Source organism: Streptomyces sp. SID13031 (assembly GCF_010548305.1).
GTDB lineage: Bacteria > Actinomycetota > Actinomycetes > Propionibacteriales > Kribbellaceae > Kribbella.
On the sequence record NZ_JAAGLV010000010.1, the window covers coordinates 56,187 to 111,821 of the forward strand.

The 55,635-nt window shown below is 67.0% G+C and carries 60 protein-coding genes and 4 pseudogenes (2 of these 64 running past the window's edge); 58 read left to right on the forward strand and 6 right to left on the reverse strand.

The window, feature by feature from the left end:
- From rpoB to G3I17_RS20535, 3 genes are all read left to right on the forward strand, one after another.
- Nucleotides 1-785: the end of a DNA-directed RNA polymerase subunit beta gene (gene rpoB / locus G3I17_RS20525; protein WP_164598669.1), read on the forward strand. 2,701 nt of this gene lie to the left of the window's left edge; 785 of the gene's 3,486 nt are visible here — the last part of the coding sequence; the start codon falls outside the window, past its left edge; its stop codon occupies nucleotides 783-785.
- A 71-nt stretch (nucleotides 786-856) separates the two neighbouring features.
- Nucleotides 857-4,717, forward strand: coding sequence for a DNA-directed RNA polymerase subunit beta' (locus G3I17_RS20530; RefSeq protein ID WP_164598671.1), 3,861 nt, complete (start codon nucleotides 857-859; stop codon nucleotides 4,715-4,717).
- Nucleotides 4,718-4,950: 233 nt separating this feature from the next.
- Nucleotides 4,951-6,279, forward strand: coding sequence for a nuclear transport factor 2 family protein (locus tag G3I17_RS20535; protein ID WP_203590527.1), 1,329 nt, complete (start codon nucleotides 4,951-4,953; stop codon nucleotides 6,277-6,279).
- Between the two features lie 58 nt (nucleotides 6,280-6,337).
- Here the strand turns inward: G3I17_RS20535 and G3I17_RS20540 are convergent, their stop codons facing one another.
- Entirely contained in the window at nucleotides 6,338-7,699 is a 1,362-nt protein-coding gene (locus G3I17_RS20540; protein WP_164598673.1) for a DUF1501 domain-containing protein, read from the reverse strand.
- A gap of 14 nt (nucleotides 7,700-7,713) precedes the next feature.
- Nucleotides 7,714-9,435, reverse strand: coding sequence for a DUF1800 domain-containing protein (locus G3I17_RS20545; RefSeq protein WP_164598675.1), 1,722 nt, complete (start codon nucleotides 9,433-9,435; stop codon nucleotides 7,714-7,716).
- 548 nt (nucleotides 9,436-9,983) lie between these two features.
- Here G3I17_RS20545 and rpsL point away from each other — a divergent pair.
- The 42 genes and pseudogenes from rpsL to G3I17_RS20755 all read left to right on the forward strand — a co-directional run bounded on the left by rpsL (nucleotide 9,984) and on the right by G3I17_RS20755 (nucleotide 37,424).
- Nucleotides 9,984-10,358 (forward strand): 30S ribosomal protein S12, encoded by a 375-nt coding sequence (gene rpsL, locus G3I17_RS20550; protein WP_012923692.1) that lies wholly within the window; start codon nucleotides 9,984-9,986, stop codon nucleotides 10,356-10,358.
- The gene (rpsG, locus tag G3I17_RS20555) at nucleotides 10,358-10,828 is read left to right on the forward strand and encodes a 30S ribosomal protein S7 (protein ID WP_164598684.1); all 471 of its coding nucleotides are present in this window, start codon (nucleotides 10,358-10,360) and stop codon (nucleotides 10,826-10,828) included. The genes rpsL and rpsG overlap by 1 nt, the downstream gene beginning before the upstream one ends.
- Nucleotides 10,829-10,913: 85 nt before the next feature.
- Complete coding sequence (gene fusA / locus G3I17_RS20560) at nucleotides 10,914-13,013, forward strand: elongation factor G (RefSeq protein ID WP_343238372.1); 2,100 nt, start codon at nucleotides 10,914-10,916, stop codon at nucleotides 13,011-13,013.
- Between the two features lie 70 nt (nucleotides 13,014-13,083).
- Entirely contained in the window at nucleotides 13,084-14,277 is a 1,194-nt protein-coding gene (gene tuf, locus G3I17_RS20565) for an elongation factor Tu (RefSeq protein WP_164598688.1), read from the forward strand.
- A gap of 314 nt (nucleotides 14,278-14,591) precedes the next feature.
- The gene (gene rpsJ, locus G3I17_RS20570) at nucleotides 14,592-14,900 is read left to right on the forward strand and encodes a 30S ribosomal protein S10 (protein ID WP_012923688.1); all 309 of its coding nucleotides are present in this window, start codon (nucleotides 14,592-14,594) and stop codon (nucleotides 14,898-14,900) included.
- A gap of 16 nt (nucleotides 14,901-14,916) precedes the next feature.
- Nucleotides 14,917-15,588 carry a 50S ribosomal protein L3 gene (gene rplC / locus G3I17_RS20575; RefSeq protein WP_164598690.1) on the forward strand — a complete coding sequence of 224 codons (672 nt, stop codon included), beginning with the start codon at nucleotides 14,917-14,919 and terminating at the stop codon, nucleotides 15,586-15,588.
- Nucleotides 15,585-16,280, forward strand: a complete 696-nt coding sequence (gene rplD / locus G3I17_RS20580; protein WP_164598692.1) for a 50S ribosomal protein L4 — start codon at nucleotides 15,585-15,587, stop codon at nucleotides 16,278-16,280. The genes rplC and rplD overlap by 4 nt, the downstream gene beginning before the upstream one ends.
- A complete protein-coding gene (rplW, locus tag G3I17_RS20585) occupies nucleotides 16,277-16,582 on the forward strand; it encodes a 50S ribosomal protein L23 (protein ID WP_020388107.1) in 306 nt (101 codons plus the stop codon). Before rplD ends, rplW begins: the two co-directional genes overlap by 4 nt.
- Nucleotides 16,582-17,415: a 50S ribosomal protein L2 gene (rplB, locus tag G3I17_RS20590; protein WP_164598694.1), complete on the forward strand. Its 834-nt coding sequence runs from the start codon at nucleotides 16,582-16,584 to the stop codon at nucleotides 17,413-17,415. Before rplW ends, rplB begins: the two co-directional genes overlap by 1 nt.
- 15 nt (nucleotides 17,416-17,430) lie before the next feature.
- Nucleotides 17,431-17,712 carry a 30S ribosomal protein S19 gene (gene rpsS / locus G3I17_RS20595; RefSeq protein WP_020388105.1) on the forward strand — a complete coding sequence of 94 codons (282 nt, stop codon included), beginning with the start codon at nucleotides 17,431-17,433 and terminating at the stop codon, nucleotides 17,710-17,712.
- A 94-nt stretch (nucleotides 17,713-17,806) separates the two neighbouring features.
- A pseudogene (rplV, locus tag G3I17_RS40885) lies at nucleotides 17,807-18,142 on the forward strand (50S ribosomal protein L22); the annotation flags it as partial.
- A 164-nt stretch (nucleotides 18,143-18,306) separates the two neighbouring features.
- The gene (rpsC, locus tag G3I17_RS20605) at nucleotides 18,307-19,176 is read left to right on the forward strand and encodes a 30S ribosomal protein S3 (protein WP_164598707.1); all 870 of its coding nucleotides are present in this window, start codon (nucleotides 18,307-18,309) and stop codon (nucleotides 19,174-19,176) included.
- Nucleotides 19,177-19,179: 3 nt separating this feature from the next.
- On the forward strand, nucleotides 19,180-19,599 hold the full coding sequence (gene rplP, locus G3I17_RS20610) for a 50S ribosomal protein L16 (RefSeq protein WP_164598710.1): 420 nt from the start codon (nucleotides 19,180-19,182) through the stop codon (nucleotides 19,597-19,599).
- Nucleotides 19,599-19,817 (forward strand): annotated as a pseudogene (gene rpmC, locus G3I17_RS20615) (50S ribosomal protein L29); the annotation flags it as partial. The gene rplP and the pseudogene rpmC, both read left to right, overlap by 1 nt.
- 74 nt (nucleotides 19,818-19,891) lie before the next feature.
- The gene (gene rpsQ / locus G3I17_RS20620) at nucleotides 19,892-20,191 is read left to right on the forward strand and encodes a 30S ribosomal protein S17 (RefSeq protein ID WP_164598713.1); all 300 of its coding nucleotides are present in this window, start codon (nucleotides 19,892-19,894) and stop codon (nucleotides 20,189-20,191) included.
- A gap of 91 nt (nucleotides 20,192-20,282) precedes the next feature.
- Nucleotides 20,283-20,651 (forward strand): 50S ribosomal protein L14, encoded by a 369-nt coding sequence (rplN, locus tag G3I17_RS20625; protein WP_020388099.1) that lies wholly within the window; start codon nucleotides 20,283-20,285, stop codon nucleotides 20,649-20,651.
- Between the two features lie 37 nt (nucleotides 20,652-20,688).
- Nucleotides 20,689-21,060, forward strand: a complete 372-nt coding sequence (rplX, locus tag G3I17_RS20630; protein ID WP_203590564.1) for a 50S ribosomal protein L24 — start codon at nucleotides 20,689-20,691, stop codon at nucleotides 21,058-21,060.
- Nucleotides 21,060-21,632 carry a 50S ribosomal protein L5 gene (rplE, locus tag G3I17_RS20635; protein WP_164598717.1) on the forward strand — a complete coding sequence of 191 codons (573 nt, stop codon included), beginning with the start codon at nucleotides 21,060-21,062 and terminating at the stop codon, nucleotides 21,630-21,632. The genes rplX and rplE overlap by 1 nt, the downstream gene beginning before the upstream one ends.
- A gap of 1 nt (nucleotide 21,633) precedes the next feature.
- The gene (locus G3I17_RS20640) at nucleotides 21,634-21,819 is read left to right on the forward strand and encodes a type Z 30S ribosomal protein S14 (RefSeq protein WP_132167346.1); all 186 of its coding nucleotides are present in this window, start codon (nucleotides 21,634-21,636) and stop codon (nucleotides 21,817-21,819) included.
- 97 nt (nucleotides 21,820-21,916) lie between these two features.
- A complete protein-coding gene (gene rpsH, locus G3I17_RS20645) occupies nucleotides 21,917-22,324 on the forward strand; it encodes a 30S ribosomal protein S8 (protein WP_164598719.1) in 408 nt (135 codons plus the stop codon).
- Between the two features lie 27 nt (nucleotides 22,325-22,351).
- Complete coding sequence (gene rplF, locus G3I17_RS20650) at nucleotides 22,352-22,894, forward strand: 50S ribosomal protein L6 (protein ID WP_164598722.1); 543 nt, start codon at nucleotides 22,352-22,354, stop codon at nucleotides 22,892-22,894.
- Nucleotides 22,894-23,277 (forward strand): 50S ribosomal protein L18, encoded by a 384-nt coding sequence (gene rplR / locus G3I17_RS20655; RefSeq protein ID WP_164598724.1) that lies wholly within the window; start codon nucleotides 22,894-22,896, stop codon nucleotides 23,275-23,277. The genes rplF and rplR overlap by 1 nt, the downstream gene beginning before the upstream one ends.
- Before the next feature lie 33 nt (nucleotides 23,278-23,310).
- On the forward strand, nucleotides 23,311-23,910 hold the full coding sequence (gene rpsE, locus G3I17_RS20660; protein WP_164598726.1) for a 30S ribosomal protein S5: 600 nt from the start codon (nucleotides 23,311-23,313) through the stop codon (nucleotides 23,908-23,910).
- Nucleotides 23,910-24,092, forward strand: a complete 183-nt coding sequence (rpmD, locus tag G3I17_RS20665) for a 50S ribosomal protein L30 (protein WP_020388092.1) — start codon at nucleotides 23,910-23,912, stop codon at nucleotides 24,090-24,092. Before rpsE ends, rpmD begins: the two co-directional genes overlap by 1 nt.
- A gap of 1 nt (nucleotide 24,093) precedes the next feature.
- Entirely contained in the window at nucleotides 24,094-24,534 is a 441-nt protein-coding gene (gene rplO / locus G3I17_RS20670; RefSeq protein ID WP_164598728.1) for a 50S ribosomal protein L15, read from the forward strand.
- 135 nt (nucleotides 24,535-24,669) lie between these two features.
- The gene (gene secY, locus G3I17_RS20675; RefSeq protein WP_164598730.1) at nucleotides 24,670-25,971 is read left to right on the forward strand and encodes a preprotein translocase subunit SecY; all 1,302 of its coding nucleotides are present in this window, start codon (nucleotides 24,670-24,672) and stop codon (nucleotides 25,969-25,971) included.
- The gene (locus G3I17_RS20680) at nucleotides 25,971-26,543 is read left to right on the forward strand and encodes an adenylate kinase (protein WP_164598732.1); all 573 of its coding nucleotides are present in this window, start codon (nucleotides 25,971-25,973) and stop codon (nucleotides 26,541-26,543) included. The genes secY and G3I17_RS20680 overlap by 1 nt, the downstream gene beginning before the upstream one ends.
- 9 nt (nucleotides 26,544-26,552) lie before the next feature.
- Nucleotides 26,553-27,377: a type I methionyl aminopeptidase gene (gene map / locus G3I17_RS20685; RefSeq protein ID WP_164598734.1), complete on the forward strand. Its 825-nt coding sequence runs from the start codon at nucleotides 26,553-26,555 to the stop codon at nucleotides 27,375-27,377.
- A gap of 59 nt (nucleotides 27,378-27,436) precedes the next feature.
- A pseudogene (locus G3I17_RS42150) lies at nucleotides 27,437-27,619 on the forward strand (DUF1707 domain-containing protein); the annotation flags it as partial.
- A 269-nt stretch (nucleotides 27,620-27,888) separates the two neighbouring features.
- Complete coding sequence (locus tag G3I17_RS20695; RefSeq protein ID WP_203590529.1) at nucleotides 27,889-28,701, forward strand: hypothetical protein; 813 nt, start codon at nucleotides 27,889-27,891, stop codon at nucleotides 28,699-28,701.
- A 157-nt stretch (nucleotides 28,702-28,858) separates the two neighbouring features.
- A complete protein-coding gene (gene infA, locus G3I17_RS20700) occupies nucleotides 28,859-29,080 on the forward strand; it encodes a translation initiation factor IF-1 (protein ID WP_012923661.1) in 222 nt (73 codons plus the stop codon).
- Between the two features lie 29 nt (nucleotides 29,081-29,109).
- Nucleotides 29,110-29,223: a 50S ribosomal protein L36 gene (gene rpmJ / locus G3I17_RS20705; RefSeq protein WP_008361054.1), complete on the forward strand. Its 114-nt coding sequence runs from the start codon at nucleotides 29,110-29,112 to the stop codon at nucleotides 29,221-29,223.
- Nucleotides 29,224-29,410: 187 nt separating this feature from the next.
- Nucleotides 29,411-29,782 (forward strand): 30S ribosomal protein S13, encoded by a 372-nt coding sequence (gene rpsM, locus G3I17_RS20710; protein ID WP_164598738.1) that lies wholly within the window; start codon nucleotides 29,411-29,413, stop codon nucleotides 29,780-29,782.
- 44 nt (nucleotides 29,783-29,826) lie between these two features.
- The gene (gene rpsK / locus G3I17_RS20715; protein ID WP_012923659.1) at nucleotides 29,827-30,234 is read left to right on the forward strand and encodes a 30S ribosomal protein S11; all 408 of its coding nucleotides are present in this window, start codon (nucleotides 29,827-29,829) and stop codon (nucleotides 30,232-30,234) included.
- 24 nt (nucleotides 30,235-30,258) lie between these two features.
- Nucleotides 30,259-30,867, forward strand: coding sequence for a 30S ribosomal protein S4 (gene rpsD / locus G3I17_RS20720; protein ID WP_164598750.1), 609 nt, complete (start codon nucleotides 30,259-30,261; stop codon nucleotides 30,865-30,867).
- Nucleotides 30,868-31,112: 245 nt separating this feature from the next.
- Entirely contained in the window at nucleotides 31,113-32,138 is a 1,026-nt protein-coding gene (locus G3I17_RS20725; RefSeq protein WP_164598753.1) for a DNA-directed RNA polymerase subunit alpha, read from the forward strand.
- Between the two features lie 60 nt (nucleotides 32,139-32,198).
- Nucleotides 32,199-32,687, forward strand: a pseudogene (rplQ, locus tag G3I17_RS20730) (50S ribosomal protein L17); the annotation flags it as partial.
- Nucleotides 32,688-32,971: 284 nt separating this feature from the next.
- Nucleotides 32,972-33,784: a tRNA pseudouridine(38-40) synthase TruA gene (truA, locus tag G3I17_RS20735; RefSeq protein ID WP_164598757.1), complete on the forward strand. Its 813-nt coding sequence runs from the start codon at nucleotides 32,972-32,974 to the stop codon at nucleotides 33,782-33,784.
- Nucleotides 33,777-34,397: a methyltransferase gene (locus G3I17_RS20740; protein ID WP_164598759.1), complete on the forward strand. Its 621-nt coding sequence runs from the start codon at nucleotides 33,777-33,779 to the stop codon at nucleotides 34,395-34,397. The genes truA and G3I17_RS20740 overlap by 8 nt, the downstream gene beginning before the upstream one ends.
- Nucleotides 34,398-34,413: 16 nt before the next feature.
- On the forward strand, nucleotides 34,414-34,932 hold the full coding sequence (locus G3I17_RS20745) for a SigE family RNA polymerase sigma factor (RefSeq protein ID WP_203590531.1): 519 nt from the start codon (nucleotides 34,414-34,416) through the stop codon (nucleotides 34,930-34,932).
- The gene (locus G3I17_RS20750; protein WP_164598763.1) at nucleotides 34,925-35,695 is read left to right on the forward strand and encodes a hypothetical protein; all 771 of its coding nucleotides are present in this window, start codon (nucleotides 34,925-34,927) and stop codon (nucleotides 35,693-35,695) included. The genes G3I17_RS20745 and G3I17_RS20750 overlap by 8 nt, the downstream gene beginning before the upstream one ends.
- 46 nt (nucleotides 35,696-35,741) lie before the next feature.
- Nucleotides 35,742-37,424, forward strand: a complete 1,683-nt coding sequence (locus G3I17_RS20755; RefSeq protein ID WP_164598765.1) for an ATP-binding cassette domain-containing protein — start codon at nucleotides 35,742-35,744, stop codon at nucleotides 37,422-37,424.
- A 36-nt stretch (nucleotides 37,425-37,460) separates the two neighbouring features.
- Here G3I17_RS20755 and G3I17_RS20760 read toward each other — a convergent pair whose 3' ends face one another.
- A complete protein-coding gene (locus tag G3I17_RS20760; RefSeq protein ID WP_164598767.1) occupies nucleotides 37,461-38,453 on the reverse strand; it encodes a hypothetical protein in 993 nt (330 codons plus the stop codon).
- A gap of 32 nt (nucleotides 38,454-38,485) precedes the next feature.
- Nucleotides 38,486-39,049, reverse strand: a complete 564-nt coding sequence (locus G3I17_RS20765; RefSeq protein ID WP_164598769.1) for a TetR/AcrR family transcriptional regulator — start codon at nucleotides 39,047-39,049, stop codon at nucleotides 38,486-38,488.
- Nucleotides 39,050-39,180: 131 nt separating this feature from the next.
- On the opposite strand from G3I17_RS20765, the gene G3I17_RS20770 reads away from it, so the two are divergent.
- Nucleotides 39,181-39,636: a nuclear transport factor 2 family protein gene (locus tag G3I17_RS20770; RefSeq protein WP_164598771.1), complete on the forward strand. Its 456-nt coding sequence runs from the start codon at nucleotides 39,181-39,183 to the stop codon at nucleotides 39,634-39,636.
- Between the two features lie 74 nt (nucleotides 39,637-39,710).
- On the opposite strand, the gene G3I17_RS20775 is transcribed toward G3I17_RS20770, so the two are convergent.
- Complete coding sequence (locus G3I17_RS20775) at nucleotides 39,711-40,997, reverse strand: citrate synthase (RefSeq protein WP_164598781.1); 1,287 nt, start codon at nucleotides 40,995-40,997, stop codon at nucleotides 39,711-39,713.
- Nucleotides 40,998-41,282: 285 nt separating this feature from the next.
- On the opposite strand from G3I17_RS20775, the gene rplM reads away from it, so the two are divergent.
- The 12 genes from rplM to G3I17_RS20835 all read left to right on the forward strand — a co-directional run bounded on the left by rplM (nucleotide 41,283) and on the right by G3I17_RS20835 (nucleotide 55,267).
- On the forward strand, nucleotides 41,283-41,726 hold the full coding sequence (gene rplM / locus G3I17_RS20780) for a 50S ribosomal protein L13 (RefSeq protein ID WP_164598783.1): 444 nt from the start codon (nucleotides 41,283-41,285) through the stop codon (nucleotides 41,724-41,726).
- Between the two features lie 37 nt (nucleotides 41,727-41,763).
- Nucleotides 41,764-42,285, forward strand: a complete 522-nt coding sequence (rpsI, locus tag G3I17_RS20785) for a 30S ribosomal protein S9 (RefSeq protein ID WP_164598785.1) — start codon at nucleotides 41,764-41,766, stop codon at nucleotides 42,283-42,285.
- Between the two features lie 7 nt (nucleotides 42,286-42,292).
- On the forward strand, nucleotides 42,293-43,639 hold the full coding sequence (gene glmM, locus G3I17_RS20790) for a phosphoglucosamine mutase (RefSeq protein ID WP_164598787.1): 1,347 nt from the start codon (nucleotides 42,293-42,295) through the stop codon (nucleotides 43,637-43,639).
- A gap of 140 nt (nucleotides 43,640-43,779) precedes the next feature.
- Complete coding sequence (locus G3I17_RS20795) at nucleotides 43,780-44,289, forward strand: SigE family RNA polymerase sigma factor (protein ID WP_164598789.1); 510 nt, start codon at nucleotides 43,780-43,782, stop codon at nucleotides 44,287-44,289.
- 11 nt (nucleotides 44,290-44,300) lie between these two features.
- Nucleotides 44,301-45,338, forward strand: a complete 1,038-nt coding sequence (locus G3I17_RS20800; protein ID WP_164598790.1) for a hypothetical protein — start codon at nucleotides 44,301-44,303, stop codon at nucleotides 45,336-45,338.
- A gap of 310 nt (nucleotides 45,339-45,648) precedes the next feature.
- On the forward strand, nucleotides 45,649-47,442 hold the full coding sequence (locus tag G3I17_RS20805; RefSeq protein ID WP_164598792.1) for a glycoside hydrolase family 3 protein: 1,794 nt from the start codon (nucleotides 45,649-45,651) through the stop codon (nucleotides 47,440-47,442).
- A gap of 90 nt (nucleotides 47,443-47,532) precedes the next feature.
- Complete coding sequence (locus tag G3I17_RS20810) at nucleotides 47,533-48,825, forward strand: DUF1343 domain-containing protein (RefSeq protein WP_164598794.1); 1,293 nt, start codon at nucleotides 47,533-47,535, stop codon at nucleotides 48,823-48,825.
- A 35-nt stretch (nucleotides 48,826-48,860) separates the two neighbouring features.
- Nucleotides 48,861-50,546 carry a serine hydrolase domain-containing protein gene (locus G3I17_RS20815; protein ID WP_164598796.1) on the forward strand — a complete coding sequence of 562 codons (1,686 nt, stop codon included), beginning with the start codon at nucleotides 48,861-48,863 and terminating at the stop codon, nucleotides 50,544-50,546.
- A 35-nt stretch (nucleotides 50,547-50,581) separates the two neighbouring features.
- Nucleotides 50,582-51,484, forward strand: a complete 903-nt coding sequence (locus G3I17_RS20820) for a MurR/RpiR family transcriptional regulator (RefSeq protein WP_164598798.1) — start codon at nucleotides 50,582-50,584, stop codon at nucleotides 51,482-51,484.
- A 32-nt stretch (nucleotides 51,485-51,516) separates the two neighbouring features.
- Nucleotides 51,517-52,410, forward strand: coding sequence for an N-acetylmuramic acid 6-phosphate etherase (gene murQ, locus G3I17_RS20825; RefSeq protein WP_343238364.1), 894 nt, complete (start codon nucleotides 51,517-51,519; stop codon nucleotides 52,408-52,410).
- Nucleotides 52,411-52,513: 103 nt separating this feature from the next.
- Nucleotides 52,514-53,512, forward strand: coding sequence for a GNAT family N-acetyltransferase (locus tag G3I17_RS20830; protein WP_203590532.1), 999 nt, complete (start codon nucleotides 52,514-52,516; stop codon nucleotides 53,510-53,512).
- 393 nt (nucleotides 53,513-53,905) lie between these two features.
- Nucleotides 53,906-55,267: a class I adenylate-forming enzyme family protein gene (locus tag G3I17_RS20835; RefSeq protein WP_239062752.1), complete on the forward strand. Its 1,362-nt coding sequence runs from the start codon at nucleotides 53,906-53,908 to the stop codon at nucleotides 55,265-55,267.
- On the opposite strand, the gene G3I17_RS20840 is transcribed toward G3I17_RS20835, so the two are convergent.
- A protein-coding gene (locus G3I17_RS20840; RefSeq protein ID WP_164598800.1) for a 4'-phosphopantetheinyl transferase superfamily protein crosses the window boundary here: on the reverse strand, nucleotides 55,198-55,635 show its 3' portion. The gene runs 222 nt beyond the window's last position; 438 of the gene's 660 nt are visible here — the last part of the coding sequence; its start codon lies beyond the right edge, outside the window; its stop codon occupies nucleotides 55,198-55,200. The two genes, G3I17_RS20835 and G3I17_RS20840, sit on opposite strands and share 70 nt — an antisense overlap.

Below are 55,635 nucleotides of genomic sequence, written 5' to 3' on the forward strand. Positions count from 1 at the left end.
TCCTGAACCCGCTGGGCGTGCCCGGCCGGATGAACGTCGGTCAGGTGCTCGAGACCCACCTCGGCTGGGTTGCCAGCCGCGGCTGGAAGGTCGACCCGGACAGCCCCGAAGAGTGGGCCCAGCGACTGATCAAGATCGGCGCCGGCGAAGCCGAGCCGTTCACGAACGTCGCCACCCCCGTTTTCGACGGTGCGCGCGAGGAAGAGGTCACCGGCCTGCTCGGCTCGACCCTGCCCAACCGCGACGGCGACCGGATGGTCGACAGCACCGGCAAGGCCAACCTGTTCGATGGCCGCTCGGGTGAGCCTTTCCCGCAGCCGGTCGGCGTCGGTTACATGTACATGCTGAAGCTGCACCACCTGGTGGACGACAAGATCCACGCCCGCTCGACCGGTCCGTACTCGATGATCACGCAGCAGCCGCTGGGTGGTAAGGCGCAGTTCGGTGGTCAGCGGTTCGGCGAGATGGAGGTGTGGGCCCTCGAGGCCTACGGTGCCGCCTTCGCGCTGCAGGAGCTGCTCACGATCAAGTCCGATGACGTTGTCGGTCGCGTCAAGGTGTACGAAGCGATCGTCAAGGGCGAGAACATCCCGGAGCCGGGTATCCCGGAGTCCTTCAAGGTTCTCGTCAAGGAAATGCAGTCCCTTTGTCTGAACGTTGAGGTGCTCTCGTCCGACGGAAGCCGGGTCGAGATGCGTGACAGCGAAGAGGACGTCTTCCGCGCAGCGGAGGAACTGGGAATCGATCTGTCCCGGCGCGAGCCGAACAGCGTCGAAGAGGTCTGAGCGGGTTGCCGCTTTCGATCAACAACCAACTCACTCAGACCCAACTTTTGACAATCGGGAGATAACACATCGTGCTCGACGTGAATTTCTTCGACGAGCTTCGGATCGGCTTGGCGACCGCGGATGAGATCCGCCAGTGGTCGCACGGCGAGGTCAAGAAGCCCGAGACGATCAACTACCGGACGCTCAAGCCTGAGCGTGACGGTCTGTTCTGCGAGAAGATCTTCGGTCCCACCCGGGACTGGGAGTGCTACTGCGGTAAGTACAAGCGTGTTCGCTTCAAGGGCATCATCTGCGAGCGGTGTGGCGTCGAGGTCACCCGCTCCAAGGTGCGCCGCGAGCGGATGGGCCACATCGAGCTGGCCGCGCCGGTCACCCACATCTGGTACTTCAAGGGTGTCCCGTCGCGACTCGGCTACCTGCTCGACCTCGCCCCGAAGGACCTCGAGAAGGTCATCTACTTCGCGGCGTACATGATCACCGACGTCGACGACGAGGCGCGGCACCGCGACCTCTCGTCGTTGGAGGGCCGGACCGATGTCGAGCGTAAGCAGCTCGAGGGCCGGCGCGACAACGACATCGAGACCCGGATGAAGAAGCTCGAGGAGGACCTCGCCCAGCTCGAGGCCGAGGGCGCGAAGGCCGACGTTCGCCGCAAGGTGAAGGAAGGCGCCGAGCGTGAGGTCAAGCAGCTGCGCGACCGTGCGCAGCGCGAGATCGACCGCCTCGACGAGGTGTGGAGCAGGTTCAAGAACCTCAAGGTCCAGGACCTGGAGGGCGACGAGATCCTGTACCGCGCCATGAAGGAGCGGTTCGGCAAGTACTTCTCCGGTGCGATGGGTGCCGCCGCGATCCAGCGGCGCCTGCAGACCTTCGACCTGAAGGCCGAGGCCGCCAGCCTGCGCGAGACGATCAAGACCGGTAAGGGCCAGCGCAAGACGCGGGCCCTGAAGCGGCTCAAGGTCGTCACCGCGTTCCTGGCGACCAACAACAGCCCGATGGGCATGGTGCTCGACTGCGTCCCGGTGATCCCGCCGGACCTGCGGCCGATGGTCCAGCTCGACGGTGGCCGGTTCGCCACCTCCGACCTGAACGACCTGTACCGCCGGGTGATCAACCGGAACAACCGGCTCAAGCGTCTGCTCGACCTGGGCGCGCCGGAGATCATCGTCAACAACGAGAAGCGGATGCTGCAGGAGGCCGTCGACGCACTGTTCGACAACGGCCGTCGTGGCCGTCCGGTCACCGGCCCGGGCAACCGGCCGCTGAAGTCGCTGTCCGACATGCTCAAGGGCAAGCAGGGTCGTTTCCGTCAGAACCTGCTGGGCAAGCGAGTCGACTACTCCGGCCGTTCGGTCATCGTGGTCGGCCCGCAGCTGAAGCTGCACCAGTGCGGTCTGCCGAAGGCGATGGCGCTGGAGCTGTTCAAGCCGTTCGTGATGAAGCGGCTGGTCGACCTCAACCACGCGCAGAACATCAAGTCCGCCAAGCGGATGGTCGAGCGTCAGCGCGCCCAGGTCTGGGACGTGCTGGAAGAGGTCATCACCGAGCACCCCGTGCTGCTGAACCGTGCGCCCACCCTGCACCGACTGGGGATCCAGGCGTTCGAGCCGCAGCTGATCGAGGGCAAGGCGATCCAGATCCACCCGCTCGTCTGCTCCGCGTTCAACGCGGACTTCGACGGTGACCAGATGGCGGTGCACCTGCCGCTGTCGGCCGAGGCGCAGGCCGAGGCCCGGATCCTGATGCTGTCGACGAACAACATCCTGAAGCCTGCTGACGGCCGTCCGGTCACGATGCCGACCCAGGACATGATCATCGGCATCTACTTCCTGACCATGCTGAAGGAAGGCGAGATCGGCGAAGGCCGGGCGTTCAGCTCGATGGCGGAGGCCCTGATGGCCTTCGACCGCAAGGAGCTGTCGCTGCAGGCCAAGATCACGCTCCGGCTCGACCAGGCCGGTGCGCCGGAGGGCTCGACCGAGCGCCCGAACGGTGGGTTCTCGCTGGAGACCACGCTGGGCCGCGCCCTGTTCAACGAGGCGCTGCCGAGCGACTACACCTTCGTGGACGTCGAGGTCGGCAAGAAGCAGCTGGGCTCGATCGTCAACGATCTGGCCGAGCGGTACTCCAAGGTCCAGGTGGCGTTCTGCCTGGACGCGCTGAAGGACCTCGGTTTCCGCTGGGCCACCCGCTCGGGTGTCACGGTGTCGATCGACGACTTCAGCACGCCGCCGAGCAAGCCCGAGATCATGGCGCGCTACGAGGCCCAGGCCGAGAAGGTCCAGAAGCAGTTCGAGCGGGGTCTGATCACCTCGTCCGAGCGGCGCCAGGAACTGATCGAGATCTGGACCGGGGCCAACGCCGAGGTCGGCAAGGCCATGGAGGAGAACTTCGAGAAGGCCAACCCGATCTGGATGATGGTCCACTCGGGTGCCCGAGGCAACATGATGCAGATCCGGCAGATCGCCGGTATGCGTGGCCTGGTGGCCAACCCGAAGGGCGAGATCATCGCCCGGCCGATCAAGTCCAACTTCCGCGAGGGCCTGTCGGTGGTCGAGTACTTCATCGCCACCCACGGTGCTCGTAAGGGTCTTGCCGACACCGCGCTGCGGACCGCCGACTCGGGGTACCTGACCCGTCGTCTGGTGGACGTGTCGCAGGACGTCATCATCCGCGAGGAGGACTGCGGCACCGAGCGTGGCCTGCCGAAGCTGATCGGCGAGCCGGGTCCGGACGGCAAGATCGTCCACGCCGAGAACGTGGAGACCAGCGCCTACGCCCGCACCCTGGCGACGGACACGTTCGACGCCAAGGGCACGCTGGTACTGACCGCTGGTAGCGACCTGGGCGACGTGTCCATCGCCGCGCTGGTGGCCGCTGGGATCGAGCAGGTCAAGGTCCGCTCCGTGCTGACCTGTGACGCCAAGACCGGTACCTGCGCGAAGTGCTACGGCCGTTCGCTGGCGACCGGCAAGCCGGTCGACATCGGTGAGGCCGTCGGCATCATCGCGGCGCAGTCCATCGGTGAGCCCGGTACGCAGCTGACCATGCGTACCTTCCACACCGGCGGTGTCGCGGGTGATGACATCACCCACGGTCTGCCCCGTGTCGTCGAGCTCTTCGAGGCTCGTCAGCCCAAGGGCAAGGCGCCGATCGGCGAGGCTGCCGGCCGGATCGTCATCGAGGACACCGACAAGACCCGGAAGCTGGTGCTCACCCCGGACGATGGTTCCGAGGAGGTCGCCTACCCGGTGTCGAAGCGGGCCCGGCTGCTGATCGAGGACGGTCAGCACGTCGAGGTCGGTCAGCAGTTGACGCAAGGTACGCCGGACCCGCAGGAAGTTCTGCGGATCCTGGGCATCCGCAAGGCGCAGGAGCACCTGGTGGACGAGGTCCAGGCGGTGTACCGGTCGCAGGGTGTGGCCATCCACGACAAGCACATCGAGATCATCGTCCGGCAGATGCTGCGCCGGGTCACGGTGATCGAGTCCGGCGAGGCGAACCTGCTGCCGGGTGAGCTGGCGGACCGGTTGCTGTTCGAGGCCGAGAACCGTCGCGTCGTGGCCGAGGGCGGTACGCCGGCCTCGGGTCGTCCGGTGCTGATGGGTATCACCAAGGCGTCGCTCGCGACCGAGTCGTGGCTGTCGGCCGCCTCCTTCCAGGAGACGACCCGGGTCCTGACCGAGGCCGCGATCCACGGCAAGTCCGACTCGCTGGTCGGTCTGAAGGAGAACGTCATCATCGGAAAGCTGATCCCGGCGGGTACCGGCATGGACCGTTACCGCAACATCCGGGTGGAGCCCACCGAGGAGGCGAAGGCCGCGATGTACTCGATGGTCGGTTACGAGTCGTACGACTACGACTTCGGACCGTCCGCCGGGCAGTCGGTCCCGCTCGACGACTTCGACCTGGGCTCGTACCAGAAGTAGAAGGTCTGCAACACCCGTCGAGGGCGGCACTCCCACCAGGGGGTGCCGCCCTCGCGGCATTCCACCGGCCGTCCGATGCCCTTGTTGCTAAGGGCAACTAGGGCGGCGGGGGCCGGATCGACGTACCCGAAGGGGATGTGGGCGATACCGGCCGGACGACACGCCGAGCGTGGCCGAGTCGCTGCGGAGTGTTGCGAGGGGTCGGCGTGGAAGTGTCGGCGGGATGCGCGAAGATGACGCGTATGACGGACCTCCCGCCCTACCTGCAACCGTTCGTGCTGGACGTCGCGCAGGGTGCGGAGCACCGCGTCGACCGGGTGGGGGAGCTCGACCTCCACCGGCCCGCGGGCACAGCTCGCACCGGTGCGATCCTGCTGGTCCACGGCGGTCCCGGGCCCGCCGATCTCGAGGTGTCACCACGGGACTGGCCGGTCTACCAGGGGTACGCCGCGGCCATCGCCCAGCGCGGCCAGGTGGCCGTCGTGGTCGACCACAGCCTGATTCGTGGCCTCCACCAGCTGGCCACCGCCGCGGACGACGTAGAGGCCGCTGTCGGCGTGCTCCGGGCCGATCCGCAGGTGGATCCCGAGCGCGTCGTGCTGTGGTTCTTCTCCGGCGCCGGACTGCTGGCGGGGGAGTGGCTGGACAGCCGCCCCGACTGGCTGCGCGCCATCGCCCTGACCTATCCGCTGCTCGCCGCCCCGCCCGGTGTCGACGAACTGGTTTCCGCCGCCGAAGTGATCGGCAAACACAAGGACCTGCCGGTGCTGCTGACCAGGGTCGGCCGCGAGCACGAAGAGCTCGCCCGACCGGTGGCGGAGTTCGTCTCCGCCGGTGGCCCCGCGCTGGACATCATCGACGTACCGAAAGGGCAACACGGCTTCGACATGCTCGACCACAGCGAAGAGTCCCGCGCCGCGGTGACCAAGGCCCTCGACTGGGCGATAGCCCACCTGGGCGAAGATCCCACCGCCACCACTCAGCTCCCCATCCCAGCCACCACCATCGCCGCCCCTCAACCGACCAAGGCCACCGCACGCACGGCTGCGGCATCAGCCGCGGGCCTGGTGCCTGCACCGAGCCCGCGCGCGGCCTCCACCTCTGCAGGCACCCCTGCAGCCACGGCTCGACCGGCAGCGTCCGCCGGCGTAGCCGCCGAGTCTGCTGCGCCCGCCAGCCAGCAGAGCGCATCGGCCGGCTTCACGACCTCCTCCAGTTTCACCTCCAGCAGTGCCGCGCCGGCTGCGGCGGAGACTGCGGCTTCCCGGGTCGTGGGCAGGCAGCATGCGGCCTTCGAGGCGCATGATCTCGAGGCGTTCCTGGCGATGTACTCGCCGACGGCTCTGCTTCAGTTCGCCGACGGCCCGGTGATGCGGGGCCGGCGTTCCCTGCGTGAGCACTACCGGCCGCAGTTCGAGGCGGGCGAGTGCAAGCGGGAGTTGGTGCAGCGGATGCTGGTGGGCGACTGGGTGGTCGAGCAGACGGTGACCAACCAGACCCCGACGGTCGCGCTCTACCAGGTGCAGGACGGCCTGATCACCGAGGTCCGCTTCCTAGCCTGACCCTCTGAATTCAGTTCGAGCGCACTGCGACCAACCGGCCGCAGTGCGCTCGAGCCGTTCAGGCCATGATTCCCAGTGATGACGGCTTCCAGCCCGGGAAGACCTTGCCTGCCTGGGCTTCGCTGAGGCCGAGGCGCCTCATCACGATCTCCGACAGCACGTCGCGATAGTCGTTGGTGCCGGGGACATCGCCCTGATCCAGTACTCCGGGCGCCAACCCTTCCCAGCGCCCGTGGACGCCGCCCTTGACTCCACCGCCAAGAACCAGCGCCACCCCACCGTGCCCATGATCCGTGCCGCTGTTGGCGTTCTGCCCCACTCGCCGGCCGAACTCGCTCATGGTGACCACCGTGGTGTTGTCGAGGTCAGGCCCGAGCTCAGCGGCGAAGGCGGCCAGTGCACCCGCCACTGTCTTCAGCGAGTTGGTCATGTCGCCGCCGTCGACAGTGCCGAGGTCCGTGTGCATGTCCCAGCCACCCAGGTCGACAGTGGCCACCCGTACTCCGGCCTTGGCCTTGATCAACTGCGCCAGCGTCGCCAGAGCCGCACCGAACTCTCCGTCCGGGTAGCCGCGCTCCTTGGCCGGCTTCTCCTGCTGCTTCGCGTAGCCCTGCGCTTGCGCCGAAGCTTGCAACGCGTCGAGCCCCTGCACACCCAGCGGATGGTCTATCCCGGTATAGAGCGTCTTCAGAGCCGCCATGGTCTGCGGCGCGACACCGTCGATGCCCTTGACGCTGAAGTCCTTCAACGAGCTCAGCATGATCGGGTTGGAGTCCCCGAGCAGCGACCGGCTCATCCGCGCGCCGATCCCCAGCCCGCGGAACGTAGTACCGGCTCCTAGCTCCTGCAGGACTCTGTCGAGCCAGCCGGACTGCACAGACGATCGTGCAGCCCCGCCTCGCTCCAGACAGTCCTGGGCCTGGAAGTGGCTGCGAGTCAGATCCGGCGTGGATACAGCCGGTACTGCGGCCAGCCGCCCCGCCGTCATCAGCGGCAGCAGTGGAGCAAGCGACGGGTGCATCCCGAACCCGCGCTGCAGGTTGAGCAGAGAAGCAGCCCGTACTGCGATCGACGGTCGGGCCTTGAGCAGCTCGGGATCATCGGCCGGCACCAGTACCGACAACCCGTCCATCCCACCGCGCAGGAACACCACGATCAGCGTGCCACCCGCGTCAGCGCCGGGAGCGGCCCAGGAGACGCGGGTAGTCACCAACTGTGTCGTCATAGCGGCCACACCCACCCCCAGACCACCAGCGAGCAAGCGACGCCGGGTGAAGCCTCTACTCCACTGCTCGTCCCTCTCCTCCGTATCGGCCGTCACTGCTGCGGCCTGAGCCCGCAGTACGGCGTCTGTCGGAGTGGGGCCGAGTCGTTGCCAGTCAGGGCAGTCGGGGTGCAGCGAAGCGAGTGTGTCTCTCATCGGTCGGTACTCCTTCAACGGACCAGGAACTGTGGGGAGTCGAGTACCAGGGCGACGACATGCCCCGCCTGCCACTCCATCCGCCCGTGGTCGACCCGGGCGGTGGCCTTGGCCCCGACGAACGTCGACAGGGCAGTGCGCTGGCGAGTGTCGGGGCGCTGTCCGATCAGGCGCTCACCCAGCCGGTCGAACCACACCTTGTAGGTGTCGCCCTTACGGGGTTGCAGTGCGGCCGGGAGCTTCGCCCGCTTCATCCCCTCCCACCAGCCGTACGTCAGCGCGCGGTGCATCGACCAGCGCTCCAGCAGCTGGCCGGCTGATGCCCAGGCCGGTGCGACGTCGGGGTAGCCGTTGGGGGACGGCCAGGCGAGCGGTGCATGGCCGAGATTGTTGAGCTCCCAGTAGACGGCTTCCAGCCCCTTGGCGGTGGCCGGTCCGAACGGCAGATCGAGTGCACGCGCACTGCTCACCACATCCTCGAGCGGCCGCTTCGTCTTGCGCCCAAGGGAGTTCCAGAACTCGCTACTGCGGAACAAGGCGGTCAGCATCGGCAGGATGGCGGTGTTGTTGCGCAGATAGATCTGTGCGAGCCGGTTGACCAGCTCGGCCGGGGGAGAGTCGTCGACGAACCGTACGACGAGCTTGCGCGCGATGGTCCGCGCTGTCGCCGGATGCTTGGCCAGGTAGTCGAGATAGCGGTCACCAGTGGCCAGGCCGCCTTTGGCCGAGCTGTTGGCCGCAGTCCAGTCGAGCACCTTCACCCGGCCGGTCCGGTGCCGATCGGCGACGTACTCGAAGGCGCCTTCCTTGGTGGCGCCGCGGCCGCTCAGTACATAGGCGCTGGCCCGTACGTCCTTCTCTGTATAACCCGACGACACCCCGACCGTATGCAGTTCCAGTAGTTCGCGGCCGAGGTTCTCGTTGACGCTGTCGCGGGTGGAGGCGTCGTTGTCGAGGAAGCGCAGCATCGCCGGATGCCGCATCGCTGCCCGCAGCATGTCGCTGTAGCGGCCGAAGGCGTGCCGGCGGACCACCGACACCGCGTACTGCGGCGCGACGTCCCAGCCCCGGTCCGACGGCGTCGCCACGTGCAGGTGGTTGGCGAAGACATCCACGACGACCTCGAACAGCTGCCTGCTGCCGAAGACCTGTCGGCCCAAGGTCGCGATCCCCGTGTGGAACATGGCCTCCCACGAGTACTCGGGGATCGACCTCCGAACAGTCGCGGGATCCGCACCGGCCAGAGTCACTGCCTTCCAGACCTGATCCCCGGCCGGGTCCTTGGCCATCGGCGACAGCTGAGCCGCCAGCCACTTGTCGATCCCGAGCCGCTCCAGACCTTGTACGTCGGACGGACGCGGGCCGAACGTCGCCCGGTTGAGCAGATGGCGACGGGCCTGGGCATCCGTCAGCGGACCGCTTTTGCCGACCAACAGGCCGGGGGAGGTGCGACCTGCCTTGGCGGCGGCCGCATAGCCGGCGTACTCCTGGGGCTTGCCGGTCTGCCCGGTCGCCTTCGAGCCCTTGGCCGCAACGAAGCTGGAGTCGCGGTCCTCGCCGGCGAGGCTTGGTTGCTGGGCGACCCGGGCGCGAGCCGTAGTACCGGCTGGGTCTTTCCGGGGCGATGAAGCCAGGACGCGGTTCTGGAGGCTGTCGGGGCGGCTGGCGATCTCCACTGCCAACCCGCCGGCGGCCAGGGTGCCTGCGACGGCACCGATGGCCGCCCGGCGGGCCACCGGCGACAGGGTCCTTGGGGCGGGAGGACCTGGCGGCGGCTGCTCGTCCGCGGTGAGGCGGGGACGGTTCGAGGGGGCGGGACCTTGATCCACGAGAGTTTCTCCAGGCGCGGGCGATGACTACGGCAGGTCCCCGTTATCAGGTCGTTACACCCGACGGGCGTGACTATGCCGCAAACTCCGCCGTCCCGAACCGGCGTGGGCCGACCTTTACGCCGATCGGACATAAGGAATCCGAATGGTCCGGTCCGGCCGCGGCGAGAGTGCCGTCAGGGATCCGGTAGACTGGCAGTGCGGCTGCGCCTCTGCACTGCGCGGTGATCTGTTTTGACCGTGCTTGAGGCAGCCGCTAGTCTTAACGATCGTGCCCGGGTCATCCTGGGCCGTCATGCGTGCCCCTCGTATTTTTCGGGTCAGCGCGTGGCACGGGACTTCTGCCGACAAGTCAGAAAGTTTATGGCTTCGGCCTGTCCGTGCCCTCGCGACACACCCGACCGCGGGGGTCAGGTGCGCAGCAACCGACCGGACGACAGAAAGAGACCTACGCGGTGCCCACCATCCAGCAGTTGGTCCGCAAGGGCCGCCAGGACAAGGTGTCCAAGAACAAGACGCCGGCCCTGAAGGGTTCCCCTCAGCGTCGTGGTGTGTGCACGCGCGTCTACACGACCACCCCGAAGAAGCCGAACTCGGCCCTTCGTAAGGTCGCTCGCGTCCGCCTCACCAGCGGCATCGAGGTCACCGCCTATATTCCCGGAGTCGGCCACAACCTGCAGGAGCACTCGATCGTGCTCGTGCGTGGTGGTCGTGTGAAGGACCTCCCGGGTGTCCGGTACAAGATCATCCGCGGTTCGCTCGACACCCAGGGTGTGAAGAACCGGAAGCAGGCTCGTAGCCGCTACGGCGCGAAGAAGGAGAAGAGCTAATGCCGCGTAAGGGTCCCGCCCCGAAGCGGCCGGTCATCATCGACCCGGTCTACAGCTCGCCGCTCGTCACCCAGTTGATCTCCAAGATCCTGGTCGACGGCAAGAAGCAGATCGCCCAGAGCATCGTCTACACGGCGCTCGAAGGCACCCGGACGAAGACCGGCACCGATCCCGTCATCACGCTGAAGCGCGCGCTCGACAACGTGAAGCCCAGCATCGAGGTGAAGAGCCGCCGCGTCGGTGGCGCCACCTACCAGGTGCCGATCGAGGTCAAGCCCAACCGCTCGACCACGCTCGCCCTGCGCTGGCTCACGTCGTACTCCCGCGCCCGTCGCGAGAAGACCATGTCCGAGCGTCTGATGAACGAGATCCTGGACGCGTCGAACGGTCTGGGTGCCGCGGTCAAGCGCCGCGAGGACACGCACAAGATGGCCGAAGCCAACAAGGCTTTCGCCCACTACCGCTGGTGAGCCGGGGCCCGATCCCGGGCCCCACCGTTCACTCTTTTTGAAGCTAGACAGAAGCGAGAGGTAGACCACCGAGGTGGCCGTACAAATCACCACCGACCTGAGCATGGTGCGCAACATCGGCATCATGGCCCACATCGACGCCGGCAAGACGACGACGACCGAGCGGATCCTGTTCTACACCGGTATCACGTACAAGATCGGTGAGGTCCACGACGGCGCCGCCACGATGGACTGGATGGAGCAGGAGCAGGAGCGCGGCATCACGATCACGTCCGCCGCGACGACCTGCACCTGGAAAGACCACACCATCAACATCATCGACACCCCCGGGCACGTCGACTTCACCGTCGAGGTGGAGCGCTCGCTGCGCGTCCTCGACGGCGCCGTCGCGGTGTTCGACGGCGTTGCCGGTGTCGAGCCGCAGTCCGAGACCGTGTGGCGCCAGGCGGACCGGTACGGCGTACCGCGGATCTGCTTCGTCAACAAGCTGGACCGGACCGGCGCGGAGTTCATGCGCTGCGTCGACATGATCATCGACCGGCTGGCCGCGGTGCCGCTGGTGCTGCAGCTGCCGATCGGCTCCGAGTCCGACTTCATCGGTGTCGTCGACCTGGTCGGGATGCGCGCGCTGACCTGGCGTGGTGAGACCACGATGGGTGAGGACTACACCGTCGAGGAGATCCCGGCCACCCACACCGAGATCGCCGCCGAGTGGCGCGACAAGCTGATCGAGACGCTGGCCGAGGCCGACGACGAGATCATGGAGCAGTACCTGGAAGGCGTTCAGCCGACCCAGGAAGAGATCGTGGCCGGTATCCGCCGCGCGACGATCGCCTCCAAGCTGACCCCCGTGCTGACCGGTACCGCGTTCAAGAACAAGGGCGTCCAGCCCCTGCTCGACGCGATCAACGCCTACCTGCCGAGCCCGCTCGACGTCCCCGACATCGAGGGTCACGACATCAAGGAAGGCACCGAGATCGTCCTGCGCAAGCCGGACGACTCCGAGCCCTTCGCGGCGCTGGCCTTCAAGATCGCGGCCGACCCGCACCTGGGCAAGCTGACCTTCATCCGGGTCTACTCGGGCAAGCTCGAGACCGGCACCCAGGTGCTGAACCCGACCAAGGGCCGCAAGGAGCGGATCGGCAAGATCTACCGAATGCACGCGAACAAGCGTGAGGAGATCGCGTCGGTCGGCGCCGGCCACATCGTCGCCGTGATGGGTCTGAAGGACACCACCACCGGCGAGACGCTGTGCGACCCGGCCAAGCCGGTCCTGCTCGAGTCGATGACGTTCCCGGCGCCGGTCATCTCGGTCGCCATCGAGCCGAAGTCGAAGGCCGACCAGGAGAAGCTCGGGGTCGCGATCCAGCGGCTGGCCGACGAGGACCCGACCTTCCAGGTCCGGACCGACGAGGACACCGGCCAGACGATCATCGCCGGGATGGGTGAGCTGCACCTCGAGGTGCTGGTCGACCGGATGAAGCGCGAGTTCCGCGTCGAGGCCAACGTCGGCAAGCCCCAGGTCGCCTACCGCGAGACGATCAAGAAGAAGGTCGAGAAGGTCGACTACACGCACAAGAAGCAGACCGGTGGTTCGGGTCAGTTCGCGCGTGTGATCATCAACATCGAGCCGACTTCGGTCGAGGCGGGTGGCGAGGGCGGCTACGAGTTCGTCAACGCCGTCACCGGTGGCCGGATCCCCCGGGAGTACATCCCGTCGGTGGACGAGGGCGCCCAGGAAGCCATGGAGTTCGGCGTCCTGGCCGGCTACCCGATGGTGGACATCAAGGTCACCCTGACCGACGGTGCCTACCACGATGTCGACTCGTCCGAGCTCGCCTTCAAGATCGCCGGTTCGATGGCGTTCAAGGATGCCGCCCGCCGGGCGACGCCGATCATCCTCGAGCCGATGTTCGCGGTCGAGGTCATCACGCCCGAGGACTACATGGGCGAAGTGATCGGCGACCTCAACTCACGCCGAGGCCAGATCCAGTCGATGGACGAGGGCCCCGGTGGCAGCCGGGCTATCAAAGCCACGGTGCCGCTGTCCGAGATGTTCGGGTACGTCGGGGACCTGCGGTCGAAGACCCAGGGCCGTGCTTCGTACTCGATGCAGTTCGATTCCTACGCCGAGGTTCCGAAGAACGTGGCGGAAGAGATCATCAAGAAGGCCCGCGGCGAGTAATCTCGCCCCGGACCAACCAACCCACAGCGCGTCGGCGTACGGCGTAAGTCAATTTTCCAGGAGGGCCCCAGTGGCTAAGGCGAAGTTCGAGCGGACTAAGCCGCACGTCAACATCGGCACCATCGGTCACATCGACCACGGTAAGACGACTCTTACCGCGGCGATCACCAAGGTGCTGCACGACAAGTACCCGACCCTCAACGAGGCGTCGGCCTTCGATCAGATCGACAAGGCGCCGGAAGAGCGTCAGCGCGGTATCACCATCTCCATCGCGCACGTCGAGTACCAGACCGAGGCCCGGCACTACGCCCACGTCGACTGCCCCGGGCACGCGGACTACATCAAGAACATGATCACCGGTGCGGCCCAGATGGACGGTGCGATCCTGGTCGTCGCCGCCACCGACGGCCCGATGCCCCAGACGCGTGAGCACGTGCTGCTCGCCCGCCAGGTCGGCGTGCCGGCGATGGTCGTCGCGCTCAACAAGTGCGACATGGTCGACGACGAGGAGATCCTGGAGCTCGTCGAGCTCGAGGTTCGCGAACTGCTCTCCGAGCAGGAGTTCGACGGCGACAACGCGCCGGTCATCCACGTTGCGGCGGCCCCGGCCCTGCAGGGTGACGCGAAGTGGGGTGAGTCGGTCCTGAAGCTGATGGATGCGATCGACGAGTACATCCCGCAGCCGGTCCGCGAGATCGACAAGCCGTTCCTGATGCCGGTGGAGGATGTCTTCACCATCACGGGTCGCGGTACGGTCATCACCGGCCGGATCGAGCGCGGCGTGGTCAAGGTCAACGAGACTGTCGACCTGATCGGCATCCGTGCCGAGAAGCAGACCACCACGGTCACCGGCATCGAGATGTTCCGCAAGCTGCTCGACACCGGTGAAGCCGGCGAGAACGTCGGTCTGCTGCTTCGTGGCACCAAGCGCGAAGACGTGGAGCGCGGCATGGTCGTCATCAAGCCGGGCACCACGACCCCGCACACCAACTTCGACGCGTCGGTCTACATCCTGTCGAAGGAGGAGGGCGGCCGTCACACGCCGTTCTTCCAGAACTACCGGCCCCAGTTCTACTTCCGCACCACGGACGTCACCGGCGTCGTCACGCTGCCCGAGGGCACCGAGATGGTCATGCCGGGCGACAACACCGACATGTCGGTCGAGCTGATTCAGCCGATCGCCATGGAAGAGGGCCTGAAGTTCGCGATCCGTGAAGGTGGCCGCACCGTCGGCGCCGGCCGGGTCACCAAGATCCTCAAGTGATTTCATGAGGTCCGCGAGGGCTCGCACGCTGAGCCCTCGCGGATCTCTGCTTTAGCCTCGATTGGCGTTTCGACGCCGATCTCTGGCACAATATTCAGGTTGCTCAGGCGAGGTTGCCGGGGCGCGCCCCAGAGAGGTTTTTCTGGCCGGTGCGCCGGACCGGAGACCATGCCGAGGTCCGGTCCGAGACCGAGCCCCGATCTCCATCCCAGGGTCGAAAGTGTGTGGTGACGCGCGTGCCGCGTCCGCGACACACCCGACCGCGGGGGTCGGAGCGACAAAGACGAAGACGAAGAGAAGGACGTAGCGAAGCGATGGCGGGACAAAAGATCCGCATCCGGCTGAAGGCCTACGACCACGAGGTCATCGACAGTTCGGCGCGCAAGATCGTCGACACGGTGACGCGTACTGGTGCGAAGGTTGCTGGCCCGGTGCCGTTGCCGACGGAAAAGAACGTGTTCTGCGTCATCCGCTCGCCGCACAAGTACAAGGACAGCCGCGAGCACTTCGAGATGCGCACCCACAAGCGGCTCATCGACATCATCGACCCCACGCCGAAGACCGTTGACTCGCTGATGCGTCTCGACCTCCCGGCCGGTGTCGACATCGAGATCAAGCTCTGAGGGAAACGCGATACCTATGAGCCCCACACAAGGCAACACAGTCAAGACCACGCGAGGTCTGCTGGGCACCAAGCTCGGCATGACCCAGACCTGGGACGAGAACAACCGGGTCGTCCCCGTCACCGTGATCCAGGCCGGCCCGTGCGTGGTCACCGAGGTTCGTACCTCGGCCAGCCACGGCTACGACGGCGTGCAGATCGCTTTCGGCGACATCGACCCCCGCAAGGTGAACTCGCCGATGCGCGGCCACTTCGAGAAGGCCGGCGTGACTCCTCGCCGGCACCTGCTCGAGCTGCGGACCGCTGACGCCAGCGAGTACACGCTCGGCCAGGAGATCAAGGCCGAGGCGTTCGCCGCGGGCGAGATCGTCGACGTCTCCGCCACCAGCAAGGGCAAGGGCTTCGCCGGTGTCATGAAGCGACACGGCTTCCACGGCCTCCGCGCCACCCACGGTGTGCACAAGAAGCACCGTTCGCCGGGTTCCATCGGCGGCTGCGCGACCCCCGGCCGCGTCTTCAAGGGAATGAAGATGTCGGGCCGGATGGGTCACGAGCAGGTCACCACGCAGAACGTGACGGTCCACGCGATCGACACCGAGCGCGGCCTGATCCTGGTCAAGGGCGCCGTCCCCGGTCCCAAGGGCGGCCTCGTGCTGATCCGCAACGCCGCGAAGGGAGCTACCAAATGAGCACCGTTGACATCGTCGTCGTGAAGGGCGACAAGGTCAGCAAGAAGGGCTCCGCGGAGCTCCCCGCCGAGCTGTTCGACGTCCAGGTCAACATCCCGTTGATCCACCAGGTCGTCGTGGCCCAGCTGGCCGCCGCCCGTCAGGGCACCCACAAGGTCAAGCGCCGTGGCGAGGTGTCCGGTGGTGGCGCCAAGCCGTACCGCCAGAAGGGCACCGGCCGTGCCCGCCAGGGCTCGACCCGCGCGCCGCAGTTCACCGGTGGTGGCGTCGTTCACGGCCCCACGCCGCGTGACTACAGCCAGCGGACCCCCAAGAAGATGATCGCCGCCGCCCTGCGCGGAGCGCTCTCGGACCGGGCCCGTGAAGGCCGCGTCCTCGTGGTCGACCAGTTCGTCGACGGCGACGTGCCCTCGACGAAGACCGCGAAGAAGGTCCTCGCCGAGATCACCGAGTTCCTCAAGGTGCTCGTGGTCGTGGAGCGCGACGACGACGTGGCGCTGCTCAGCCTGCGCAACGTGCCGACCGTGCACCTGATCGCGGCCGACCAGCTGAACGCGTACGACGTGCTGTGCAACGACGCGATCATCTTCACCAAGGCATCGCTGGAGACGTTCGTCGCCGGTACGCCGAAGGGCAAGTCCGTCAAGGCTGTCGCGACGTCGACCGAAGCCGAGCAGGAGGTAGAAGCATGAGCCACGGAGTCAACAAAGACCCGCGGGACGTGCTGCTGCGGCCGGTCGTGAGCGAGAAGAGCTACGGCCTGCTGGATGAGCAGAAGTACACGTTCGAGGTCGCCCCGGATGCCAACAAGACCGAGATCAAGCTCGCGGTCGAGAAGGTCTTCAAGGTCCGGGTCACGTCCGTCAACACTCTCAACCGCAAGGGCAAGCGCCGCCGTACCCGTACGGGCTGGGGCAAGCGTCCTGACGCCAAGCGAGCGATCGTCAGCCTCGCCGGCGACGACCGTATCGACATCTTCGGAGGCCAGTCGTAATGGGTATCCGCAAATACAAGCCGACAACGCCGGGCCGTCGTGGCTCGAGCGTGGCCGACTTCGTCGAGCTCACCCGTTCGACCCCTGAGAAGTCCCTGCTCCGCCCGCTGCCCAAGAAGGGCGGCCGGAACAGCTCCGGCAAGATCACCACCCGGCACCACGGTGGCGGTCACAAGCGGGCGTACCGCCTGATCGACTTCAAGCGGTACGACAAGGACGGCGTCCCGGCGAAGGTTGCCGAGATCGAGTACGACCCGAACCGCACCGCCCGGATCGCACTGCTGCACTACGTCGACGGCGAGAAGCGCTACATCCTCGCCCCGGCCAAGCTGGAGCAGGGCACGATCATCGAGAACGGCCCGGCGGCGGACATCAAGGTTGGCAACAACCTGCCGCTGCGCAACATCCCGGTCGGTTCGACGATCCACGCGGTCGAGCTTCGCCCCGGTGGCGGCGCCAAGATGGCCCGCTCCGCCGGCTCCAGCGTTCAGCTGATCGCCAAGGAGGGCCGGATGGCCACTCTGCGGATGCCGTCCGGCGAGGTCCGGATGGTCGACGTACGCTGCCGCGCCACCCTCGGTGAGGTCGGCAACGGCGAGCAGTCGAACATCAACTGGGGCAAGGCCGGCCGGATGCGCTGGAAGGGCAAGCGCCCGACCGTCCGTGGTGTCGCGATGAACCCGGTCGACCACCCGCACGGTGGTGGTGAGGGTAAGACCTCTGGTGGACGTCACCCGGTGTCCCCGTGGGGCCAGCCTGAAGGCCGCACCCGCGGCCGCAAGGAAAGCGACCGCATGATCGTCCGGCGCCGCAAGGCCGGCAAGAAGCGCTGATAGGAGCCGGACAGAATGCCACGCAGCCTGAAGAAGGGCCCGTTCGTCGACCACCACCTGCTCAAGAAGGTGGAGGTGCAGAACGAAAAGGGCACCAAGAACGTGATCAAGACCTGGTCGCGCCGATCCATGATCATTCCGGACATGATCGGCCACACGCTCGCGGTGCACGACGGCCGCAAGCACGTCCCGGTGTTCGTCACCGACGCGATGGTCGGGCACAAGCTCGGCGAGTTCGCACCGACCCGGACGTTCAAGGGTCACGAGAAGGACGACCGCAAGGCACGGCGTCGCTGACCTCGGTCAGTGACTACGCGCAAGCAACCTACGGAGAGATTCGAACATCATGAGCGTTCAAGAGCGTAGGGCCGTCAGTGCCCGTCGCGAGAGCCTGTTGGGCGACGAGCCCGGGGCCTTCGCGGTCGCGCGCTTCGTCCGCGTGACGCCTATGAAGGCGCGCCGCGTGGTCGACCTGGTGCGCGGCATGGGCATCGACGATGCACTCGCCACTCTGAAGTTCGCCCCGCAGGCCGCTGCCGCGACCGTGTACAAGGTCGTCGACAGCGCCGCGGCGAACGCCGAGGGCACCGAGCACCTGACCCGGACCGACCTGGTCGTGGTGAAGGCTTTCGTGGACGAGGGACCGACGCTGAAGCGTCACCGCCCGCGTGCACAGGGCCGGGCCACCCGGATCGACAAGCGGACCAGCCACATCACCATCGTGGTCGGCCCGAAGGTCGAAGCCGAGAAGCCGGCCAAGAAGGCCGACGCCAAGCAGGCCGAAGCCAAGCAGGACGACGTCAAGAAGGCAGCGGCCAAGAAGGCCCCCGCCAAGAAGGCGCCGGCCAAGAAGGCGACCGCCAAAAAGGCTGAGAAGAAGGAGACCCGATAGTGGGCCAGAAGGTTAACCCGCACGGGTTCCGACTCGGCATCAGCACGGACCACAAGAGCCGTTGGTACGCCGACAAGCTCTACAAGGACTATGTAGGCGAGGACGTCAAGATCCGCCGCCTGCTGGGCAAGGGCATGGAGCGTGCCGGTATCTCCCGCGTGGAGATCGAGCGCACCCGTGACCGCGTCCGCGTCGACATCCACACCGCCCGTCCGGGCATCGTCATCGGTCGCCGCGGCGCCGAGGCGGACCGGATCCGGGGCAGCCTCGAGGAGCTCACCGGCAAGCAGGTGCAGCTGAACATCCTCGAGGTCAAGAACGCCGAGGTCGACGCGCAGTTGGTCGCCCAGGGTGTGGCCGAGCAGCTGTCCGGCCGCGTGGCGTTCCGCCGCGCGATGCGCAAGGCGATGCAGACCACCATGCGTGGCGGCGCCCTGGGCATCCGGATCCAGTGCTCCGGTCGTCTGGGTGGCGCCGAGATGTCGCGGTCGGAGTTCTACCGCGAGGGTCGGGTGCCGTTGCACACCCTTCGCGCGGACATCGACTACGGCTTCTACGAGGCCCGTACGACCTTCGGCCGGATCGGCGTGAAGGTCTGGATCTACAAGGGCGACGTCGCCGGTACCCGCGCTGAGCGCGAGGCACAGGCAGCCGCTCGTGCCGCCACCCAGCAGCGTGGCCGTCCGGCCCGCCGTGACGGTGGTGGCGGTGGCGATCGTGACCGTGGTGGTCGCGGTGGCGGCGGTGACCGTGGCGGTCGCGGCGGAGACCGTCGTGACGGCGGCGCCCCGGCAGCGAAGGCCGAGGCCCCCAAGGCTGACGCCCCGGCTGCCGACAAGCCGGCCGAGACGACCGGAACGGAGAGCTGAACCATGCTCATCCCCCGCAAGGTCAAGCACCGCAAGCAGCACCACCCGAAGCGCTCCGGCGCTGCCAAGGGCGGTACCACGCTGGCGTTCGGCGAGTTCGGTATCCAGGCGCTGGAGAACCACTACGTCACCAACCGGCAGATCGAGTCCGCTCGTATCGCGATGACCCGGCACATCAAGCGAGGCGGAAAGGTCTGGATCAACATCTACCCGGACCGCCCGCTGACCAAGAAGCCGGCCGAGACCCGGATGGGTTCCGGTAAGGGTTCGCCCGAGTGGTGGATCGCGAACGTCAAGACCGGCCGGGTGCTGTTCGAGCTGTCCGGTGTGGACGAGGACGTTGCCCGCGAGGCCATGCGCCGCGCGATTCACAAGTTGCCGATGAAGTGCCGCTTCATCTCCCGAGAGGCAGGTGAGAACTGATGGCTACCCTGACCGCCGCCGAGCTGCGGAACCTCGGAAAGGACGAGCTTCTGGAGAAGCTCGGTGAAGCCAAGGAGGAGCTGTTCAACCTCCGGTTCCAGGCTGCTACGGGTCAGCTGGAGTCCCACGGTCGGCTGAAGGCCGTCCGCAAGGACATCGCTCGCATCTACACGGTGCTGACCGAGCGTGCGCTCGGCATCACCGAGCAGGTCGACGCACCCGTGGCCGAGGCAGACGCCGAGGTCGAGGTTGACGAGACCGCGGACGACAGCGAGAAGGCCGGGAGCAAGGCATGACCGAGAATGCAGCGAAGGACGAGACCGTGAGCACGACCCAAGAGGCGCGCAGCAGCCGCAAGACCCGTGAGGGCCTGGTGCTGAGCGACAAGATGGACAAGACCGTCACCGTCGAGGTCGAGGACCGGGTCAAGCACAAGCTGTACGGCAAGGTCATCCGTCGCACCCGCAAGCTCAAGGCCCACGACGAGCAGAACGCCGCCGGTATCGGCGACCGGGTTCTCCTGATGGAGACCCGGCCGCTGTCGGCGACCAAGCGTTGGCGCATCGTGGAGATCCTCGAAAAGGCGAAGTGACCAGCGACGCCTCGCAGTACCCAATCGAATTTATTCGTTCCGCAAGGCTCACCGAGCGTGAGAACCAGCGAGACAACCAGGAGATCAACAGATGATCCAGCAGGAGTCGCGACTGAAGGTCGCCGACAACACGGGTGCCAAGGAGATCTTGTGCATCCGCGTTCTCGGTGGCTCCGGTCGGCGCTACGCCGGTGTCGGTGACACGATCGTCGCCACCGTCAAGGACGCGATCCCGGGTGGCGGCGTCAAGAAGGGCGACGTCGTCAAGGCTGTCATCGTGCGCACCGTGAAGGAGCGCCGGCGTCCGGACGGCTCCTACATCCGGTTCGACGAGAACGCCGCCGTGATCCTCAAGGCCGACGGTGAACCGCGTGGCACCCGCATCTTCGGGCCGGTCGGCCGGGAGCTGCGCGAGAAGAAGTTCATGAAGATCATCTCGCTCGCTCCGGAGGTGCTCTGAGATGGCTAACAAGCCCCAGCAGAAGGTGCAGCGTTCGCTGCACGTCAAGAAGGGTGATCTCGTTCGCGTGATCGCCGGCAAGTCCAAGGGACTCGAGGGCAAGATCATCTCGGTCCTGCCCGAGGCCGAGAAGGTCATCGTCGAAGGCGTGAACCGGGTCAAGAAGCACACCAAGGTGCAGCAGGCCCAGCGCGGCGGCACCACGGGTGGCATCGTCACCCAGGAAGCCCCGATCCACGTCTCCAACGTGATGCTTGTGGTCGAGGTCGAGAAGGACGGCAAGAAGCAGAAGGTGACCACCCGCGTCGGCTACAACCGCGTCGAGGTGCAGAAGCGTCGCCCCGACGGTTCGACGTACACCGGCTTCCGGAGCGTTCGGATCTCGCGGCGCACCGGCGAGGAGATCTGATGAGCACCGCAGTGACCGAGGGCAAGGTCGTGCCCCGGCTGAAGACCAAGTACCGCGAAGAGATCGTCGCGAAGCTGAACGAGGAGTTCACCTTCGGCAACGTCATGCAGGTGCCCGGGCTCACCAAGATCGTGGTGAACATGGGTGTCGGCGAGGCGGCTCGCGACTCCAAGCTGATCGACGGTGCCATCAAGGACCTGGCCGCGATCACCGGCCAGAAGCCGCAGGTGACCAAGGCCCGTAAGTCGATCGCGCAGTTCAAGCTGCGTGAAGGCATGCCGATCGGCGCGCACGTCACGCTGCGCGGCGACCGGATGTGGGAGTTCCTGGACCGGCTGCTCTCGCTCGCGCTGCCCCGGATCCGCGACTTCCGCGGTCTGTCCCCGAAGCAGTTCGACGGCAACGGAAACTACACCTTCGGTCTGACCGAGCAGGTGATGTTCCACGAGATCAACCAGGACAAGATCGACCGGGTTCGCGGAATGGACATCACCGTGGTGACCACCGCCAAGAACGACGACGAGGGGCGCGCGCTGCTGCGGCAGCTCGGCTTCCCGTTCAAGGAGAACTGACGTGGCGAAGACAGCACTCAAGGTCAAGCAGGCCCGTACGCCGAAGTTCGCGGTGCGTGGTTACACGCGCTGCCAGCGCTGCGGCCGGCCCAAGGCCGTCTTCCGCAAGTTCGGCCTGTGCCGGATCTGCCTGCGTGAGATGGCGCACCGGGGCGAGCTGCCCGGTGTCACCAAGTCCAGCTGGTGACCATCCGTACCGCCGGCACCGTTCTTCTCTCTACTCACCATCTAGTCACCGTAGGTCGCCATGAGGCGAAACCACGGCGGGAAAGAGGCCCCAGGCCATGACGATGACCGACCCGATCGCAGACATGCTTACTCGTCTGCGCAACGCCAACCAGGCGTATCACGAGTCGACCCAGATGCCGTACAGCAAGATCAAGCAGGGCATCGCCGACATCCTCCAGCAGGAGGGCTACATCTCCTCCTACCAGGTCGAGGAGCCCAAAGAGGGCACCGTTGGCAAGACCCTTGTCGTTGATCTGAAGTTCGGCCCGAGCCGGGAGCGCTCGATCGCAGGCGTTCGCCGGATCAGCAAGCCCGGCCTGCGGGTGTACGCGAAGTCGACCAATCTGCCCAAGGTGCTCGGTGGCCTCGGCGTCGCGATCATCTCGACGTCACAGGGACTCCTGACCGACCGGCAGGCCAAGAACAAGGGCGTTGGCGGGGAAGTCCTCGCCTACGTCTGGTGACGAAGAACCGGAAGGAGGACCACTCTCATGTCTCGCATCGGTAAGCTCCCGATCACGGTCCCGGCCGGCGTCGACGTCACGATCGACGGCCAGACGGTCACCGTGAAGGGCCCCAAGGGTCAGCTCACGCACAGCGTTGCAGAGCCCATCGTGGTCAACCGCGACGAGGACGGCACCATCGCCGTCGTCCGTCCGGATGACCAGCGCAAGAGCAAGGAACTGCACGGCCTGTCCCGCACTCTGATCGCCAACCTGGTGACCGGCGTGACGGACGGCTACGAGAAGAAGCTCGAGATCGTCGGCGTCGGGTACCGCGTCCTGGCCAAGGGACCGACCCAGCTGGAGTTCTCGCTCGGCTACAGCCACACGATCACGGTGGACGCCCCTGCGGGCATCACCTTCGTGGTCGAGGCGCCGACCAAGTTCTCGGTGCAGGGAATCGACAAGCAGTCGGTCGGCGAGGTCGCGGCCAACATCCGCAAGCTGCGCAAGCCTGAGCCGTACAAGGGCAAGGGTGTGCGGTACGCGGGCGAGCAGGTGCGCCGCAAGGTCGGAAAGGCTGGTAAGTAATGGCGATCGGATTGCGTCACAACAAGCACTCCGCCAAGAAGACCTCTTCCCGGCTGCGTCGCCAGATTCGCGTCCGCAAGAAGGTCAACGGCACGTCGGACCGGCCGCGTCTGGTGGTCAGCAAGTCGTCGAAGCACCTGTTCGCTCAGGTCATCGACGACGTCGCCGGCGTCACGCTGGTGTCTGCTTCCACGATGGAGGCCGACCTGCGCGGAGCGGAGGCGAACAAGACGGACAAGGCCAAGACCGTGGGCGGCTTGATCGCCGACCGCGCCAAGGCCGCGGGCATCGAGTCGGTCGTCTTCGACCGCGCCGGGAACAAGTACCACGGCCGCATCGCGGCCCTGGCCGACGCCGCCCGTGAGGGCGGCCTTGGCTTCTGACATGGCGACACAAAAGGAAGAAGGTAGTTCGAAATGAGCGGAGGCCAGCAGCGTCGCGGAGGCGGCGCCGGTGGTGAGCGCCGTAACCGCGACGGTGGTCGTGGTGCGGCAGCTGACAAGACCGCCTACATCGAGCGCGTGGTAGCCATCAACCGTGTCGCCAAGGTCGTGAAGGGTGGTCGTCGCTTCAGCTTCACCGCCCTCGTGGTCGTCGGCGACGGTGACGGCACCGTCGGTGTGGGTTACGGAAAGGCCAAGGAGGTGCCCGCGGCGATCGCCAAGGGTGTCGAGGAGGCCAAGAAGTCGTTCTTCAAGGTGCCGAGGATCCAGGGCACCATCCCGCACCCGGTCCAGGGCGAGAAGGCCGCAGGCGTTGTCATGCTGCGTCCGGCCGCTCCCGGTACCGGTGTGATCGCGGGTGGCTCGGCGCGCGCCGTACTGGAGTGCGCCGGGATCCACGACATCCTGAGCAAGTCGCTGGGTTCCTCCAACGCGATCAACGTGGTTCACGCCACGGTGGCCGCGCTGCAGGCCCTGGAGACTCCGGAAGCCGTGGCCGCGCGCCGTGGCATGCCGGTCGAGCACGTCGCCCCGGCGGCGCTGCTGAAGGCGCGGGCGGAGGGAATCTCCTGATGGCACGCTTGAAGGTGACCCAGACCCGTTCCGGCATCGGTGGCAAGCAGAACCAGCGGGACACGCTGCGCACCCTGGGCGTCAAGCGGATCGGCGACACCGCCGTCCACGAAGACAAGCCTGAGGTTCGCGGCATGGTGCGCGCGGTTCGCCACCTCATTACCGTCGAAGAGGTTGACTGACATGGTGCTCAAGGTTCATCACTTGCGCCCGGCGCCCGGCGCCAAGACCGCCAAGACCCGCGTGGGTCGTGGTGAGGGCTCCAAGGGTAAGACGGCCGGCCGCGGTACCAAGGGCAGCAAGGCCCGTAACAACATCCCCGAGAACTTCGAGGGTGGCCAGATGCCGTTGCACATGCGGCTCCCGAAGCTGAAGGGCTTCAAGAGCAGGAACCGAGTGGAGTTCCAGGTCGTTAACCTGGACAAGCTCGGACAGCTGTTCCCCGAAGGTGGCGAGATCGGCGTAGCCGACCTGGTCGCCAAGGGTGCGGTCCGTGACAGTCTCCCGGTGAAGGTGCTGGGAGACGGCGAGCTCACGGTTGCTCTGCAAGTTTCGGTGCACAAGTTCTCGAAGTCCGCCAAGGAGAAGATCACGGCGGCCGGAGGAACTACTACCGAGGTGTGAGTACCCAGGGCTCGTGCGAGCCAGCGCTTGTATATTGTGCGCTGGAGTTCGGACGGGCCCTGGTTCGTCTCTTGCCCAGCTGCTTTGCTAGTGCCCTGCCCTGCCCGGGGCAAGGAAAACATGTGGGAGGACAGGGTGTTAGGCGCCTTTGCCAACGCGTTCAAGACTCCGGACCTGCGCCGGAAGATCTTGTTCGTGCTCTTCATCGTCGTGATCTTCCGGATCGGCTCGGTCGTGCCGGCGCCTGGCGTCAACGTCCAGTCGTTGCGTACCTGCATTGACGTGAGTAAGACAGGTGCGAACGCGAACCTGTACAACCTGATCAACCTCTTCTCGGGTGGGGCACTGCTGCAGCTCGCGATTTTCGCGCTGGGCATCATGCCGTACATCACCGCCAGCATCATTCTGCAGCTGCTCACCGTGGTCATCCCGCGGCTGGAGTCGCTGAAGAAGGAGGGCCAGGCGGGCCAGACCAAGATCACCCAGTACACCCGGTTCCTGACCGTCGGACTGGCGATCCTGCAGGCGACCGCGTTCGTCGCGCTCGCCCGGACGCCCGGCCGGCTCTTCCAGGGCTGCAACGAGCCGCTGCTGTACAAGGACGGCTGGTTCCCGGTGGTCGTCATGGTGCTCACCATGACCGCCGGTACCGGTGTGGTGATGTGGCTGGGTGAGCTGATCACCGATCGCGGTGTCGGCAACGGCATGTCGATCCTGATCTTCACCCAGATCGTCGCCACCTTCCCGACCCAGCTGTGGAGCATCCGCAAGTCCAAGGGTGTCGCCACGTTCATCGTCGTGATCGCCATCGGGTTGGTGATCATGGCCGCGGTCATCTTCATCGAACAGGCGCAGCGCCGGATCCCGGTGCAGTACGCCAAGCGGATGGTCGGCCGCAAGATGTTCGGCGGGACCTCGACCTACATCCCGCTGAAGGTGAACCAGGCCGGTGTCATCCCGGTCATCTTCGCCTCCAGCCTGCTGTACCTCCCGGTCCTGGTCAGCCAGTTCCGGCAGGACAAACCGTGGGCGCAGTGGATCCAGAGCAACCTGGTCAAGGGCGATCACCCGATCTACATGGTGACGTATGTCGCCCTGATCATCTTCTTCACGTACTTCTATGTCTCGATTACCTTCAATCCGAAGGAAGTTGCAGACAACATGAAGAAGTACGGCGGCTTCATCCCCGGGATCCGGGCGGGCCGGCCGACCGAGGAGTACCTCTCCTACGTTCTGTCCCGCATCACGTTGCCCGGCGCGATCTACCTGGCGATCATCTCGATGATTCCACTGGTCGCCCTCGTCCTGCTCAACGCCAGCCAGAACTTCCCCTTCGGTGGTACGTCGATCCTGATCATGGTCGGCGTCGGTCTGGACACGGTGAAGCAGATCGAGTCGCAGCTGCAGCAACGTAATTACGAAGGGTTCCTGCGCTGATGAGAATGTTGCTGATGGGTCCGCCCGGAGCGGGTAAGGGTACGCAGGCAAAGGTGCTTGCGGACCGGCTCGGGATCCCGGCCGTATCCACCGGCGACATCTTCCGCGCGAACGTGAAGGACGAGACCCCACTGGGTCTCGAGGCGAAGCGGTACATGGACGCGGGCAACTACGTTCCCGACGAGGTCACCAACGCAATGGTGCGCGACCGGTTGTCGGAGGCGGACGCGGGCGAGGGTTTCCTGCTCGACGGGTACCCCCGCACGCTGCCGCAGGTCGGCACGCTGGACGCGATCCTGGCCGAGCACGGCCACAGCCTGGATGCGGTGGTCGCGCTGGTCGCGGACACCGACGTCCTGGTCGACCGGATGCTGCGCCGGGCCAAGGTCGACGGGCGGACGGACGACTCCGAAGAGGTCATCCGGCACCGCCAGGTGGTCTACGCCGCCGAGACCAAGCCGCTGCTGCGGGTGTACGCCCAGCGCAATCAGCTGGTCGAGGTGGACGGCGTCGGCGAGGTCGAAGAGGTCAGCGAGCGAGTGCTCACTGCCCTGAAAACACTGGAAGGTTAAGAGCAGTCAGTGATCTTCAAGGACCGCGGGATAGAGATCAAGACCCGCGAACAGATCATCTCCATGCGTGCGGCCGGCTTGGTCGTCGGCCGCACGCTGGAACTGCTCCGTGGCGAGGTCAAGGCCGGGATCAGCACCGGTGAGCTCGACGCGATCGCCGAGGACGCGATCCGTTCGGCCGGCGCGACGCCCTCGTTCAAGGGCTACCACGGCTTCACCGGATCGATCTGCGCGTCGGTGAACGACGAGATCGTGCACGGCATCCCGGGCGACCGGGTGCTGGCCGACGGCGACCTGATCTCGATCGACTGTGGCGCGATCGTCGACGGCTGGCACGGCGACGCCGCGATCACGGTGCCGGTCGGCGAGGCTGCGCCGGAGCTGCTCGAGCTGGCCCGGATCTGCGACGAGGCGATGTGGCGTGGGTTCGCCGCCGCCAAGCTGGGTGGCCGGCTGACCGACATCTCGGCGGCCGTCGAGGGTCACGTCCGCGCCAACGCGGCGTACGGGATCGTCGAGGACTTCGTTGGGCACGGGATTGGGTCGGCGATGCACCAGCCGCCGAACGTGCCGAACTTCGGCAAGGCCGGCAAGGGCCCCAAGCTGGTCGAGGGCCTGGCGCTCGCGGTCGAGCCGATGCTCACCCTCGGCAAGCAGGACAACCACACGCTCGAGGACGACTGGACGGTCGTCACGGACGACGGCCTGGCCGCGGCCCACACGGAGCACAGCTTCACGCTGACGCCGCAGGGCCCGTGGGTGCTGACCGCGCTGGACGGTGGCGAGGCCAGGCTCAAGGAGCTCGGCGTCACCTTCGGTCCCCTGGCCGACTGACTCAGTAGTCCACCGGCCGGGGGACGCCGTGCGGTCCCAGGCTGAGGCACACTTGAGGCATGCCCAGTCAGTACCAGCCACACCAGCGTTTCACCGAGGCCGACCGCGACAAGATCGCCGGCCGGCTGCGGGACGCCTTCGCCGACGGACGGCTGGACCAGCCCGAGTTCAGTACGCGGCTCGACCAGCTGTACGCCGTCCAGACGTACGGCGAGCTGGAACCGCTGGTCCGTGATCTGCCCCCGGTACGGACGTACCAGACCCCCGCGGTCGTGCAGAACGCCACTCCGGCGCCGGCTCCCGGTGAGTTCCCCGAGCGGCAGCGGGGCAAGCAGGCCGACAGCCACGGGCTGCGCAATCTGGGCGGCGGCTTCACCGGCATCGTCGTCATCAACGTCGTCATCTGGTTCGTCATCGGCCTCGCCCACGGCGGCCAGTGGCCGCACTTCTGGCCGGTCTGGCTGCTGATCCCGTGGGCATTCATCGTCATGGGCCAGCTCGGAAAGCGGCGGTGACGGCGGCCCCGGTCAGTCGCCACACCCGGCGTCCTCGGCTGCGGCCGGACTGGGTGTGGCAACTGCGGCAGGGGTCGGCCCTCGTCTTCGTGCTCTGGTTCGTGGTCGCGGTCCCGTTGGTGATCGCCGGTCTGCTGGTCGAACCGCGGTGGGTCGGCTGGATGGTGCTGGCCTGGTTCCTCGTCCTGGTGGTCTTCACGCTGGCGATGCGACTGGCCGACAACCGGCTGCGACGGGCCTGGACGGATACCGCCGAGCAGCTCGGCTGGCAGGTCGACGTGGCCGATCCGCTCGTGCTAGAGCGCTGGCCGTTCCCGCCATTCAGCCTTGATCCCGCCGCCGAGGTCTTCGACATCACGACGGGCCGGCACCGCGGCCGGGAGCTGCTGACCGGCCGCTTCCGGCACAAGGTCCGCAGGCGCCAATTGGGCTTCGACTTGCTCGAGCTCGCTGTCGACCGGCCACTCCCGCCGCTGCAGGTCCTGCCGACCTCGCTGGCCCCGGTCGCGGCGGCGAGCCTGCTGCCGATCGAGCTCAGGATCGACGGGCTGCCCGGGACGTACCAGCTCTTCAACGGCCGCGAGGACCTGGCGATCGAGGTCCTGCACCCCCGCGCGGCCGAGGCGCTCACCCAGGTGCCACCCTTCGGCTTCAGCTGCGAAGGGCGCCGCTTCGTCGTCATCCTGCCCGCCTACCGCGACACCACCACAGCCCTGGCCCAGCTCGACGCCGCCTGCGACCTCCTCGACCTGATGCCAGAACACGTCTGGCAAGCCGGCGAGCAATGGCTGGCCACCAGACCCCTTTAGCACACGGTGCGGGGTGCTGCTGGGACCCGATTGGGTTTTTCCTGGGTAGGTGGCGTAAACTCTTTCCTTGGCCCTTCGTGGCCTCTTCTCGTGCTGCCCACGGCGGTGCGGGTCTGAAGTACCACCATTCAGTTGTCGTCTACAGAAGTGCGAGGACATGCCCAAAAAAGAGGGAGTAATCGAACTCGAGGGCACCATCGTCGAGGCCCTGCCGAACGCGATGTTCCGTGTTGAGCTGTCCAACGGGCACAAGGTGCTCGCGCACATCAGCGGCAAGATGAGGCAGCACTACATCCGGATCCTTCCTGAGGATCGGGTCGTTGTGGAGCTGTCGCCGTACGACCTCACCCGAGGTCGCATCGTCTACCGGTACAAGTAACCAAGCCACCTGTCGAAGAAAGAAGCTCGATGAAGGTCAATCCGAGCGTCAAGAAGATCTGCGACAAGTGCAAAGTGATCCGCCGTCACGGCCGGGTCATGGTGATCTGCGAGAACCCGCGGCACAAGCAGCGGCAAGGCTGATTTCAGCCCCACTCGCGTTTCCTGCACTTTCGCACCACACAGCGCGCACGCTCATCCAGTACAGCAACAAGCTGGATGCTGCCCCCGGAACAGAGGCCGGGGCCTTGCCGGTGAGCACCAAATTCACCGAGGCGGGCAAGGACGCGGCGCGCCACCACACCTCTGCCGACGAAAGGAACACCGCCACATGGCACGCCTCGTAGGAGTTGACCTTCCGCGCGACAAGCGCATCGAGGTCGCTCTCACCTACATCTTCGGTGTAGGACGTACTCGCGCCCTGAAGACGCTCGAAGCCACCGGCATCTCCGGTGACAAGCGCGTCCAGGAACTGGGCGACGAGGAGCTGGTCAAGCTCCGGGACTTCATCGAAGGCAACTACAAGATCGAAGGTGACCTCCGTCGTGAGGTCACCGCGGACATCCGCCGCAAGATCGAGATCGGGTCGTACCAGGGTCGCCGGCACCGCAGCGGTCTGCCGGTGCGTGGTCAGCGCACGCGGACCAACGCCCGCACCCGTAAGGGTCGTCGTAAGGCGATCGCCGGTAAGAAGAAGAAGTGACCCGGATGACCCACGCCCTCGAGCTTTCCAGGAGCAACTGACTTATGCCTCCCAAGAGCCGCACAGCGGCCGGCGCGAAGAAGGTGCGCCGCAAGGAGAAGAAGAACGTGGCCGCCGGCCACGCGCACATCAAGAGCACGTTCAACAACACGATCGTGACGATCACCGACCCGACCGGCGCGGTCATCTCGTGGGCCTCCGCGGGCACCGTCGGCTTCAAGGGTTCGCGGAAGTCGACCCCGTTCGCCGCGCAGATGGCCGCCGAGGCCGCTGGGCGCCGCGCGATGGAGCACGGCATGCGCAAGATCGACGTGTTCGTGAAGGGTCCCGGCTCCGGCCGGGAGACCGCGATCCGTTCGCTGGGAGCTGTCGGCCTCGAGGTCGGCACCATCCAGGACGTCACCCCGACCGCCCACAACGGCTGCCGCCCTCCCAAGCGGCGCCGGGTCTGACCCAGAGAAAGGTAGGCAGCGAAAATGGCCCGTTACACCGGACCCATGACCAAGAAGTCGCGCCGTCTCGGGGTCGACCTCGTCGGTGGCGACAAGGCGTTCGAGCGTCGTCCGTACCCGCCGGGTATGCACGGCCGCGGCCGTCCCAAGGAGAGCGAGTACCTGCTCCAGCTTCGTGAGAAGCAGAAGGCTCGTTACGCCTACGGCGTGCTCGAGAAGCAGTTCAGCCTGTACTACAAGGAGGCCTCGCGCCGTCCTGGTAAGACCGGTGACAACCTGCTGATCATCCTCGAGTCCCGCCTCGACAACGTCGTGTACCGGTCCGGCCTGGCCCGGACCCGTCGTCAGGCGCGTCAGCTCGTCGTCCACGGTCACTTCACCGTGAACGGCATCAAGGTGAACATCCCGTCGTACCGCGTTTCGGCGCACGACGTGATCGACGTCCGGCCGAAGTCGGTCGAGATGACGCCGTTCATCATCGCCAGGGAGGCCCACTCCGAGCGAGTGGTCCCGGCCTGGCTCGAGGCGCTGCCCGAGCGGCTGCGGATCCTCGTGCACCAGCTGCCCACCCGGGCACAGATCGACACCCAGGTCGCCGAGCACCTGATCGTCGAGCTCTACTCGAAGAACTAGCACCACCTGGGTTTACCCGGGCTGGGTTTACCCCCGGGCTGGGTTTACCCCCAACCTGACTCATCATCGGTCCCTTGTGTCCCTCATGCTGCTTCCCATTTCGGGAGGCGAACCGTGGAGAGCACGACTCAAGAGGGACACAAGGGACCGATGATGAGTCGGTTGGTGGTAGGGGTGAGTTCTTAGAGCGTTTTGTTCGCGGCCTCAAATAGTGGTCGTCGCGAGTTTGATTGGAAGGAAACACAGTGCTTATCGCACAGCGTCCCACCCTGGCCGAAGAGGTCGTCGACGAGTTCCGCTCGCGGTTCGTGATCGAGCCGCTCGAGCCGGGCTTCGGCTACACCCTGGGCAACTCCATCCGTCGCACCCTGCTGTCGTCCATCCCGGGTGCCGCGATCACCAGCATCAAGGTCGACGGCGTACTGCACGAGTTCTCCACCGTCCCCGGGGTGAAGGAAGACGCCACCCAGATGATCCTGAACCTCAAGGATCTGGTCGTCTCCTCCGAGCACGACGAGCCCGTCACCATGTACCTGCGCAAGCAGGGCCCCGGTGACGTGACCGCCGCCGACATCGCGCCGCCGGCCGGTGTCGAGGTGCACAACCCGGACCTGAAGATCGCCACCCTGAACGAGAAGGGCCGGCTCGAGATGGAGCTGGTCGTCGAGCGGGGCCGCGGTTACGTCTCCGCCGTCCAGAACAAGAACGCCGACGCCGAGATCGGCCGGATCCCGGTCGACTCGATCTACTCGCCGGTCCTCAAGGTCACCTACAAGGTCGAGGCGACCCGGGTCGAGCAGCGCACCGACTTCGACCGTCTCGTCGTGGACGTCGAGACCAAGCAGTCGATCCTGCCCCGTGACGCCGTGGCGTCCGCCGGTAAGACCCTGGTCGAGCTGTTCGGCCTGGCCCGTGAGCTGAACGTCGAGGCCGAGGGCATCGACATCGGCCCGTCGCCGGTCGACGAGCAGATGGCGGCCGACCTGGCCCTGCCGGTCGAAGACCTGCAGCTGACCGTCCGGTCGTACAACTGCCTCAAGCGTGAGGGCATCCACACCGTGGGTGAACTGATCTCGCGCAGCGAGCAGGACCTGCTGGACATCCGTAACTTCGGCTCCAAGTCGATCGACGAGGTCAAGCTGAAGCTGGCCGAGATGGGCCTGTCGCTGAAGGACTCGCCCCCCGGCTTCGACCTGCGCGCCGCCGCTGAGGCGTATGGCGACGACGCCGAGGACGAGGACGAAAGCTTCGCCGAGACCGAGCAGTACTGAGCTAGCAAGGCCCATCCAAGGTCCTCACCCGGGGCCTGAGATTTCCTGGAGTATAGAGAGATGCCTACCCCTACAAAGGGATCCCGCCTCGGCGGCAGCGCGGCGCACCAGAAGCTGATCCTCAGCAACCTGGCCACCTCGCTGTTCGAGCACGGCGCGATCACGACCACGGCGACCAAGGCCAAGCGCCTGCAGCCGCTGGCGGAGTCGATGATCACCAAGGCCAAGCGCGGTGACCTGAACGCCCGTCGTCAGGTGATGAAGCGGATCCGCGACAAGTCCGTCGTGCACACGCTGTTCACCGAGATCGGCGAGCGCTACGCGGACCGTCCGGGCGGCTACACCCGGATCATCAAGCTCGGCCCCCGCAAGGGCGACAACGCCCCCATGGTGAAGATCGAGCTGGTCGAGGCGCTGGCCGACTCGCCGAAGGCCAAGGCCGCGGCGAAGAAGGCGGCTCCGGCCAAGAAGGCGACCGCGAAGAAGGCGGCTGCCAAGGACGAGGCCAAGGTTGACGCGGCTCCGGCCGAGGAGACCAAGGTCCAGGACGTCGTCGCGGGCAAGTTCGAGGGCTCCGCGGCCCCGCTGGACGGCGGCGCCGCTCCCGAGGGCTACGACATCAAGGGCAACGAGGACTCGATGAAGTACCACACCACCGAGTCCCCCTGGTACGACCAGACGGTCGCCGAGGTCTGGTTCCAGACCGAGGACGCCGCGAAGGCGGCCGGCTTCGCCAAGGCCGGCGAGACCGCCGAGGACAAGTAACACCGCGCAAGCAGGGCGGCGCCCCTCCACCTTTCGGGTGGAGGGGCGCCGCTGCGTTAGATTGCCCTGTGCGCTGGCGGATCGATCTCAGGTATGACGGCACCGAATTCCACGGCTGGGCCCGTCAGGGCGGCCTCAGGACCGTTCAGGGGGTGTTTGAGCAGGCGCTCGGCACCGTACTGCGGCAACGAGAGCTGCCGACGGTGACGTGCGCCGGCCGGACCGACACCGGCGTCCATGCCAGGGGCCAGGTCGTCCACGTCTGGCTGCCCGAGGGGCAGGTCGCCCGGAAGCTGGTCCACCGGCTCAACGGCGTACTGCCGAGCGACATCTGGGTGACCGGGGCAGCCGAGGCCGCAGACGGGTTCGATGCCCGGTTCTCGGCTCTGTGGCGTCGCTACGTCTACCGGATCTGCGACGACAACATAGCCAAGGACCCCCTGACCAGGAACCACGTACTGCGGGTCCTCCAGCCGCTCGACGTGGACCGGATGAACGAGGCGTCCGAGCGACTGCTCGGCGAACATGACTTCGCGGCCTTCTGCAAGCGGCGGGAGGGGGCGAGCACGGTTCGCGCCCTGCGAGAGTTCACCTGGCGCCGTACCGCGCCGGGCCTGGTCGAGGCCACCGTGATCGCCGACGCCTTCTGCCACTCGATGGTGCGGGCGCTGGTGGGGTCGGTCGTCCCGGTGGGCGACGGACGCCGCGGCCTGGACTGGCCGGCCGCAGTACTGGCCGCACGCGTCCGGGACTCGGCAGTGACGGTACTGCCCGCGCACGGGCTCACCCTGGAAGAAGTGCGATACCCAGCAGACGACCAACTGGCTGCGCGGGCCGTAGAGGCCCGCCAGGTCAGGGGAGAGGTGCACACGCGTGGCTGACCATTACTTCTCGGCAGAGCCCACTTCAGCCGACGTACGCCGTACAGTCGGCGCCCAGATCTGGGGACGCAGGTACGAGTTCACCACTTCGACCGGTGTCTTCTCCCGGGACCGCCTCGACCTCGGTACGTCGATCCTGCTCCGAGAGGCACCCGTGCCGACCACTGGTGGCACCTATCTGGACCTGGGCACCGGCTACGGCCCGATCGCGTGTGCCCTGGCTGTGCAGGACCCCAACGCGCAGGTCTGGGCAGTGGACGTGAACACCAGGGCGCTGGAGCTCACCGCCGAGAACGCGAAGACGGCCGGTGTCGCCGACCGGGTCCACCCGGCGCTGGTGGACGACGTACCGGCGGACCTGCGGTTCGACCAGATCTGGTCGAACCCGGCGATCCACATCGGCAAGCCCGAGCTGCACAAGATGCTGCTGCACTGGCTGGCCCGGCTTGCCCCCGGCGGCGTGGGATGGTTCGTCGTCGGCAAGAACCTCGGTGCGGACTCGCTGCAGCGCTGGCTGACCGAGCAGGGCTACCCCTGTCAGCGGGCCGCCAGCGCGAAGAGCTTCAGAGTTCTGCGAGTGACTGCAACGAATGAGGATCCAGCGCCGTCCTGAGGGTATGGAGGCTGCCTTGGCGACAGCAGAGGCGCACAGTAGCGCGATCGACTTCGAGCTCTGGGTGACCGAGAAGGCGGACGCGCTGCTGCGGTTCGCCTATGTGCTGACGGGCGACCATGCCCTGGCCGAGGACGCGGTCCAGGACGCCTTGACGACGGCCTGTGCGCGCTGGGCCCGGGTCAGCCGGGCTGAGGACCCAGAGGCCTATGTGAAGCGCATGGTGGTCAACGCGCACATCTCCTGGTGGCGTCGCTTCCGCCGCCGGGAGGCGCCTGTCGCCGAGCCGGCCAGGACGTCGGCCGCCCCGGACGGCACAGCGAACAGAGCCGACGCCGAGGCGATCTGGACGCTCTGCGCGACCTTGCCTGACAAACAGCGCGCCGCAGTGGTACTCCGCTTCTACGAAGACCTGTCGTACGCCGAGATCGCAGTACTGCTGCATTGCGCGGAGGCGACGGCCAGATCGCACGTGCACCGAGCGCTGGCAGTCCTGAAGACCACGCTGAGCAAGGAAGGAGCCGAGGATGCCTGAGCCGGATGAGCATGAGCTCGGCCCGCAGATCGCGGACGCCTTCCAGAGCAAGGCCCACACCGTGCAGGGCCTGCGGGGGAGCGGTTATGCCCGAGAGGCGCGCAGGCGGGTCCACAAGCGGCGCCAGCGGCTCACCATGGCCGCTGCGGCCGTGGTGGTCGTCGTAGCGATCGGTGGAGTCTGGGGAGTCATCGGAGCGCCATCGCCGATGAACAGCAGCGCGAGTGACAGCTCGACCGGTGCTGCTGGAGTCAGCGAGGCCGATCCGAAGGGTCTGCCGGAGCGGCCGGCGGAGGCCAGCGGGTGTCCTGAGCAGCACCCGATCCTCACGGCCGGCAATCACGAGGCAGTACCGCCTGGTACCGGTCTGGATCTGGACAGCACCAGCCCGGTCTTCGGGCTCCAGGCCTGCCGCTACCGGCTCGTCGAGGGGGCCCAGATGCTGCTCGGTTCGGGCACCTTCAACGCGAGCACGGCCCAGCAGGTGGTGGACGCGATCAAGGTCCTGCCGGAGCGCAACCCGGGCCTGCCCGTGTTCAAGTGCACCCCTGAGACGGCTCGCCCGAAAGAGGCGATCGTCCTCCGTTTCGACACCACCACCGGTATCCGCGAGGTCTGGGTCGGCTACGACGGCTGCTCGTCGGCCGGCTTCTTCACCGGCACCCGCAGCTACGGCCTCTACGCGGCGCCCTTGAAGCTGTTCCTGAGGGGCACCGTCCGCCCGTCCGGCGGCATCTACCTCGACCACCTCAAGGGCTGGTAGGCGATAACGGTTCGCGGTCGCAACCGGCGGCCGTCAGACTGGGGGCATGGGTCACGTCGAGGTTGCGGGGATCGGGTTCGAGTTGCCGGACGGGCGGGTGTTGCTGGACGACATCACGTTCCGGGTCGGTGACGGGGCCAAGGTCGCCCTGGTCGGGGCCAACGGGTCGGGCAAGACGACGCTGACCAAGATCATCGCGGGCGACCTGAAGGCGCACAGCGGCAGCGTCGCGCGGTCCGGTGGGCTGGGCGTGATGCGGCAGTTCGTCGGGTCGGTGCGCGACGAGACGAACGTCCGCGACCTGCTGCTCAGCGTTGCGCCGGAACGGCTCCGGACGGCGGCCGCCAAGCTGGACCAGGCCGAGCTGGCGATGATGGAGGCCGACGACGAGAAGACCCAGCTGCGCTATGCCCAGGCGGTCTCCGACTGGGGCGAGATCGGCGGGTACGACGCCGAGGTGCTCTGGGACGTCTGCACGATGGCCGCGCTCGGCATCCCGTTCGACAACTGCCGGTGGCGTGAGGTGAAGACGCTGTCCGGTGGCGAGCAGAAGCGGCTCGTGCTGGAGGCCCTGCTGCGCGGGCCGGACGAAGTACTGATGCTCGACGAGCCCGACAACTACCTCGACGTACCGGCCAAGCGCTGGCTCGAGGAGCAGCTCAGGACGACCCAGAAGACCGTGCTCTACATCAGCCACGACCGCGAACTGCTGGCCAACACCGCAACCCGGATCGTCACCGTCGAACTAGGTGCCGCGGGCAACAGTATTTGGACGCACGGTGGTGGTTTCAAGACCTACCACGAGGCGCGCAAGCACCGGTTCGAGCGGCTGGAGGAGCTGCGCCGCCGCTGGGACGAGGAGCACGCGAAACTCAAGGCGCTGGTGCTGATGTACAAGACGAAGGCGGCCTACAACGACGGGCTGGCGTCGCGGTACAAGGCGGCCCAGACGCGGCTGGCCAAGTTCGAGGAGGCCGGCCCGCCGCAGGCGATCCCGCGCGAGCAGAAGGTCAGCATGCGGCTGACCGGCGGGCGTACGGGCAAACGCGCCGTGGTCAGCACGGGCCTGGAACTGACCGGTCTGATGAAGCCGTTCGATCTGGAGGTCTGGTACGGCGAACGCGTGGCCGTCCTCGGCTCGAATGGCTCGGGCAAGTCGCACTTCCTGCGGCTGCTCGCGAACGGCGGCTCCGATCCCGACGTCGAGCATCAGCCGGTGGGCGAGATCGTGATCCCGTCGGTCGCGCACACCGGCAACGCCAAGCTCGGTGCGCGAGTACGGCCGGGCTGGTTCGCGCAGACCCACGAGCACCCCGAGCTGGCCGGCCGCACGCTGCTGGAGATCCTGCACCGTGGTGACGAGCACCGCGACGGGATGGGCCGGGAGCTGGCGTCGCGCAAGCTCGACCGGTACGAGCTGGCCCACGCGGCCGAGCAGAGCTTCGACTCGTTGTCGGGTGGTCAGCAGGCGCGGTTCCAGATCCTCCTGCTGGAGCTGTCCGGCGCCACCTTGCTGCTACTCGACGAGCCGACCGACAACCTCGACGTCGAGTCCGCCGAGGCACTGGAGGAGGGGCTGGATTCCTTCGACGGAACGGTTTTGGCGGTCACCCACGACCGCTGGTTCTCCCGCGGCTTCGACCGCTACCTGGTCTTCGGCAGCGACGGCGCCGTCTACGAGTCCCCAGAACCAGTCTGGGACGAGGCCAGGGTCCAACGCGCCCGCTAGCCTTCCCCGATGGGGGTTGCGCCGTGGCACTCGCGCTTAGGTGAGGTTGTCGCACCAGGTGTCGCGGTAGGTGGTCCAGTTATCGGGGGTGGCGGCGAAGTCGACGTACAGGGCGAGGCCGAAGTTCTGGCGTTTCGAGGTGCCGAGGCCTAGTTGGGCGCCGCGGATGGCGGCCTGGACGGTTTCGGCGGAGCCTCGGTGGGAGAAGTTGTCCTCCCAGTAGAAGGGCAGGCCCATCAGCAGGTCGACGTGGGCCGGGGTGACCTCCAGCGCCATCTCGGTCTGCCGGGCGACGTAGCCGCCATACAGGGATTCCAGCGGGGTCCAGGTGTCGTACGACATCACGGCGATCTGCTCGACCCGGCTCGCGACCTCGCCGAAGTACGCCTTCGTCCACCACTTGCTCTGGCCGCTGACGCCGACCAGCAGGCCGTTGAGCCCCGGTGCGGGGTTGATCTGCGCGGCGGCGATCGAGAGCGGCGCGTTGCGCGCCGAGGTCATCACGTGCACCTGGTCCAGCAACGCGAGGAAGCCTTTGGAGCCGGACCGTACCGGCTCCATGTCGAAGTGGATCCCGTCGAAGCCCTGGCCGAGGACCTGCTCGGACGACTCGGTCACCCGGGTGCGGACGGCGGCGTCGTCGAGGTCCATCCCGGGGTTCTTCTCCGGTTGCAGGACGTCGCCTAGCCACGCCTGCACGCGGAGCTTCGGCAGCGCTTGGTGGACGGCGTCGGTGAACCACCTGGCCTTGGGGGAGACCGTTGCCAAAGGCAACGAGCCGTCGTGTTCCAGTGGGCCGGCGTGCACGTAGAGATCGCGGATTCCGGTGCCCTGCAGCTGTTGTGCCAGTGCGGCGATGTCGGCGGCCGACTTCCGCCCGTCGACCCAGGCGTGCCCGAGCCAGATGGCGTCCTGGCCGCGCGTTTGCGCCGTCGCGTCCCCGGTGTAGGCGACCCGCAGCGAGAGCGCCAACGCACCCAAGGGCAGCGGGATCAGCAGTACGAACGCCAGCGCCAGACTGATGAGCACCCGCCGTCGACGGGACCACGATCTCCAGCGCTTCACGACGCGCCCCCTGACCGCAGGCCGTCGTACACGAGCTCGAGCATCCGATCGCGTACCTCCGGCTCGAGCCCGGTCGCAGTCGCACCCCGGGACGCGCCGACCAGCAGCGCGTACACCTCGGGGAACCCGGCATCACGTCGTACTGCGCCCGCCTGCTGCGCCCGATCGAGCAGCAACCCGAAGGCCTCGCGCAACCCCGCGCCGGCGTCCTTGGCGGCCTGCCCGGCGACCGATCCGGATGCGCTGAGCGCCTCGGCGATGGCCAGTTTCGACGCCGACTCCGACACCACCTGGCCGAAGAAGCCGAAGAACGCGGCGCCGGCGTCGTCGTGCCCGGACAGCTCGGTGGCGCGGTCGCGGAGCCGCTCCAGCCGCTGCGTCAGGACCGCTTCGAGCAGTTCGACCTTGGTCGGGAAGTGCCGGAAGACGGTGGCGATCCCCACCTCGGCGAGTTTCGCGACCTCGTCGGTCGAGGCGTTCGGCGACCGACCGAAGACGTCCTCGGCAGCGGTCAGGATCCGGGCCCGGTTGTCCCGGGCATCCGCACGCAACGGCCTCATCGCACTCCTCGCTGTGGTCGGCACCCGACAGCCTAGGAGACGCCCGGAAGCCCCAAGAGGTTGTAAACGGAGTTGATGCTCCATATATTGACTCGGAGTCGCTACTCCGTTTAACTCGTGAGGACATCCCGATGACTCCTGAAGAGGTCTTCCTGCGCCTGGTCCACGGCGTCGCCGACCACGAGCTCGACGCGCTCCCGGCGCTGTACGCCGAGCAGACCGACGTGCGCCACCCGATGTCGCCGTACGGGGGCCGTCCGCTGCTCAGTCGCGACGCGCTCCGCGAGCACTTCGGTGGTACCGGGCCGCAGGTGGCCGAGGTGGTGCGGTTCCAGCCGGATGCGATCCGGGTGCACCAGACGCAGGATCCGGAGGTGATCGTCGCGGAGTTCGACTACGCCGGCACGGTGATCGCGACCGGGGAGAGCTTCCGGGTGCCGTGCGTTTTCGTCCTGCGGGTCCGCGACGGCGAGATCGTCGAGTCGCGCGACTACATCGACCACGTCGCGATGGCCCGGGCTCGTGGCCGGCTCGGCGAACTGATCGCAGTACTACGGGAACCGGCGGCGGCGCGGGGCGCGTCGTAGTACCCAGAAGCGCAGAAACGGCCCTGGTCCAGGCAATGAAGCCGGACCGGGGCCGTTCCCAATGCTGCCCTGGGCTAGCGGTCGCCCATCGGGACGTACTGGACGCCACGTGCACCGGTGTAGATCTGCTTCGGGCGGGCGATCTTCTGGTCGGCGTCGGTGAGCGACTCCGACCACTGGGCCAGCCAGCCCGAGGTACGCGGGATGGCGAACAGCACGGTGAACATCTCCGGCGGGAACTGCAGGGCCTCGTAGATCAGGCCGGAGTAGAAGTCCACGTTCGGGTAGAGCTTGCGGGAGACGAAGTACTCGTCCTCCAGCGCGATCTTCTCCAGCTCGACGGCGATCTTCAGCAGCGGGTTGATGCCCGTCACCTCGAACACGTCGTCGGCGGCCTTCTTGATGATCTTGGCGCGCGGGTCGTAGTTCTTGTAGACCCGGTGGCCGAAGCCCATCAGCCGCTCTTCGCCGTTCTTCACGCCCTCGATGAACGACGCCACGTTGTCGACCGTGCCGATCCGGCGCAGCATCTTCAGCACTGCCTCGTTGGCGCCGCCGTGCAGCGGGCCGTAGAGCGCCGCGATGCCGCCGGTGACCGCGGAGTACGGGTCGACCTGGGTGGAGCCGATCGCCCGGACCGCGTTGGTGGAGGCGTTCTGCTCGTGGTCGGCGTGCAGGATGAACAGGATCTCCAGTGCGCGCACCAGCCGGTCGTCGGCGGCGTACTTGGGCTCGCTCATCTTGAACAGCATCGACAAGAAGTTGGCCGCGTAGCTCAGCTCGTTGTCGGGGTAGACGTACGGCTTGCCCTGGGCGTGCCGGAAGGAGAACGCGCCCAGCGTCGGCATCTTGGCGATCAGCCGGCGGATCTGCAGCGCCCGCGACTGTTCGTCGAAGATGTCGCGCGACTCCGGGTAGAAGGTGGACAGTGCGCCCACCGAGGCGAGCAGCATGCCCATCGGGTGGGCGTCGTACCGGAAGCCCTGCATGAAGGTCTTCAGGTTCTCGTGCACGAACGTGTGATACGTCACGTCGTGCACCCAGGCCTCGTACTGCGTCTTGTCCGGCAGCGCACCGTTCACCAGCAGGTACGCGACCTCCAGGTAGTTGGAGTGCTCGGCGAGCTGCTCGATCGGGTAGCCGCGGTACTCCAGGATGCCCTTGTCGCCGTCGATGAAGGTCACGGACGACCGGGTCGAGGCGGTGTTGACGAAGCCGGGGTCGTAGGTGGCCAGGCCACCGTCTCCGTCGGTTGCACTGATCTGCTTGAGATCGGCGGCACGGATGGTGCCATCGGTGATGGCAAGGTCGTAGTCCTTGCCGGTCCGGTTGTCCCGGACGGTGAGCGACTGTTCGGTCACAATGCCCTCTTCGGAAGCTGGCGCATCGCCGGAGTGAGTGAGGGTTATCGTCGCCGGCGGGACGCGGATCGGACTGCAATCTTCACCGCTAAACTAGTGCGGACCCCGGCTGCTTCCAAGCCGGGGTCCCTCACCGGCTCAGGCTCGCTTTGACCCCGAGGCGTCCACGCCGGTATTCTGGGCTGCTGTTGTGCGTTCCTGGTCCTCGCCGGTGTGATTGCGGGCCGCTCGCCGACGTACCAGTTCTAGTTTTGTCACCTCTCTGAGAAACGAAGGTCAACGACCGTGCGCACGTACAGCCCGAAACCTGCTGACGTCACCCGTGAGTGGCATGTGATCGACGCCACCGACGTCGTGCTCGGTCGGCTCGCCGTCCAGATCGCCACCCTGCTGCGTGGCAAGCACAAGCCGACGTTCGCTCCGCATGTCGACGGCGGTGACTTCGTCGTCGTCATCAACGCGTCGAAGATCGCCCTGTCCGGCAACAAGCGGACCGACAAGCTCGCATACCGCCACTCGGGTCACCCGGGTGGTCTGACGGCCACGCCGGTCGGCGAGATCCTCGACAAGGATCCTCGCAAGGCCGTCGAGAAGGCTGTCTGGGGCATGCTCCCGAAGAACCGTCTGAGCCGTCAGCTGCTGGGCAAGCTGAAGGTCTACGCCGGTCCGGAGCACCCGCACACGGCCCAGCAGCCGAAGCCGTTCGAGATCACCCAGATCGCTCAGTAGTAGCGATCGACGAGCCAGGTAAACGAGGATTCACAGCGTGAGCGACATCACCACCGAGACCGAAGCACTCGACACCGAGGTCCCCATCGACACCGAGGGCCCGGTTGCCTACACCTCCGAGACGAACCCGAGCCCGGAGCAGCGCGCCGAGTCCGGTCGCGTCGCGGTGATCAACCCGGCCGGCGCGACCGGTCGCCGCAAGGAGGCCGTGGCGCGAGTCCGGCTCATCCCCGGGACGGGCACCATCACCGTCAACGGCAAGCCGATCGACGTCTACTTCCCGAACAAGGTTCACCAGCAGCACGTGAACGAGCCGTTCGTGGTCGCCGGGCTCGAGGGCTCGTACGACGTGATCGCGCGGATCAACGGCGGCGGCATCACCGGCCAGGCCGGTGCGCTGCAGCTCGGGATCGCCCGCTGCCTGAACGCCGCGGACGAGGAGGCGAACCGGGCCGGTCTGAAGAAGGCCGGTCTGCTCACCCGCGACGCCCGCATCAAGGAGCGTAAGAAGGCCGGTCTCAAGAAGGCCCGTAAGGCTCCGCAGTACAGCAAGCGCTGATCACCTGATGTCGCGTTTGTTCGGCACGGACGGAGTCCGTGGCCTGGCGAACGTGGATCTCACCGCGGAGCTGGCGCTCGACCTCTCGGTCGCGGCAGCTCACGTACTCGGCGAGGCCGGTGCCTTCGAAGGGCACCGGCCACGCGCCGTTGTGGGGCGGGATCCTCGGGCCAGTGGTGAGTTCCTGGAAGCAGCGGTGGTGGCCGGTCTGGCCTCCGCCGGCGTCGATGTCGTCCGGCTCGGCGTCCTGCCGACCCCGGCCGTCGCCTACCTGACCGGCTCGACCGGTTCCGATCTCGGCGTGATGTTGTCCGCGAGCCACAACCCGATGCCCGACAACGGCATCAAGTTCCTGGCCCGCGGCGGGATCAAGCTCGACGACGTGATCGAGGACGCGATCGAGGTCCGTACCGGCGAGGAGTGGCAGCGCCCGACCGGATCCGCGGTCGGCCGGGTCATCGATGACGGGCGAGGTTTCGAGACGTATGTCTCGCACCTGGTCCGGTCGGCTCCGAACCGTTTCGACGGCGTCAAGGTGGTCATCGACTGCGCCAACGGCGCGGCCTCGCTGACGGCACCCGAGGCGTTGCGCCGGCTGGGCGCGGAGGTTGTTACCTACGCAGCGGCCCCCGACGGCCTGAACATCAACCTCGACTGCGGTTCGACCCACATGGAGGGTCTGCGCCGCGAGGTGATCGGGCACGGTGCCGACCTCGGTATCGCGCTCGACGGTGACGCCGACCGCTGTCTGGCCGTGGACGCCTCCGGCGAGTTCGTCGACGGCGACCAGATCCTGGCCGTGCTCGCCCTGGCGATGCGCGACTCGGGCCGGCTGTCCAACGACACCGTGGTGGCGACCGTGATGAGCAACCTGGGCTTCGTCCAGGCGATGGTCCGGGAGCGGATCGCGGTCGAGCAGACCAAGGTCGGCGACCGCTACGTCCTGGAAGCGATGAAGGCCGGCGGTCACAAGCTCGGCGGCGAACAGTCCGGCCACGTGATCCTCTCCGACCACGCGACCACCGGCGACGGCACTCTCACCGCCGTCATGCTGCTCGCCCGCATCGCCCAGACCGGCAAGGGCCTGGCCGACCTGGCCGCGGTGATGACCCGGCTGCCCCAGGTCCTGGTCAACGTCCCGAACGTCGACAAGAACCGCGCCGGCACCGACACCGACGTACAGGCAGCCGTAGCAGCAGCCACCGTCCGCCTGGGCGACACCGGCCGCGTGTTGTTGCGCCCGTCCGGCACGGAGCCCCTCGTCCGCGTAATGGTCGAAGCCGAATCCTCCGCCACCGCCCACGAGGTAGCCCACGACCTCGCCGACATCGTGGAAACAGCCCTCAAGCTCTGAGGCACCGGCAAAACACCGAACCCCCGCTGAACGCACTGCATCAGCGGGGGTTCTGCGTGGGCCCGATAGCCTGCGATCTGATGCAACCCTGCCGCTGTTGGCCTCCGTACTAGGGGAGACAGAGGAGAGTGGAGGGCACGATGCCGGATCGGGATCGGGAGTACGTCGAGTTCGTCGAGGCGTCCGGTGCGACGCTGCGCCGGACCGCCTACCTGGTCTGCGGCGACTGGCATCGCGCCGACGACGTGGTCCAGGACGCGCTGTACAAGCTGTACCTGGCCTGGCCGAAGGTGGACCGGAGCGGGAATCCTCTCGCCTACGCCCGCCGGATCGTCGTCAACGCGGCCCTGGACATCGGTCGGCGCCCCTGGCGCCGGGAAGTGTCGACCGACCAGCCGCCCGAACGAGTCCACAACGACGACCTGGCCGATACCTATGCCGAGCGCGACGAGGTTCTGTCGGCTCTGCTCGAGCTGGCTCCGCGCCAACGGGCCTGCGTCGTCCTGCGGTACTACGAAGATCTCTCGCTCGAGCAGACCGCCGAGGTCCTCGACTGCTCGCTGGGCACGGTGAAGAGCCAGGCCTCGCGCGGACTCGAAACTCTCCGTCACACCATCAACCGGACCCGCGCGAGCGGGCGGCTCTCGTGAAGGAGACGGACATGCGGAACGACCCGGAGCTCGGCGCCGAACTTGAACGCCTGGTGAGTAGTGATCCTCTGCTGCAGATCGACGCGATCGGCCTGCTGGAGCGTGGTCGCCGCGGCCGTCGCCGGCGCAGGGTCGCTTCCATCAGCGGTCTGGCCGCCGGGGTGGCGGCCATCGCGGTCGGCGCTGCGCTGGTACCGGACATCGGCGCCGGCCATCGCGAACCGGCCGCCACGAGCACCGCTACGGCCGAGGCACTGTTCACGCCGATGCCCGGTGTGCCGCAGGGCGAGGCGGCCCTGGGGTTGCTGTCCCAGAAGGAGGCAGCACGGCGCTGCGCCGTCCGGTACAGCACGATCCGGCTGAGGGATGGGGATTTCCCTGCGTGGTCCGCCCACGCGAGTATCGGAATCCCGATTCCGGTGCCCGGGGGCAATCCGGACCAACGTCCGGGGTGCATCATCCCGGGAGACTCGAAGCCGACGGCCAAGGCGGTGGCGCTGGCGGCAAAGGACCCGGTGCCGCAGACCGCTGACGGTCAGCTGCGCAACTGCTCGGTGCAGTTCTGGCACGACCTGACGAAGTGGCGGGTGGTGACGACGGATCGGGTCAACACCACCCTGAACCTGCTGGCCGTGTCGCCGACCGGCCGCAGTGCCGTCAACTGCACCCTGCGGGTGTCAGGCGGAGAGGACTTCTGGGGGAAATCCCTCCGACTGAGCATTCGTACGGCGCAGGAGGAAGAGCTGCTGCCACTGGCGAGCGTCGGCGCCAGGGGATCCTCGATGTTCTGCCCGCCGAACACCTGTACGTCCTTTACGTACAACAACTTCGGCCGGGTCGATCCCGCCATCGCCCGGATCCAGGTCAAGGCCCAGGACGGCGCCACCCACGACATCGCGGTCGCCAACGGTTGGTTCAGCATCGCTTGGAGGCATGGTCTCCCCGACGAGCAGAAGAAGGCGACGCTGACCGCCTACGACGCCACCGGTCAACTCCTCGAAACTGTCCCCACCGGTCAACTCGTCCAAGCCCACAGCCCCATCGGCTAGCCGACGGCCGACTTCGGTAAAACGCTGTTCTCGCTCTGAGAACAGCGTTTTACAAGGTCACCCGGGAATCGCGGTTCCCTGGTCAGGGCTTCGAAGGCGGCGCGGCGACGGAGCTGCGGGTCAGGGGTGGGTGGGAGCGGGCGGCGGAGTTCGCGTGGGGATGTTCAAGCGATTGAACGGTGCGGTTGGTTGTCGGGTGGGTGCGGGGAGTGTTGGATGAAGCCGGGTTTCCCCTTGACCCCGGGCGGCGGCGTGGGTAACTTTCGCGTGCGGGGGCATGGTTGTAATTCAATTACCTGAGGGGTCGGTTATGTCCGCCTTGCGCCGTTTTGCTGTTGCCAGCCTTGGTCTTGCGACCATCGTCTCGCTGACGCCGGGTGTTGCCGTCAGCGCTCCACCGCCCCAGCCGCCCAGTGACCTGCAGCAGGCCACCAAGACGCTGCAGGGGATGACGCTGGAGGACAAGATCGGGCAGATGTTCGTGCTGTTCGCCTACGGGCCGGACGCGAACCAGGCTGATGCCCGCAACACCGCCCTGTACGGCGTTGCGACGCCCGCCGAGGTGGTGGCGAAGTACAAGCCGGGTGGCTGGATCTACTTCAACGCGCGCGACAACGTCACCAGCCCGGCCCAGCTGGCGACGTACTCGAACCAGCTGCAGACGGCCGCGCTCAACACCGGGCTGCACCTGCCGTTGACGATCGCCACCGACCAGGAGCAGGGCGTCGTGGTCCGGATCGGGCCGCCCGCCACCCAGTTCGGCGGCAACATGGCGCACGGGGCGACCCGCGACACCAAGGACGCCAGAACAGCAGCCGGTATCACCGGCCGCGAGCTGAAGGCGATGGGCATCCGCCAGGACTACGCCCCGGTCGCCGACGTGAACGTCAACGCGCTCAACCCGGTGATCGGCGTCCGCTCGTTCTCCAGCGACCCCAAGCTCGTCTCCGACATGACGGTGGCGCAGGTCAAGGGCTACCAGGACGACGCCGGCATCATGGCGACCGCGAAGCACTTCCCCGGTCACGGTGACACCGTCGACGACAGCCACACCGCGCTGCCGACGATCAACCACACCCGCGAGCAGTGGAACACGATCGACGCACCGTCGTTCAAGGCCGCGATCAAGGCCGGGATCGACTCGATCATGACCGCCCACATCGTCGTACCGTCCCTGGATCCGTCCGGTGACCCCGCGACGCTGAGCAAGCCGATCCTGACCGGTGTCCTGCGCAACGAGCTCGGCTTCAAGGGACTCGTCATCACCGACGCGCTCGAGATGGCGGCGGTCCGGGCCAAGTACGGCGACGCCGAGGTCGCGGTCCGCGCGATCGAGGCCGGCGCCGACCAGCTCCTGCTGCCGCCGGCCCCTGACGTCCAGTTCAAGGCCGTCGTGGACGCGGTGAAGTCGGGCCGGATCAGTGAGCGTCAGGTCAACGAGAGCGTTCTCCGCGTACTGCTGATGAAGCTCAAGAACGGCGTCCTGTTCCAGCCGTTCGTCGACCCGGCGAAGATCGCCAAGACGGTCGGTACGCCGGCCAGCCTGGCCACCGCGCAGAAGATCGTCGACAAGTCGGTCACGCTGGTCAAGAACGACACCAGCACGCTGCCGCTGAGCAAGGACCCGCGCAAGATCCTCGTCACCGGCTGGGGCGTCACCACCACCCAGGCGCTCGCCAACAGCCTGACGACCAGGGGCGCCACCACAACCGTGGCCCAGACCGGCGCGACCCCCACCGACGCCGCCATCGCCGACTCGGTGACGAAGGCGCAGGCCAACGACGTGACCGTGGTCCTCACCCAGAAGGCCTGGGACACCAAGACCACCGACAAGCTCGCCAAGCAGCAGAAACTCGTGAAGAGCCTGCTCGCCACCGGCAAGACCGTGATCGTCGTCGCCGTCCGCGACCCCTACGACATCGCGTACTTCGACGCGGCCCCGACCTACCTGGCCACCTACGGGTACGCGGCGGTCTCGATGGAGTCGCTGACCAAGGTCCTGTACGGCGAGATCAAGCCGGCCGGCAAGCTCCCCGTCGACATCCCGGTGGCCGGTCAGCCCGCCACGCCGCTCTACAAGTTCGGCCACGGCCTGAGCTGGTGAACCTCTATAACGGTGCCACGCCGAACCAGGTGGGTGTGGCCTACCGAGCTGTCGGCTGACCCCTGCCCCTGCAGCAAAAGAAGGAGAACCATGAAGCGCCGCAGTCTGCTGGCCGGTGCGGGTGCACTCGCCGCCGCCCCGTTGATCGATATCCAGGGAGCCGCCGCCGCGGCGCCCGTCGACAAGCACGGCAAGGGCGTGACGACCGGCGCGCAGGCGCTGGCCAAGGACGACTGGAAGGCGCTGGCCGGCCAGAAGGTCGGGGTGATCAGCAACCCGACCGGCATCCTCGACGACCTGAATCACATCGTCGACACCATGCACGCGTCCGGCAAGGTCAACGTGGTCGCCGTCTTCGGCCCCGAGCACGGCTTCCGCGGCAGCGCGCAGGCCGGCGGTTCCGAGGGCGACCACGTCGATCCGCGGACCGGGATCATGGTCTACGACGCGTACGGCGCGGCCGCGGCCAAGCTCGCGACGCTCTACACCAAGGCCGGCGTCGAGACCGTCGTGTTCGACATCCAGGACGTCGGCTCGCGGTTCTACACCTATATCTGGACGATGTACGAGGCGATGCTCGCGGCCGTCCAGACCGGCGCGAAGTTCGTCGTACTGGACCGCCCGAACCCCACTGGCGGGTCGGCGCGCGGCCCGATGCTGAAGCCCGGGTTCACCTCCGGCGTCGGCAAGCGGGAGATCATCCAGCAGCACGGGATGACGGTCGGCGAGCTGGCCAGGCTGTTCAACGCGGAGTACCTGCCGCTGGACACGAACGGCGCGCGGCTCAAGGAGCTGCAGGTGATCCAGGTGAAGGGCTGGAAGCGTGACCAGCTGTACGCCGACACCGGGCTGACCTGGGTGATGCCCAGCCCCAACATGCCGACGCCCGACACCGCGCTGCTCTACCCGGGCGCCTGTCTGTTCGAGGCGACCAACATGTCCGAGGGGCGCGGTACGACGCGGCCGTTCGAGCTGATCGGTGCACCGTACGTCGACTACAAGTGGGCGCAGGCGCTGCAGGCGAAGAACATCCCGGGCATCGACTTCCGGGAGGCCTACTTCACGCCGTTCATCTCCAAGAACGCGAACGTGCTCTGCGGTGGCGTCCAGATCCAGATCACCGATCCCGACCGGGCCGAGGCGATCGTGGCGGCGACCCACATGATCGTGGAGGCCAAGAAGCTGTACCCAGGTTTCGCCTGGCGTACTGGTGACAACCCGCCCGGCCGCTGGATCGACCTGCTGACCGGATCGGATCGCTTCCGCACGATGCTCGACGGCGGCGCCACCGCCGAGGCGATCGTCGCTGCCTGGAAGAGCGAGACCGACGCCTGGACCGCCCGCCGCGCGAAGTACCTGCTGTACAAGGGAGATCACCGGTGAAACTGGTCAAGCCGATCGCGATAGTGTCTACCCTGATGCTCACCATGGCCAGTCCTGCGGTTGCTTCAGGCAACAAATCCGGGCGCTTCGACCACCCGTACGACGGCTACGCGCCGAAGTCGACGCTACTGCGCGACTCGGCCCCGGCGAAGGCCGGTCTCGATCCCGCGCCGATCGACGCCGCGCTTGCCCAGGTCGCGGGCTGGACCCAGCCGTCCGGCACCGTCAAACCCCTGTACGCCGGTGCCGTCACGCTGCTCGGCCATGACGGCAAGGTGGTCAGCAAGACGGCGACCGGGCTGGCACTCAAGTACTCCGATGGCATCGGCACCGAGCTGCCCGCGGACCAGCAGATCCCGATGCGCACCGACACCATCTTCGACATGGCCTCGGTCTCGAAGCTGTTCACCTCGATCGTGGTGATGCAACTGGTCGAGAAGGGCAAGGTCGGCCTGGACACCCCGATCGCGACCTACGTGCCGGAGTTCGCGGAGAACGGCAAGGCCGCGATCACCGTCCGGCAGGCGCTCACGCACACCACCGGGCTGCCCGCGTTCCTGCCGTTGTGGAGCGACCAGCCGACGCCCGAGCTGCGCCTGCACGAGGCGCTCACGGCGAAGCTGAAGAACCCGGTCGGCAGCACTTATCTCTACAGCGACCTCAACCTGATCTCGCTCGGCGAGCTGGCGCACCGGGTGACCGGCAAGTCGCTCGACAAGCTCGTCGCCGACGGGATCACCAAGCCGCTGCAAATGCGCGACACCGGCTACAACCCGGACGAGAAGAAGAAGCCGCGGATCGCCGCCACGGAGTACCAGACGGCCCCGCCGCGCGGGATGGTCTGGGGTTCGGTGCACGACGAGAACGCCTGGTCGCTCAACGGTGTCGCCGGGCACGCCGGCGTCTTCTCCACGGCCGACGACCTGGCCGTGCTGGCGCAGACGTTCCTCAACGGCGGCAGCTACCGCGGTGCGCGGATCCTCAAGACGGAGTCCGTCACCGCGATGATCACCAACTTCAACCAGGCCTTCCCGGGCAACGACCACGGGCTCGGGTTCGAGCTGAACCAGCGCTGGTACATGGGTGGCCTGTCCGGTCCGCGCACGGCCGGCCACACCGGCTACACGGGCACCTCGATCGTGATCGACTTCGATTCGCGCTCGTTCGCGATTCTGCTGACCAACCGGGTTCACCCCAGCCGCACCTGGGGGAGTAACAATCCCGCCCGCAGGGCCGTAGTACAGGGGCTGGCGTTGTCGCTGGGGGTCGGGCCTCGGCATGGCAAGGATTCCTGGTTCTCCGGGACGACGGACGCCAGTACGACGACGCTCGCCGCCAAGGTCGCCGTACCGGCCGCCGGTGCGAAGGTGTCTTTCGACCTCTTCGTGGACACCGAGGACTCGGATCTGCTGTATCTGGAGAGTTCTGCCGACGGGACGACCTGGACCAAGGTGCCGTTCACGGTGCTCGACCGGGGGACGGTGATCGATACCGACGGCTCGATCAGTGGCTCCGGTGATCGGCACTGGCATCAGGTCACCGCGGACCTCGGATCCGGTGACCAGACGTTGCGGTGGCGCTACACCTCGGATCCGCTGTACCAGGGCCGGGGCGTCTATGTGGACGGCGTGAAGATCTCCTCGGGGCACAAGGTGCTTTTCGACGGCGAACGAACGCCGGAGTCATTTGTCGCAACTGGTTGGAGACTTTCGCGTCGGTGACCCCGCTCGGTGCTTAATCGCCGTACGGTGGCGTCATGACTTCAGTTACCTCTCCAGAACCCACGGGGCCGCTGCTGGTCCGGGTCCGCGCGGTGATGCCCGCGCTGGCTCCGGCCGAGCAGCGGGTGGCGAACGCGGTCCTCGCGGACCCGGGCGGAGTGGCGGCGATGACGATCTCCGAACTGGCCGAGGTGGCGTCCACCTCGGAGACCACGGTCATCCGGTTCTGCAAGCAGATCGGCGTCCCCGGCTATCCGCAGCTCCGCCTGCAACTGGCGGCCCAGTCGGCGACGGAAAGCATCCGGCCCGAGATCGGCGGTGACATCGAGCCTGGTGACTCGCTGACAGACGTCGTCCGCAAGGTCGCGTTCGCGGACGAGAAGGCGGTCCGGGAGACCGCCCAGCAGCTCGACGTCGAGGCCCTGAGCAAGGTCGTCGCCGCGGTCGCGAAGGCACCGCGGGTCGACCTGTACGGCGTTGCCGCGAGCGCTTTCGTCGCGCTCGACCTGCAACAGAAGCTGCACCGGATCCGCCGGGTGGCGTTCGCCTGGTCGGACGTGCACGTGATGCTGACCAGTGCCGCGCTGCTCGGCGAGGGCGACGTCGCGATCGCGATCTCCCACACCGGTACGACGGTCGAGGTCGTCGAGGCGCTCGAGGAGGCCGCCAAGCACGGCGCCACCACGGTCGCGGTGACGAACTTTCCGCGGTCGCCACTGGCCCGGACCGCCGATCTTGTGCTCACCACGGCCGCGCGCGAGACGACTTACCGCTCCGGCGCGATGTCCAGCCGGATCGCCCAGCTGACCGTGATCGACTGCCTTTTCATCGGCGTCGCCCAGTCGGTGCTGCCGGACGCGCGCAAGGCGCTCGAGGAGACGGCCACCGCGGTCCGCGGTCACCGGCTGAAGAGCTCTGTCAATGATCAACAGAATTGAAAATCCTTCAGTAGAAAACTAACATCGTAGCTGTGATCACACCCACGGAGCAGCGCAACCCCAGGACGCTCGCGATCGATGCGGTGGGCACCACCGAGATTCTCCGGCTGGTCAACGCCGAGGATGCCCGGGTGGCCGGCGCGGTCGCCGCGGTGATCCCTGAGCTGGCGCGCGCGGTGGACGCCGCCGTCGAGGCCGTCCGCAACGGCGGACGCGTGCACTACTTCGGCGCCGGTACCTCCGGCCGGCTCGCGGTGCTTGACGCGGCCGAGTTGCTGCCGACCTTCCACGCCCCTGACGACCTGGTGATCGCTCACCACGCGGGCGGCATGGAGGCCCTGCTGCGCGCGGTCGAGAACGTCGAGGACTCCGAGGAGGGTGGCGCCGCCGACGCGGCCACCGTCACCGGGCGAGACATCGTCATCGGCCTCGCGGCATCAGGCAGTACGCCGTACGTCGCGGGCGCGCTGCGGGCAGCCCGGGCCGTCGGTGCGACGACGGCCCTCGTCACGTCCAACCCGTCGGCCCCGCTGGCCCCGCTGGCCGACATCGTGATTGCCGCGGACACCGGCCCCGAGGTGATCGCAGGCTCGACCCGCCTGAAGGCCGGGACGGCGCAGAAGCTGATCCTGAACAGCTTCTCCACCACTCTGATGATCAAGCTCGGCCGCACCTGGTCGAATCTGATGGTCGACATGGTCGCCACGAACCAGAAACTCCGCGGCCGAATGCTGCGCATCCTCGGCGAGGCCACCGGCGCCGACCCCGACGCCTGCGCGGTGGCCCTCGCCGAAGCCGACGGCGAGCTCAAACCGGCCCTGGTGCACCTCCTGACCGGCTCTCCGGTGCCAGAGGCCCGCCGGGCCTTGTCCCAGGCAGGCGGCCGCGTGGCCGTCGCTCTGGGCCTCCTCAGCGCCTCTGCCTGACCACCGGCTGCAAAATGGAACTGGCGCGCTCGGCGAGAGTTTGCAGGTTGTTGCAGAGCTAAATGATTCGCTCGGTGGTTGCCGCGTCCCTACAGTCGGGAAGATGAGCACCGAGCGCATCGACCCGCGGGACCCGGCGGCCTTCGACGAGTGGCATCAGGCCATGGTGGCGGCCGCGACGGCCGGCCGGGAGTTCCCTGTCTTCTGGCCGCTGGAGGAGATGCGGATCTCGGTGACCGCGGAGACGCCGTACTACGAACGGGAGATCTGGGCCGTTCGGGACGACGGCGGGCGGATCGCCGGAGTGCTCTACGTCGAGCTGCCGCAGAAGGACAACACGAACCTCGCCGCACTGGATCTCGGTGTCGTGCCGGATCGCCGGCGGCAAGGCTTCGGGACCGTGCTGGCCCGGCTGGGCGAGGAGCGGGTCGCGCATCATGGGCGCACGGTCGTGCAGTGCATGGTGCACAGTCCGCTCGGCGAAGAGACTGCCGGGCGGGCCTTTGCTCGTGCTCATGGTCTGACCGTGGGCATCTCCGACATGCACCGGATCCTTCAGCTACCGCTCGAGGAGTCGTTCCTGGAGGAGCTGGCCGCTGAGGTCGCCGAGCATCATCGCGACTATCGGCTGGTCTCTTGGCAGGATCGTTGCCCGGACGACCTGGTGGATGGGTACGCGGCGCTCGAAGGCACCTTCCTGACCGAGGCGCCGATGGGCGAGCTGGAGGTGGAGGCCGAGGTCTGGGACGCGGCGCGGGTCCGTTTCCGCGAGGAGCAGGCCCGTGCGCAGGGCCGGAACAGCTGCGTCACCGTCGCGATCGCACCGGACGGCACGCTGGTCGGGCAGACCGAACTGTTCTTCCCCGGCCATGACCAGGTCAACGCGTTCCAGTCGGGGACGCTGGTGGCGAGGGCTCATCGCGGGCACCGGCTCGGGCTGGCGCTGAAGGCCCGCAACCACCTCGAGCTGCAACGCAGCCACACCGAGCGGCGGATCCTGCACACCTGGAACGCCGAGGTGAACACCGCGATGAACGCCGTCAACGAGCGGCTCGGATTCGTTCCGGTCGAGCTGACCGAGGAGTGGCAGCGCAAAATCTGAAAATATTTCCGCCGGTCCCGTTCTGGAATAGTGCGGTAAACGGTGATTTGAAATCTGCGGGGGGAACCCTTCGCAGTGGAGTTGTTGAACGTAAAACCTAACCGGCCACGGCTGATCATCCGGTTTGCGGGATGGTTGGGTGTTTGATTTCCGGGGGCAACAAAACGGAGCAGCATCGCTGATCCGGGACCGAAAGAAAAGCGATCTGGAACACGTCGCCAAGGGTAGCCTAACCGTCACTTTCGGTCCGTAGACCGACCGTGTGATCGTGTCGTATCGTCACGTCATCGCCAGGCCTTGGTGGGGTCCTGGTGCTCTGAATCCTTTGTGTTCAAGGCGAACTTCGGAGCTCGGATGACCATGGACGGTACTGTCGTGGTGCCCGGAACCACTATGGGTGCCCAATGGGTCGATGATGTGTTGCTGGCCGGTGCGGCGAGTGACATCTGTTTTCGGCTCCCCACTCCAATTGATCGTGGAATGCTGCGCCGGCTGGTTGCCGAGCGGCAATCCGAATTGACTGCGTCGGGTTTGCGCCCGGGCGGTGCCGCCGCATTGCGTTTACCGCCGTCAATGGCGTTCGTGACGCATTTGCTGGCGGTCTGGCGGCTCGGTGGGCAGGCGATCCTGCTGGATCACCGGCTGACCGACTACGAGGTACGCCGGGCGGTCGAGCGACTCGTCCCGCAGGTGGTGGTTTCGCCGGACGGACCGGTCGTGGCCGGCTTGCGCACCTTCGTGGACATCGAGACCGACGTGGCCAGCTACTCGGGCCACCCGGCCAGTACTGCGCACGCCGTCGTCCAGCTCAGCTCGGGGTCGACCGGGCCGTCGAAGGTGATCGGGCGGACCGCCGAGGACCTGGTCGAGGAGGTCCTGCGATACACGCAGATCGACGGTGTGCCGTTGCGGGGCGAGCGGATCATCCTGCTGCCGTCGATGGTGCATGTGCTCGGTCTCGTCGGTGGGTTGATGTACGGCCTGCACGCCGGTGTCGTACTGGTCCCGCCCGCGCGGTTGACCGGTGACGCCATCGTCCAGGCGATCGCGAGTGGTCGCAGCCCGGCGACCGTGCTCGGGGTGCCGTTCCACATCGGGTTGCTGGCCTCGGTCCAGGAGCCGCCGAAGCTGCCGCAGTTCAAGCGGATGACGACGGGTGGCGAGCTGGTACCGGCGGTGATCTCGGCCGCCTTCGAGGACAAGTACGGCGTACCGCTGGCCAACATGTACGGGATGACCGAGGTCGGGGTGATCGGGACAGACCTGTTCGGCGCCCATCGCCCGCAGATCCGCCCGGCGCCCGGGATCGAAGTACGGGCTGTCGACGGTGAGCTGCACATCCGGCGGCCGGAGTCGCCGTACCTGGGCCTGTCCGACCCGAGCCGCTGGGCCGACGGCTGGTTACGGACCAAGGATGCCGGCGTCGTCGACCCGGAGACCGGCCTCGTGTCGATCAAGGGCCGGCTGGACTCACAGGTCTCGGTGGGCGGGTTGAAGGTCGACCTGACCGAGGTCGAGTACACGGTCAACACGCTCCGCGGCGTCGAGGCCGCGGTGGTTGTCCACGACGGTTCGATCACCGCCTATGTCCAGCTGAACGAACGCCGCGACGTGGCTCGCATCGAGGCCGACCTGGCTCAACTGCTTGCCTCGTACAAGCGCCCGCGCAGCGTCCGCGTCCTCGATCAGTTGCCCCGGACAACCACCGGGAAGCTCGTCCGGGACACCGCAGTACTCCGCAAGGCAGCCCCATGATGCTCAGACAAGACCACCCTCGTAGCAGTCGCCGGTACTACGACAGCCAGCACCGCGTCGGCCCGTACCGGCAGGTGCACCAGAGCGAGGCCGGGCTCGGAGGCGACGATCCCGCCGACCAGACCCCCACTGCTCGCGGGAGCGGTGGCGGGGAGCGGCATCTCGCGGCTCAGGCCGGCGTTCCGGAGGCCGGTGCCGAGGGCTTTGCCTACCGCTTCCTTTGCCGTCCAGAGGTGCAGGAATGCCTCGAGTTCTTCGGGCTGACCGGCCAGCCAGGCGAGCTCGGTAGGGGCGAACCAGCGGTGGGCGAGGGCGGTGATGTCCCGGGGGTAGCGGTCCTCGAGGTCTATGCCGACTGGGCCCGACAG

Coding starts and splice junctions, on each gene's coding strand:
- G3I17_RS20535 (WP_203590527.1), top strand. CDS start 4,951: ATGACGCGTATGACGGACCTCCCGCCCTACCTGCAACCGTTCGTGCTG.
- G3I17_RS20540 (WP_164598673.1), bottom strand. CDS start 7,699: ATGAGAGACACACTCGCTTCGCTGCACCCCGACTGCCCTGACTGGCAA.
- rpsG (WP_164598684.1), top strand. CDS start 10,358: ATGCCGCGTAAGGGTCCCGCCCCGAAGCGGCCGGTCATCATCGACCCG.
- rpsJ (WP_012923688.1), top strand. CDS start 14,592: ATGGCGGGACAAAAGATCCGCATCCGGCTGAAGGCCTACGACCACGAG.
- rplC (WP_164598690.1), top strand. CDS start 14,917: ATGAGCCCCACACAAGGCAACACAGTCAAGACCACGCGAGGTCTGCTG.
- rplD (WP_164598692.1), top strand. CDS start 15,585: ATGAGCACCGTTGACATCGTCGTCGTGAAGGGCGACAAGGTCAGCAAG.
- rplW (WP_020388107.1), top strand. CDS start 16,277: ATGAGCCACGGAGTCAACAAAGACCCGCGGGACGTGCTGCTGCGGCCG.
- rplB (WP_164598694.1), top strand. CDS start 16,582: ATGGGTATCCGCAAATACAAGCCGACAACGCCGGGCCGTCGTGGCTCG.
- rpsS (WP_020388105.1), top strand. CDS start 17,431: ATGCCACGCAGCCTGAAGAAGGGCCCGTTCGTCGACCACCACCTGCTC.
- rplP (WP_164598710.1), top strand. CDS start 19,180: ATGCTCATCCCCCGCAAGGTCAAGCACCGCAAGCAGCACCACCCGAAG.
- rpsQ (WP_164598713.1), top strand. CDS start 19,892: ATGACCGAGAATGCAGCGAAGGACGAGACCGTGAGCACGACCCAAGAG.
- rplN (WP_020388099.1), top strand. CDS start 20,283: ATGATCCAGCAGGAGTCGCGACTGAAGGTCGCCGACAACACGGGTGCC.
- rplE (WP_164598717.1), top strand. CDS start 21,060: ATGAGCACCGCAGTGACCGAGGGCAAGGTCGTGCCCCGGCTGAAGACC.
- rpsH (WP_164598719.1), top strand. CDS start 21,917: ATGACGATGACCGACCCGATCGCAGACATGCTTACTCGTCTGCGCAAC.
- rplF (WP_164598722.1), top strand. CDS start 22,352: ATGTCTCGCATCGGTAAGCTCCCGATCACGGTCCCGGCCGGCGTCGAC.
- rplR (WP_164598724.1), top strand. CDS start 22,894: ATGGCGATCGGATTGCGTCACAACAAGCACTCCGCCAAGAAGACCTCT.
- rpsE (WP_164598726.1), top strand. CDS start 23,311: ATGAGCGGAGGCCAGCAGCGTCGCGGAGGCGGCGCCGGTGGTGAGCGC.
- rpmD (WP_020388092.1), top strand. CDS start 23,910: ATGGCACGCTTGAAGGTGACCCAGACCCGTTCCGGCATCGGTGGCAAG.
- rplO (WP_164598728.1), top strand. CDS start 24,094: ATGGTGCTCAAGGTTCATCACTTGCGCCCGGCGCCCGGCGCCAAGACC.
- G3I17_RS20680 (WP_164598732.1), top strand. CDS start 25,971: ATGAGAATGTTGCTGATGGGTCCGCCCGGAGCGGGTAAGGGTACGCAG.
- infA (WP_012923661.1), top strand. CDS start 28,859: ATGCCCAAAAAAGAGGGAGTAATCGAACTCGAGGGCACCATCGTCGAG.
- rpmJ (WP_008361054.1), top strand. CDS start 29,110: ATGAAGGTCAATCCGAGCGTCAAGAAGATCTGCGACAAGTGCAAAGTG.
- rpsM (WP_164598738.1), top strand. CDS start 29,411: ATGGCACGCCTCGTAGGAGTTGACCTTCCGCGCGACAAGCGCATCGAG.
- rpsK (WP_012923659.1), top strand. CDS start 29,827: ATGCCTCCCAAGAGCCGCACAGCGGCCGGCGCGAAGAAGGTGCGCCGC.
- rpsD (WP_164598750.1), top strand. CDS start 30,259: ATGGCCCGTTACACCGGACCCATGACCAAGAAGTCGCGCCGTCTCGGG.
- G3I17_RS20750 (WP_164598763.1), top strand. CDS start 34,925: ATGCCTGAGCCGGATGAGCATGAGCTCGGCCCGCAGATCGCGGACGCC.
- G3I17_RS20755 (WP_164598765.1), top strand. CDS start 35,742: ATGGGTCACGTCGAGGTTGCGGGGATCGGGTTCGAGTTGCCGGACGGG.
- G3I17_RS20765 (WP_164598769.1), bottom strand. CDS start 39,049: ATGAGGCCGTTGCGTGCGGATGCCCGGGACAACCGGGCCCGGATCCTG.
- G3I17_RS20770 (WP_164598771.1), top strand. CDS start 39,181: ATGACTCCTGAAGAGGTCTTCCTGCGCCTGGTCCACGGCGTCGCCGAC.
- glmM (WP_164598787.1), top strand. CDS start 42,293: ATGTCGCGTTTGTTCGGCACGGACGGAGTCCGTGGCCTGGCGAACGTG.
- G3I17_RS20795 (WP_164598789.1), top strand. CDS start 43,780: ATGCCGGATCGGGATCGGGAGTACGTCGAGTTCGTCGAGGCGTCCGGT.
- G3I17_RS20800 (WP_164598790.1), top strand. CDS start 44,301: ATGCGGAACGACCCGGAGCTCGGCGCCGAACTTGAACGCCTGGTGAGT.
- G3I17_RS20805 (WP_164598792.1), top strand. CDS start 45,649: ATGTCCGCCTTGCGCCGTTTTGCTGTTGCCAGCCTTGGTCTTGCGACC.
- G3I17_RS20810 (WP_164598794.1), top strand. CDS start 47,533: ATGAAGCGCCGCAGTCTGCTGGCCGGTGCGGGTGCACTCGCCGCCGCC.
- G3I17_RS20815 (WP_164598796.1), top strand. CDS start 48,861: ATGCTCACCATGGCCAGTCCTGCGGTTGCTTCAGGCAACAAATCCGGG.
- G3I17_RS20820 (WP_164598798.1), top strand. CDS start 50,582: ATGACTTCAGTTACCTCTCCAGAACCCACGGGGCCGCTGCTGGTCCGG.
- G3I17_RS20830 (WP_203590532.1), top strand. CDS start 52,514: ATGAGCACCGAGCGCATCGACCCGCGGGACCCGGCGGCCTTCGACGAG.
- G3I17_RS20835 (WP_239062752.1), top strand. CDS start 53,906: ATGGGTGCCCAATGGGTCGATGATGTGTTGCTGGCCGGTGCGGCGAGT.